Annotated in this window: 55 protein-coding genes and 1 pseudogene (1 of these 56 running past the window's edge); 18 read left to right on the forward strand and 38 right to left on the reverse strand. The window is 72.5% G+C overall.

Going from position 1 to position 55,940, the window contains the following annotated elements:
• Positions 1-514, forward strand: a 514-nt coding sequence (locus ADY59_RS51530) for a hypothetical protein (RefSeq protein ID WP_049564144.1), incomplete at its 5' end; no start/stop codon positions are given.
• Between the two features lie 95 nt (positions 515-609).
• On the opposite strand, the gene ADY59_RS19615 is transcribed toward ADY59_RS51530, so the two are convergent.
• The 10 genes from ADY59_RS19615 to ADY59_RS19660 all read right to left on the reverse strand — a co-directional run bounded on the left by ADY59_RS19615 (position 610) and on the right by ADY59_RS19660 (position 10,566).
• The gene (locus ADY59_RS19615; protein WP_049564229.1) at positions 610-2,598 is read right to left on the reverse strand and encodes a DEAD/DEAH box helicase; all 1,989 of its coding nucleotides are present in this window, start codon (positions 2,596-2,598) and stop codon (positions 610-612) included.
• Positions 2,599-2,898: 300 nt separating this feature from the next.
• On the reverse strand, positions 2,899-3,258 hold the full coding sequence (locus tag ADY59_RS19620; protein ID WP_049564146.1) for a metal-sulfur cluster assembly factor: 360 nt from the start codon (positions 3,256-3,258) through the stop codon (positions 2,899-2,901).
• Complete coding sequence (gene sufU / locus ADY59_RS19625) at positions 3,255-3,695, reverse strand: Fe-S cluster assembly sulfur transfer protein SufU (RefSeq protein ID WP_049564148.1); 441 nt, start codon at positions 3,693-3,695, stop codon at positions 3,255-3,257. The genes ADY59_RS19620 and sufU overlap by 4 nt, the downstream gene beginning before the upstream one ends.
• Before the next feature lie 2 nt (positions 3,696-3,697).
• Positions 3,698-4,954 carry a cysteine desulfurase gene (locus ADY59_RS19630; RefSeq protein ID WP_049564150.1) on the reverse strand — a complete coding sequence of 419 codons (1,257 nt, stop codon included), beginning with the start codon at positions 4,952-4,954 and terminating at the stop codon, positions 3,698-3,700.
• Positions 4,951-5,697, reverse strand: coding sequence for a Fe-S cluster assembly ATPase SufC (gene sufC / locus ADY59_RS19635; RefSeq protein ID WP_049564151.1), 747 nt, complete (start codon positions 5,695-5,697; stop codon positions 4,951-4,953). Before sufC ends, ADY59_RS19630 begins: the two co-directional genes overlap by 4 nt.
• Before the next feature lie 4 nt (positions 5,698-5,701).
• A complete protein-coding gene (locus ADY59_RS19640; RefSeq protein WP_049564153.1) occupies positions 5,702-6,022 on the reverse strand; it encodes a non-heme iron oxygenase ferredoxin subunit in 321 nt (106 codons plus the stop codon).
• Complete coding sequence (sufD, locus tag ADY59_RS19645; protein WP_049564155.1) at positions 6,019-7,143, reverse strand: Fe-S cluster assembly protein SufD; 1,125 nt, start codon at positions 7,141-7,143, stop codon at positions 6,019-6,021. The genes ADY59_RS19640 and sufD overlap by 4 nt, the downstream gene beginning before the upstream one ends.
• Positions 7,143-8,555, reverse strand: coding sequence for a Fe-S cluster assembly protein SufB (sufB, locus tag ADY59_RS19650; protein WP_049564157.1), 1,413 nt, complete (start codon positions 8,553-8,555; stop codon positions 7,143-7,145). The genes sufD and sufB overlap by 1 nt, the downstream gene beginning before the upstream one ends.
• A complete protein-coding gene (locus ADY59_RS19655; RefSeq protein WP_053174912.1) occupies positions 8,552-9,253 on the reverse strand; it encodes a helix-turn-helix transcriptional regulator in 702 nt (233 codons plus the stop codon). The genes sufB and ADY59_RS19655 overlap by 4 nt, the downstream gene beginning before the upstream one ends.
• Positions 9,254-9,348: 95 nt before the next feature.
• Positions 9,349-10,566, reverse strand: a complete 1,218-nt coding sequence (locus tag ADY59_RS19660; RefSeq protein WP_049564161.1) for a multidrug effflux MFS transporter — start codon at positions 10,564-10,566, stop codon at positions 9,349-9,351.
• A gap of 153 nt (positions 10,567-10,719) precedes the next feature.
• Between ADY59_RS19660 and ADY59_RS19665 the strand changes: the two genes are divergently transcribed.
• Complete coding sequence (locus ADY59_RS19665) at positions 10,720-11,628, forward strand: ABC transporter ATP-binding protein (RefSeq protein WP_049564231.1); 909 nt, start codon at positions 10,720-10,722, stop codon at positions 11,626-11,628.
• Positions 11,625-12,395: an ABC transporter permease gene (locus tag ADY59_RS19670; RefSeq protein ID WP_049564163.1), complete on the forward strand. Its 771-nt coding sequence runs from the start codon at positions 11,625-11,627 to the stop codon at positions 12,393-12,395. Before ADY59_RS19665 ends, ADY59_RS19670 begins: the two co-directional genes overlap by 4 nt.
• Here ADY59_RS19670 and ADY59_RS19675 read toward each other — a convergent pair.
• Positions 12,357-13,544, reverse strand: a complete 1,188-nt coding sequence (locus ADY59_RS19675; RefSeq protein ID WP_049564164.1) for an MFS transporter — start codon at positions 13,542-13,544, stop codon at positions 12,357-12,359. The genes ADY59_RS19670 and ADY59_RS19675 overlap by 39 nt on opposite strands.
• Before the next feature lie 111 nt (positions 13,545-13,655).
• On the opposite strand from ADY59_RS19675, the gene ADY59_RS19680 reads away from it, so the two are divergent.
• Positions 13,656-14,570 carry an EamA family transporter gene (locus ADY59_RS19680; protein ID WP_053174915.1) on the forward strand — a complete coding sequence of 305 codons (915 nt, stop codon included), beginning with the start codon at positions 13,656-13,658 and terminating at the stop codon, positions 14,568-14,570.
• Positions 14,571-14,584: 14 nt separating this feature from the next.
• Here the strand turns inward: ADY59_RS19680 and ADY59_RS19685 are convergent, their stop codons facing one another.
• Genes ADY59_RS19685 through ADY59_RS19720 form a run of 8 tightly spaced genes read right to left on the reverse strand, consistent with a single transcriptional unit; the run spans position 14,585 to position 21,898 of the window.
• Positions 14,585-15,262: a GntR family transcriptional regulator gene (locus ADY59_RS19685; protein ID WP_049564166.1), complete on the reverse strand. Its 678-nt coding sequence runs from the start codon at positions 15,260-15,262 to the stop codon at positions 14,585-14,587.
• 15 nt (positions 15,263-15,277) lie between these two features.
• The gene (locus ADY59_RS19690) at positions 15,278-16,246 is read right to left on the reverse strand and encodes an ornithine cyclodeaminase family protein (protein WP_049564168.1); all 969 of its coding nucleotides are present in this window, start codon (positions 16,244-16,246) and stop codon (positions 15,278-15,280) included.
• Complete coding sequence (locus tag ADY59_RS19695) at positions 16,243-17,208, reverse strand: proline racemase family protein (protein WP_049564171.1); 966 nt, start codon at positions 17,206-17,208, stop codon at positions 16,243-16,245. Before ADY59_RS19695 ends, ADY59_RS19690 begins: the two co-directional genes overlap by 4 nt.
• Entirely contained in the window at positions 17,205-18,206 is a 1,002-nt protein-coding gene (locus ADY59_RS19700; protein ID WP_049564173.1) for a proline racemase family protein, read from the reverse strand. The genes ADY59_RS19695 and ADY59_RS19700 overlap by 4 nt, the downstream gene beginning before the upstream one ends.
• Positions 18,203-19,096 (reverse strand): dihydrodipicolinate synthase family protein, encoded by an 894-nt coding sequence (locus tag ADY59_RS19705; protein ID WP_049564175.1) that lies wholly within the window; start codon positions 19,094-19,096, stop codon positions 18,203-18,205. The genes ADY59_RS19700 and ADY59_RS19705 overlap by 4 nt, the downstream gene beginning before the upstream one ends.
• Positions 19,093-20,517 (reverse strand): NAD(P)/FAD-dependent oxidoreductase, encoded by a 1,425-nt coding sequence (locus ADY59_RS19710; RefSeq protein ID WP_049564177.1) that lies wholly within the window; start codon positions 20,515-20,517, stop codon positions 19,093-19,095. The genes ADY59_RS19705 and ADY59_RS19710 overlap by 4 nt, the downstream gene beginning before the upstream one ends.
• Positions 20,514-20,756: a (2Fe-2S)-binding protein gene (locus ADY59_RS19715; protein WP_231618791.1), complete on the reverse strand. Its 243-nt coding sequence runs from the start codon at positions 20,754-20,756 to the stop codon at positions 20,514-20,516. Before ADY59_RS19715 ends, ADY59_RS19710 begins: the two co-directional genes overlap by 4 nt.
• Positions 20,753-21,898 carry an NAD(P)/FAD-dependent oxidoreductase gene (locus tag ADY59_RS19720; protein WP_049564179.1) on the reverse strand — a complete coding sequence of 382 codons (1,146 nt, stop codon included), beginning with the start codon at positions 21,896-21,898 and terminating at the stop codon, positions 20,753-20,755. The genes ADY59_RS19715 and ADY59_RS19720 overlap by 4 nt, the downstream gene beginning before the upstream one ends.
• A gap of 92 nt (positions 21,899-21,990) precedes the next feature.
• Between ADY59_RS19720 and ADY59_RS19725 the strand changes: the two genes are divergently transcribed.
• Positions 21,991-22,977 (forward strand): COX15/CtaA family protein, encoded by a 987-nt coding sequence (locus tag ADY59_RS19725; RefSeq protein ID WP_049564237.1) that lies wholly within the window; start codon positions 21,991-21,993, stop codon positions 22,975-22,977.
• Between the two features lie 61 nt (positions 22,978-23,038).
• The gene (locus tag ADY59_RS19730; protein WP_053174919.1) at positions 23,039-23,761 is read left to right on the forward strand and encodes a SanA/YdcF family protein; all 723 of its coding nucleotides are present in this window, start codon (positions 23,039-23,041) and stop codon (positions 23,759-23,761) included.
• Here ADY59_RS19730 and ADY59_RS19735 read toward each other — a convergent pair.
• Positions 23,746-24,909: a PrsW family intramembrane metalloprotease gene (locus ADY59_RS19735; RefSeq protein WP_049564184.1), complete on the reverse strand. Its 1,164-nt coding sequence runs from the start codon at positions 24,907-24,909 to the stop codon at positions 23,746-23,748. The two genes, ADY59_RS19730 and ADY59_RS19735, sit on opposite strands and share 16 nt — an antisense overlap.
• Positions 24,910-25,019: 110 nt before the next feature.
• Complete coding sequence (locus ADY59_RS19740) at positions 25,020-25,979, reverse strand: heme o synthase (protein ID WP_049564185.1); 960 nt, start codon at positions 25,977-25,979, stop codon at positions 25,020-25,022.
• Positions 25,980-26,315: 336 nt separating this feature from the next.
• Between ADY59_RS19740 and tkt the strand changes: the two genes are divergently transcribed.
• The 5 genes from tkt (at position 26,316) to pgl (ending at position 32,847) form a co-directional block, all read left to right on the forward strand.
• On the forward strand, positions 26,316-28,346 hold the full coding sequence (gene tkt / locus ADY59_RS19745; protein WP_231618792.1) for a transketolase: 2,031 nt from the start codon (positions 26,316-26,318) through the stop codon (positions 28,344-28,346).
• A 4-nt stretch (positions 28,347-28,350) separates the two neighbouring features.
• On the forward strand, positions 28,351-29,442 hold the full coding sequence (tal, locus tag ADY59_RS19750) for a transaldolase (RefSeq protein WP_049564188.1): 1,092 nt from the start codon (positions 28,351-28,353) through the stop codon (positions 29,440-29,442).
• Positions 29,443-29,504: 62 nt separating this feature from the next.
• The gene (zwf, locus tag ADY59_RS19755; RefSeq protein ID WP_082310243.1) at positions 29,505-31,106 is read left to right on the forward strand and encodes a glucose-6-phosphate dehydrogenase; all 1,602 of its coding nucleotides are present in this window, start codon (positions 29,505-29,507) and stop codon (positions 31,104-31,106) included.
• A complete protein-coding gene (locus ADY59_RS19760) occupies positions 31,106-32,011 on the forward strand; it encodes a glucose-6-phosphate dehydrogenase assembly protein OpcA (protein ID WP_156325606.1) in 906 nt (301 codons plus the stop codon). The genes zwf and ADY59_RS19760 overlap by 1 nt, the downstream gene beginning before the upstream one ends.
• 62 nt (positions 32,012-32,073) lie before the next feature.
• Complete coding sequence (pgl, locus tag ADY59_RS19765) at positions 32,074-32,847, forward strand: 6-phosphogluconolactonase (protein WP_049564242.1); 774 nt, start codon at positions 32,074-32,076, stop codon at positions 32,845-32,847.
• A gap of 15 nt (positions 32,848-32,862) precedes the next feature.
• On the opposite strand, the gene add is transcribed toward pgl, so the two are convergent.
• Positions 32,863-33,894 (reverse strand): adenosine deaminase, encoded by a 1,032-nt coding sequence (add, locus tag ADY59_RS19770; protein WP_049564243.1) that lies wholly within the window; start codon positions 33,892-33,894, stop codon positions 32,863-32,865.
• A gap of 94 nt (positions 33,895-33,988) precedes the next feature.
• Between add and ADY59_RS47585 the strand changes: the two genes are divergently transcribed.
• Positions 33,989-34,759, forward strand: a complete 771-nt coding sequence (locus ADY59_RS47585; protein ID WP_197093746.1) for a class I SAM-dependent methyltransferase — start codon at positions 33,989-33,991, stop codon at positions 34,757-34,759.
• Positions 34,760-34,808: 49 nt separating this feature from the next.
• On the opposite strand, the gene ADY59_RS19780 is transcribed toward ADY59_RS47585, so the two are convergent.
• Positions 34,809-35,633, reverse strand: a complete 825-nt coding sequence (locus ADY59_RS19780; RefSeq protein ID WP_049564190.1) for a hypothetical protein — start codon at positions 35,631-35,633, stop codon at positions 34,809-34,811.
• A gap of 71 nt (positions 35,634-35,704) precedes the next feature.
• Between ADY59_RS19780 and ADY59_RS19785 the strand changes: the two are divergent.
• Positions 35,705-36,136, forward strand: a pseudogene (locus ADY59_RS19785) (Clp protease N-terminal domain-containing protein); the annotation flags it as partial.
• 117 nt (positions 36,137-36,253) lie between these two features.
• Here the strand turns inward: ADY59_RS19785 and ADY59_RS19790 are convergent.
• Positions 36,254-37,276, reverse strand: coding sequence for a GNAT family N-acetyltransferase (locus ADY59_RS19790; RefSeq protein WP_049564193.1), 1,023 nt, complete (start codon positions 37,274-37,276; stop codon positions 36,254-36,256).
• Between the two features lie 109 nt (positions 37,277-37,385).
• Here ADY59_RS19790 and ADY59_RS19795 point away from each other — a divergent pair, with 109 nt between their 5' ends.
• Together ADY59_RS19795 and ADY59_RS19800 are read left to right on the forward strand one after the other, a co-directional pair.
• A complete protein-coding gene (locus ADY59_RS19795) occupies positions 37,386-38,777 on the forward strand; it encodes an NAD(P)/FAD-dependent oxidoreductase (RefSeq protein WP_049564195.1) in 1,392 nt (463 codons plus the stop codon).
• 27 nt (positions 38,778-38,804) lie between these two features.
• Positions 38,805-40,412, forward strand: coding sequence for an amidohydrolase (locus ADY59_RS19800; protein WP_049564197.1), 1,608 nt, complete (start codon positions 38,805-38,807; stop codon positions 40,410-40,412).
• Positions 40,413-40,481: 69 nt separating this feature from the next.
• On the opposite strand, the gene ADY59_RS19805 is transcribed toward ADY59_RS19800, so the two are convergent.
• The 5 genes from ADY59_RS19805 to gap form a co-directional block, all read right to left on the reverse strand.
• Positions 40,482-40,826: an RNA polymerase-binding protein RbpA gene (locus ADY59_RS19805; RefSeq protein WP_082310244.1), complete on the reverse strand. Its 345-nt coding sequence runs from the start codon at positions 40,824-40,826 to the stop codon at positions 40,482-40,484.
• Positions 40,827-40,898: 72 nt separating this feature from the next.
• Positions 40,899-41,129 (reverse strand): preprotein translocase subunit SecG, encoded by a 231-nt coding sequence (secG, locus tag ADY59_RS19810; RefSeq protein ID WP_049564200.1) that lies wholly within the window; start codon positions 41,127-41,129, stop codon positions 40,899-40,901.
• Between the two features lie 99 nt (positions 41,130-41,228).
• The gene (gene tpiA / locus ADY59_RS19815) at positions 41,229-42,005 is read right to left on the reverse strand and encodes a triose-phosphate isomerase (RefSeq protein ID WP_269433623.1); all 777 of its coding nucleotides are present in this window, start codon (positions 42,003-42,005) and stop codon (positions 41,229-41,231) included.
• Position 42,006: 1 nt separating this feature from the next.
• A complete protein-coding gene (locus ADY59_RS19820; RefSeq protein ID WP_049564202.1) occupies positions 42,007-43,194 on the reverse strand; it encodes a phosphoglycerate kinase in 1,188 nt (395 codons plus the stop codon).
• Positions 43,194-44,198 (reverse strand): type I glyceraldehyde-3-phosphate dehydrogenase, encoded by a 1,005-nt coding sequence (gene gap, locus ADY59_RS19825; protein ID WP_049564248.1) that lies wholly within the window; start codon positions 44,196-44,198, stop codon positions 43,194-43,196. Before gap ends, ADY59_RS19820 begins: the two co-directional genes overlap by 1 nt.
• Before the next feature lie 185 nt (positions 44,199-44,383).
• Here gap and ADY59_RS19830 point away from each other — a divergent pair, with 185 nt between their 5' ends.
• Positions 44,384-45,028, forward strand: coding sequence for a hypothetical protein (locus ADY59_RS19830; protein WP_049564203.1), 645 nt, complete (start codon positions 44,384-44,386; stop codon positions 45,026-45,028).
• Between the two features lie 23 nt (positions 45,029-45,051).
• Here the strand turns inward: ADY59_RS19830 and whiA are convergent, their stop codons facing one another.
• From whiA to ADY59_RS19865, 7 genes are all read right to left on the reverse strand, one after another.
• On the reverse strand, positions 45,052-46,032 hold the full coding sequence (whiA, locus tag ADY59_RS19835) for a DNA-binding protein WhiA (protein WP_049564205.1): 981 nt from the start codon (positions 46,030-46,032) through the stop codon (positions 45,052-45,054).
• 70 nt (positions 46,033-46,102) lie between these two features.
• The gene (locus ADY59_RS19840) at positions 46,103-47,044 is read right to left on the reverse strand and encodes a gluconeogenesis factor YvcK family protein (RefSeq protein WP_049564250.1); all 942 of its coding nucleotides are present in this window, start codon (positions 47,042-47,044) and stop codon (positions 46,103-46,105) included.
• 32 nt (positions 47,045-47,076) lie between these two features.
• Positions 47,077-47,946: an RNase adapter RapZ gene (gene rapZ / locus ADY59_RS19845; protein WP_082310245.1), complete on the reverse strand. Its 870-nt coding sequence runs from the start codon at positions 47,944-47,946 to the stop codon at positions 47,077-47,079.
• On the reverse strand, positions 47,943-49,844 hold the full coding sequence (gene uvrC / locus ADY59_RS19850) for an excinuclease ABC subunit UvrC (protein ID WP_442937707.1): 1,902 nt from the start codon (positions 49,842-49,844) through the stop codon (positions 47,943-47,945). The genes rapZ and uvrC overlap by 4 nt, the downstream gene beginning before the upstream one ends.
• A 101-nt stretch (positions 49,845-49,945) precedes the next feature.
• Complete coding sequence (locus ADY59_RS19855; protein ID WP_049564208.1) at positions 49,946-50,389, reverse strand: Rieske (2Fe-2S) protein; 444 nt, start codon at positions 50,387-50,389, stop codon at positions 49,946-49,948.
• Between the two features lie 46 nt (positions 50,390-50,435).
• Complete coding sequence (locus ADY59_RS19860) at positions 50,436-50,891, reverse strand: Rieske (2Fe-2S) protein (protein ID WP_049564210.1); 456 nt, start codon at positions 50,889-50,891, stop codon at positions 50,436-50,438.
• A gap of 98 nt (positions 50,892-50,989) precedes the next feature.
• The gene (locus ADY59_RS19865; protein WP_049564254.1) at positions 50,990-51,400 is read right to left on the reverse strand and encodes a Rieske (2Fe-2S) protein; all 411 of its coding nucleotides are present in this window, start codon (positions 51,398-51,400) and stop codon (positions 50,990-50,992) included.
• A gap of 262 nt (positions 51,401-51,662) precedes the next feature.
• Between ADY59_RS19865 and ADY59_RS19870 the strand changes: the two genes are divergently transcribed.
• Together ADY59_RS19870 and ADY59_RS19875 are read left to right on the forward strand one after the other, a co-directional pair.
• Positions 51,663-52,796, forward strand: a complete 1,134-nt coding sequence (locus ADY59_RS19870; protein WP_049564212.1) for an alkaline phosphatase PhoX — start codon at positions 51,663-51,665, stop codon at positions 52,794-52,796.
• A gap of 63 nt (positions 52,797-52,859) precedes the next feature.
• The gene (locus ADY59_RS19875) at positions 52,860-53,726 is read left to right on the forward strand and encodes an SGNH/GDSL hydrolase family protein (protein ID WP_049564214.1); all 867 of its coding nucleotides are present in this window, start codon (positions 52,860-52,862) and stop codon (positions 53,724-53,726) included.
• A 97-nt stretch (positions 53,727-53,823) separates the two neighbouring features.
• Here the strand turns inward: ADY59_RS19875 and ADY59_RS19880 are convergent, their stop codons facing one another.
• Together ADY59_RS19880 and uvrA are read right to left on the reverse strand one after the other, a co-directional pair.
• Positions 53,824-55,044 carry a PucR family transcriptional regulator gene (locus ADY59_RS19880; protein ID WP_156325607.1) on the reverse strand — a complete coding sequence of 407 codons (1,221 nt, stop codon included), beginning with the start codon at positions 55,042-55,044 and terminating at the stop codon, positions 53,824-53,826.
• 63 nt (positions 55,045-55,107) lie between these two features.
• Positions 55,108-55,940 carry the end of an excinuclease ABC subunit UvrA gene (gene uvrA, locus ADY59_RS19885; protein WP_049564216.1) on the reverse strand. The gene runs 2,008 nt beyond the window's last position, so 833 of the gene's 2,841 nt are visible here — the last part of the coding sequence; the start codon falls outside the window, past its right edge; it ends in the stop codon at positions 55,108-55,110.

A 55,940-nucleotide genomic window follows, 5' to 3' on the forward strand; every position in this document is an offset into this window, starting at 1 on the left:
GGACGGGGACGCGCGGGGCACGTCACCCGCCTCCCCGGGCAGCGGCACGGCGGCGCCCGTGGCGCGGCTCGACCCCTGCGCGCTGCTGACCGAGGCCCAGGCCGGGGAACTCCTGGCGGGCAGCCCGAAGCCCGACGGCAAGGCGTGCGTGTGGCAGGACACCGCGACCGTGAAGATCAAGGCCACCGGCTATCCCGGCGACGCGACGGCGAAGGACACCATGGCCCTGTACCGGCGGCAGGCCGCCTCCGACGCCGGCGACAGCGAGGATGTGATGACCACGACCAGCACCTCGGCCGTACGCGCCGTGCCGGGGCTGGGTGACGAGGCGTTCGCCCAGGACACCGGGACGGCGTCGGAGTTCGGGGACAGCGCCACGACCGTCGTCTGGGCCAGGAGGGGCCGGTACGTGCTGCAGGTCGACTACCGGATGCCGGGCCGGCCGGAGGTCACCGGCGAGGTCAGGGCGCAGGCGGCGGGCGCCACCCGGCACGCCCTCGCCAACCTGCCGTGAAAGGCGTCCGCGGAAAGACGGACGCCCGCCGTACCCGGGAGGACCGGGTACGGCGCGCGTCGGTTGCGATCAAGGGGACGCTGGTCCCCCGGGGTTCAGCGCTCGTAGCGGCGGCCGGAGCCACCGCGACGGAAACCGCCGTTGCCGCGGTCGTCGGTGCGGAAGCCGCCACGCTGGCCGCGCTCGTCGGGACGGGCACCGCCGGAGCGGTAGCCGTCGCGCGGACGGTCGTCCGTGCGGACCGCGCGGTCACGGTCGGCCGAGAAGGGACGGCCCCGGTCACCGGAGCGGAATCCGCCCGCGTGCTGCCCCCGCTCCTCGCGGAAGCCGCCACGCGACCGGTCGCCCTCGCGGAACCCGCCACGGTCACCGTCGTTGCTGCCACGGTAGCCGCCACGGTCACCGTCGTTACGGAACCCGCCACGGTCACCGTCGTTGCCGCGGAAACCGCCACGGTCGCCACGGTCGCCACCGCGGTCACCGCCACGGTCGCCGTCACCGTTGCGGAAACCGCCACGGTCACCGTCGTTGCCCCGGTAGCCGCCACGGTCACCGCCGCTGCGGAAACCGCCGCGGTCGCCGTCGTTGCCCCGGTAGCCGCCGCGGTCGCCGCCGGAGCGGCGGTCGTCGCCGAACGTGCGCGGCTCGTCGTGGCGGCGCGGGTAGCGCTCGTCACTGCGGCGCTGGCCGCCGAGCGTGCCGTCCTCGGGACGCCGGGCGCCACCGGCGAACGGCCGGTCGCCGTCGTGCCGGCGGGGACGGCGGTCACCGTCGAACTCGCGGCGCGGACGCCGGCCGCGACGCTCGGAGCCGCTGTGGCTGCCTTCGCGCCGGGGGCGCAGCGGCTTGCGCACGTCGGGCTCCCACACCGGGATGGCCTCGCCGCTGGGCGTGCGGGCGTCGGCGACCTCGGCCAGGCGCGGGTGCCCGGGCGTCGCCTTGAGGCGGAACGGGTGGATGCCCGCCCGCCGGGTCAGCGCGTCGGTGGAGCGGCGCTCGTTGGGGAGAACCAGCGTGACGACGGTGCCCTTCTCGCCGGCGCGGGCGGTGCGGCCGCCGCGGTGCAGGTAGCTCTTGTGGTCCTGCGGCGGGTCGACGTGCAGCACGAGGCTGATGTTGTCGACGTGGATGCCGCGCGCGGCCACGTCGGTGCAGACGAGCACGTTGACGGAGCCCTCGCGGAACTCGGCGAGGATGCGGGTGCGCTGGTTCTGGCGCTTGCCGCCGTGCAGGCCGCCGGCCTTGACGCCGACGCGGGCCAGCTGCTTGCAGAGCCGGTCGACGCCGTGCTGGGTGCGGACGAAGATGATCGTACGGCCCTCGCGGTTGGCGATCTCGGCCGTGACGTCGAACTTGTCGTCGCGCGTCACCTGGACGACGTGGTGGTCCATCGTGTCGACCGGGGAGGTCGCGGGCGCGACGGAGTGGGTGATCGGGTCCTTGAGGAAGCGCTGCACCAGCTTGTCGACGTCGCCGTCGAGCGTGGCGGAGAACAGCAGCCGCTGACCGTCGGCCGGGGTCTGCGCGAGCAGCTCGGTGACGACGGGGAAGAAGCCGAGGTCGCACATGTGGTCGGCCTCGTCCAGGACGCTGATCTCGACGTTCTCCAGCGAGCACTCGCCCTGCCGGATGAGGTCGCCGAGGCGGCCCGGGGTGGCGATGACGACGTCGATGCCACGGCGCAGCGCCTCGATCTGCTTGCCCATGGACATGCCGCCGACGACGACCTTCATGCGCAGGCCGAGGCCGCGGCCGAGCGGCTCGATCGCGTCGTGCACCTGGAGGGCGAGCTCACGGGTGGGCACGAGGATCATGGCGCGGGGCCTGCCGGGGGCGGGCCTGACGCCGGCCAGGCGGGCCATGGTGGGCAGGCCGAAGGCGAGCGTCTTGCCGGAGCCGGTCTGGCCGCGGCCGAGGACGTCGGCGCCGGCGAGCACGTCCGGGATGGTCGCGCTCTGGATGGGGAACGGGCTGTCGATTCCCTGCCGGGAAAGACCGCTGACGAGCGGCTTGGGCAGGCCCAGCAGCTCGAACTCGGACGGGCCCTGCTCAGGGGTCGTCTCGGGCAGGGCAGCGTCAAGCATGGTCACGAACTTCGTGCCTTTCAGTCGAAGTGGCACGTCACTTCTGCGAAAGGACGAGCCAGGACGTACGGCGGCGTTGCCGTACACGGTGCAGTGCGCCCGCCATGGGGGCGGGGCGGAGGGGGAGGCGCACCTGGGCGCCGGCCGCAGGCGGCGCGGGACGCGCGATGAGGCGTCAGGTGTCCCTGGTGCCAACGCGGGGAGGATCAAGACTATTCCCCGTCGGGGCGCCGGACTTTCCGGATCCCCTGGCACGCTGAAGCGGCTGACGCGAGGCGCCAGCCGACCAGCGGTAAAAGATCAGACGTTGAAGCCTAGCATACGGAGCTGCTCACGACCCTCATCGGTGATCTTGTCCGGGCCCCACGGCGGCAGCCAGACCCAGTTGATCTTCACGTCCGAGACCATGCCCTCCAGGGCGGAGTGCGCCTGGTCCTCGATGACGTCGGTCAGCGGGCAGGCGGCGCTGGTCAGCGTCATGTCGATGGTGGCGACCGGCTTGGCGCCGTCGGCCGGGTCGAGGTTGAGGCCGTAGATCAGGCCCAGGTCGACGACGTTGATGCCGAGTTCGGGGTCGACGACGTCCTTGAGCGCCTCCATCACCTCGTCGACGCTCGCCTCGCCGTCGAAGCCGGTCGGGGTCTCGACAGGCTTGCTCATCGTGCAGCACTCCTCACTACAGCGTCCTTGTAGGCCATCCACGACAGCAGCGCGCACTTCACGCGTGCCGGGAACTTGGCCACCCCGGCGAACGCGACAGCGTCGCCGAGCACGTCCTCGTCGGCCGCGACCTGTCCCCTGCCCTGCATGAGCCGGGTGAACTCGTCGACCACGGACAGGGTCTCCTCGACCGTCGAGCCGGTGGTCAGCTCGTGCAGCACCGAGGCGGCGGCCTGGCTGATGGAGCAGCCCTGGCCGTCGTAGGAGACGTCCTCGATCGTGCCGGCGTCGCCCACCCTGACGCGCAGCGTGATCTCGTCGCCGCACGTCGGGTTCACGTGGTGAACCTCGGTGTCGTACGGCTCGCGCAGCCCCCGCCCCTGCGGGTGCTTGTAGTGCTCCAGGATCAGTTCCTGGTACATCGACTCGCCGATCATGGCTATGCGAACACCTTCTGCACGTAGTGGAGACCGCGCACCAGAGCGTCGATCTCGCCCGTGGTGTTGTACAGGTAGAACGACGCCCTGGTGGTCGCCGGTATTCCGAACCGCAGGTGCAGGGGGCGCGCGCAGTGGTGACCGACGCGCACGGCGATGCCGAACCGGTCGTCCAGGATCTGGCCGACGTCGTGCGGGTGGATGCCCTCCAGCGTGAACGACAGCGTGCCGCCGCGCTGCTCGAGCGTGCCGGGGCCGATGAGGTGCAGGCCGGGCACCTCGCCCAGCGCGCCGAGCGCGTGCGCGGTCAGCTCCCGCTCGTGCGCCTCGACCGCCGCCATGCCGATGCCGGTCAGGTAGTCGACGGCCGCGCCGAGCCCGATGGCCTCGACGATCGGCGGCGTGCCGGCCTCGAACTTGTGGGGCGCGGGCGCGTACGTCGAACGGTCCATCCAGACCGCCTCGATCATCTCGCCCCCGCCGAGGAACGGCGGCATGGCGTCGAGCAGCTCGCCGCGCGCCCACAGCACCCCGATGCCGGACGGGCCGACCATCTTGTGGCCGGTGAAGGCGACGAAGTCGACGCCGAGCCCGGCCACGTCCACCGGGTGGTGCGGGACGGACTGGGAGGCGTCGAGCATCACCAGCGCGCCGGCCCGGCGGGCGAGCGCGAGCACGTCGGCGACCGGGTTGACGGTGCCGAGCACGTTGGACTGGTGCGCGATCGAGACGATCTTCGTGCGTTCGGTGATGACGCCCTCGGCGACGTCCAGGCGGCCGTCGCCGGTGACGCCGAACCACTTCAGCGTCGCGCCGGTACGCTGCGCGAGCATCTGCCACGGCACGATGTTGGAGTGGTGCTCCATCTCCGAGATGACGATCTCGTCACCGGGGCCGAGCGTGAAGCGCGGGTCGGTGTTGGAGCGGTTGCCGAAGGAGTAGGCGACGAGGTTGAGCGCCTCGGAGGCGTTCTTGGTGAAGACCACCTCGTCGCGCGACGGGGCGCCGATGAAGGCGGCGACCTTGTCGCGCGCACCCTCGTACGCCTCGGTCGACTCCGACCCCAGCACGTGCATGGCGCGCCCGACGTTGCTGTAGTGCATCGCCAGGTGCTCACGCATGGTCTCGACGACCGATGTGGGCTTCTGCGAGGAGTTGCCCGAATCGAGGTAGACGAGCGGACGCCCGCCGGGCAGCTCGCGGGAGAGGACCGGGAAGTCTTTCCTGATCCTCTCCACGTCAAAGCTGGTGGAAGTCATGCAGATGCCTTCGTGTACTGCTCGTAGCCCTCGGCCTCGAGCTTGTCGGCCAGCTCCGGCCCGCCCTCCTCCACGACCCGGCCGGCCGCGAAGACGTGCACGAAGTCGGGCTTCACGTAACGCAGGATGCGGGTGTAGTGGGTGATGAGCAGCACGCCGGTCTCGCCGGAGGCGCGGAAGCGGTTGATGCCTTCCGACACCACGCGCAGCGCGTCGACGTCGAGGCCGGAGTCGGTCTCGTCGAGCACCGCGATCTTCGGCTTGAGCAGCTCGAGCTGGAGGATCTCGTGGCGCTTCTTCTCGCCGCCGGAGAAGCCCTCGTTGAGGTTGCGCTGGGCGAAGGCCGAGTCGATGGACAGGGCGTCCATGCCGCTCTTGAGGTCCTTGGCGAACTCGCGCAGCTTGGGCGCCTCGCCGCGGACGGAGGTGACGGCCGAGCGCAGGAAGTTCGACACCGACACGCCGGGGACCTCGACCGGGTACTGCATGGCGAGGAACAGGCCGGCGCGGGCGCGCTCGTCGACCGACAGCTCCAGCAGGTCGACGCCGTCGAGCAGGACCTCGCCGCCGGTGATCGTGTACTTCGGGTGACCGGCGATCGCGTAGGCGAGCGTGGACTTGCCCGAGCCGTTGGGGCCCATGATGGCGTGGGTCTCGCCGGCCTTCACGGTCAGGTTGACGCCGCGCAGGATTTCCTTGTCCTCAACGGCGACCTTCAGGTCACGGATCTCAAGGGTGGACATGTGTTTATGACTCCTTCGAGAGCGAGACGAGGACGTCGTCGCCGTCGATCTTGACTGTGTAGACGTTCACGGGCTGGGTCGCGGGCGGGCCGGTGGGCTTGCCGGAGCGGATGTCGAAGCACGAGCCGTGCAGCCAGCACTCCAGGGTGCCGTCGTAGACCTCGCCCTCGCTCAGCTTGACCTCCGCGTGTGAGCAGACGTCGTGCAGGGCGAACACGTCCTCGCCCTTGCGCACCAGCGCCACGGGGGTCTCGCCCACCTCGACGCCGATCACCCCCTCGTCGGGGATGTCGCTGACCTTGCAGACCTTTTCGTATCCGCTCATCGCGCGAGCTCCGCCTCCACCGCGTTCATCACGCGCTCGCGCAGCTCCTCGACCTGGATCTTCTCGATGAGCTGGCCGAGGAAGCCCCGGATGACCAGGCGGCGGGCCTCGTCGAACGGGATGCCGCGGGCCTGGAGGTAGAAGATGTGCTCGTCGTCGAGGCGGCCCGACGTCGAGGCGTGCCCGGCGCCGGCGACCTCGCCGGTGAGGATCTCCAGGTTGGGCACCGAGTCGGCGCGGGCGCCGTCGGTGAGGATGAGGTTGCGGTTGAGCTCGTAGGTGTCGGTGCCCTCGGCCGCGACCCTGATGATCACGTCGCCGATCCAGACGGCGTGCGCCTTCTCGCCCTGCAGCGCGCCGCGGTAGTCGACGTTGCTCTTGCAGTTGGGCTGGGAGTGGTCGACGAGCAGGCGGTGCTCCAGGTGCTGACCGGCGTCGACGAAGTAGACGCCGGACAGGTCGGCGTCGCCGCCGGGCCCGGTGTAGGACACGCTCGGCGACAGCCGCACCAGGTCGCCGCCCAGGGTCACCACGAAGCTGCGGAACGTGGCGTCCTTGGCGAGCTGGGCGTGATGGTGGGAGACGTGCACGGCGTCGTCGGCCCAGTCCTGGAGGCTGACGACCTTGAGCGTGGCGCCGTCGCCGACGACGAACTCGACGTTGTCGGCGTAGACGGCCGTGCCCTCGTGCTGGACGACCACGGTCGCCTGCGCCATCGGCTCGACGACGACCACGATGTGGCCGTACGCCGCGCCCTCGCCGCCGTTGCCCTTGACCTCGACGGTGATCGCGCCCTCGGGCGCGGCCTCCTGCGACACGGTCACGACCAGTGCCTTCTCGAAGCCGTTGTAGGCCTGCGCGCTGACCCGGTCGGCCGGCACGTACGCCTTGCCGATGCGCTCGTCGTCGCGGCCGACCCACTCGGCCCGCACGCCCTCGGGCGTGTAGACCTGGGTGACCACCTGGCCGCTCGGCGCGGCCTTGCCGTTGTGCAGGCCCTTCAGGCGGGCCAGCGGCGTGAAGCGCCACGCCTCCTCGCGGCCCGTGGGGACCTCGAAGTCGGCCAGGTCGTACGACGCCTTCTCGTGCAGGGTCGACAGGGGCTTCTCGTTCAGGCCCATCAGCCGACGGCTCCTTCCATCTGCAGCTCGATCAGCCGGTTCAGCTCGAGCGCGTATTCCATGGGCAGCTCACGCGCGATCGGCTCCACGAAGCCGCGCACGATCATCGCCATCGCCTCGTCCTCGTCGAGCCCGCGGCTCATGAGGTAGAACAGCTGGTCCTCGCTGACCTTGGAGACCGTGGCCTCGTGGCCCATCGAGACGTCGTCCTCGCGGACGTCGACGTACGGGTAGGTGTCGGAGCGGCTGATCTGGTCGACGAGCAGGGCGTCGCACTTGACGGTGCTGGCGCTGCCGTGGGCGCCCTCCTCGATCTGCACGAGACCGCGGTAGGAGGTGCGGCCGCCGCCGCGGGCCACCGACTTGGAGATGACGCTGGAGCTGGTGTTGGGCGCCAGGTGCACCATCTTGGAGCCGGCGTCCTGGTGCTGGCCCTCGCCGGCGAACGCGACGCTCAGCGTCTCGCCCTTGGCGTGCTGGCCCATCAGGTAGACGGCCGGGTACTTCATGGTGACCTTGGAGCCGATGTTGCCGTCGATCCACTCCATGGTCGCGCCCTCGTAGGCGACGGCGCGCTTGGTGACCAGGTTGTAGACGTTGTTCGACCAGTTCTGGATGGTCGTGTAACGGCAGCGGGCGTTCTTCTTCACGACGATCTCGACGACCGCGGAGTGCAGCGAGTCGGAGGAGTAGATCGGCGCGGTGCAGCCCTCGACGTAGTGCACGTAGCTGTTCTCGTCGACGATGATGAGGGTCCGCTCGAACTGGCCCATGTTCTCGGTGTTGATCCGGAAGTAGGCCTGGAGCGGGATCTCGACCTGGACGTTCGGCGGCACGTAGATGAAGGAGCCGCCGGACCACACGGAGGTGTTGAGCGCGGCGAACTTGTTGTCGCCCACCGGGATCACCGAGCCGAAGTACTCCTTGAAGAGCTCCTCGTGCTCCTTCAGGCCCGTGTCGGTGTCGACGAAGATGACGCCCTTCTCCTCAAGGTCCTCACGGATCTTGTGGTAGACGACCTCCGACTCGTACTGGGCCGCGACGCCGGCGATGAGGCGCTGCTTCTCCGCCTCGGGGATGCCGAGCTTGTCGTAGGTGTTCTTGATGTCTTCGGGCAGCTCGTCCCAGGAAGCGGCCTGCTTCTCGGTCGAGCGCACGAAGTACTTGATGTTGTCGAAGTCGATGCCCGTGAGATCGGAGCCCCAGGTCGGCAGCGGCTTCTTGCCGAACAGGCGGAGGCCCTTCAGGCGAAGGTCGAGCATCCACTCCGGCTCGTTCTTGAGCGCGGAGATGTCTCGGACGACCTCCTCGGACAGGCCGCGCTTGGCCGCAGCCCCGGCGGCATCGGAGTCGGCCCAGCCGAACTTGTAATTCCCGAGGCCTTCCAGCTCCGGGCGGTCGGTGACAGTCACCTTCCGGTCTCCTTGGTCTTATCGATGGCTCTATGTGCTGGCCCCAGCGACTGGGGGCTCACGTGCGTGGTGCAGACCCCGTCGCCGTGTGCGATCGTGGCCAGGCGCTGCACCGGGGTGCCGAGCAGTTGCGCGAACGCCTCCGTCTCGGCCTCGCACAGCTGCGGGAACTCCGCGGCCGCGTGCGCCACCGGGCAGTGGTGCTGGCAGAGCTGGTCGCCGCCCGACTTGGCCTTGCTGGCCGAGGCGGCGTAGCCCTCCGCCGACAGCGCCTGCGCCAGGACCTGGACCCGCTGGTCGGCCGGCACCGCCCGCATGACCGGCTCCATCCGCCGCAGCAGGCCTGAGACCTGTGAGCGGGCGAAGTCGGACACGGCTTCGTCTCCCATGCGCTCGGCCAGGAAACGCAGCGCGCTCCCGGCCAGATCGTCATAGGCGTGCTCGAAGGCACTGCGCCCCGCGTCGGTGATGGCGAACAGCTTGGCCGGCCGCCCGCGCCCGCGCTGGCCGCGCTGGCGCCCGGTGCGAGGCTCGATCATCCCGTCGTTGAGCAGCGCGTCAAGGTGCCGGCGCACGGCCGCGGGCGTGAGCCCGAGCCGCTCGCCCAGCGCCGCCGCGGCGATGGGACCGTGCTCGAGGATCAGTCTGGCGACGCGCGCACGGGTGCTGCGCTCGCTGCCTGGCTCGATCGTGGGCACGTTTTTCACAACATCAGTGTGCCGTAATTCCTTCCCGCATCTCAAATGAATCCGGGGACCGCGGCAATGCAATTTCTCACGCAGGGTAGGCTTACCTAATTTTGCCTGCGTCCCAGGATCACGAAGCTGAGCGCGGAAGCGCCCAGCAGGCCGAGCATGAGCGCGGCCATCGGCACGGCCGTGTCCTGACCGGCCAGGCCCACCAGCGGGGCCGAGACCGCGCCCAGCGCGAACTGCAGCACGCCGAGCAGCGCCGAGGCCGACCCGGCGACCTGCGGGGTCTGCCCGGCCAGCGCCAGCGCGCCGGTGCCCGGCAGCACGAGCCCCTGACCGCACATGATGACGAACAGCCCGGCCACGATCCCGGTCAGCCCCAGGCCGATGACCGCGGCGGCCAGCAGCAGCCCGGCGCCCACCAGGCTCACGGCCAGGCCGGTGAGCACCAGCCGGACCGGTCGCACCCGGCCCGACAGCCTGCCGCCGACCTGGGCCATCACGGTCAGGCCGAGGGCGTTGAGGCCGAAGATGAGCGAATACTGCTGGGGCGTGGCCTCGTACACCTCCTGCAGCACGAACGGCGAGCCGGAGATGTAGGCGAACATGGCGGCGAAGGCCAGCCCGGCCGTCACGGCGCAGCCCATGAACGCGCGGTCGCGCAGGAGCTGCCAGAACGTGGCCAGGGTGTGCTTGAGTCCGCCGCTCTCCCGCTGGTCGGCGGGCAGCGTCTCGCGCACCCCGGGCAGCACGGCCAGCAGCAGCACCAGGCCGGCGAGGCTGAGCGCGACGAAGACGCCGCGCCAGGAGGTGAACTCCAGCAGCTGCGCCCCCGCGATCGGCGCCAGGATCGGCGCCAGGCCGCTGACGAGCATGAGCGTGGCGAAGATGCGCGCGATGGCGGGACCCTCGTACAGGTCGCGGACCACGGCCCGGACGATGACCAGCGCCGCCCCGCCCAGCATGCCCTGCAGCAGCCGCAGCACGATCAGCACGGGCACCGAGGGCGCGAACGCGCACAGCAGCGACGTCAGCGCGAACCCGGCGACGCCGACGATCAGCGGCATCCGGCGGCCGCGCACGTCGCTCACCGGACCGGCGACCACCTGGCCGGCCGAGACGCCGATGAGGCAGGCGGTGAGCGTGAGCTGGACCTGGGCGGCGGGGCTGAGCATCTCGCCGCTGATCGCGGGGAGGGCGGGCAGGTACATGTCGATGGACAGCGGCCCGATCGCCGACAGCGCCCCCAGGATCAGGAGCAGAAGCCTGCGGCTCTCCTTGGCGGCCGGTTGCGTTTGCGTGGCTTCTGCCACGGACATGCGTCTACCCCTCTCCCTCGCAGGCGTCGCGGCCCTACGAGGGCCGAGCGGTCAAACCATCATCTGGTCCCCCGAATTCCCAATTATGGGATAAATTTCGGTCCGATCGCCCTGAGGGCCGGACCGGCCCCCGCAGTCCCTAAACTCGTGCGCATGGAATCCCCAGCCGTCGAGATCGCCGACCTGGTCAAGCGCTACGGCGGCACCACCGCGATCGACGGTCTCGACCTGCTCGCCGCCCGTGGCGCGGTCACCGCCGTCCTGGGCCCCAACGGCGCGGGCAAGACCTCGACGGTGGAGATCTGCGAGGGGTTCCGCAGAGCCGACGCCGGGACCGTGCGGGTGCTGGGCAGCGCCCCCGACGCCGCGGCGCTGCGCCCCCGGGTGGGCGTCATGCTGCAGTCCGGCGGCGTGCCGCCCGCGATGCGCTGCGCCGAGTGGCTGCGGCTGGTCGCCCGCTTCTACGCCCGCCCCCTCGACCCGGGCGCGCTGCTGGAGCGCCTCGGCCTGTCCGATCACGTACGGACCCCGTACCGCAGGCTGTCGGGCGGCCAGCAGCAGCGGCTGTCGCTGGCCGCGGCCGTCGTCGGCAGGCCGGAGCTGGTGTTCCTGGACGAGCCGACCGCCGGGCTCGACCCGCAGGCCAGGCACGCCTGCTGGGAGCTGGTCGGCGAGCTGCGCGCCGCCGGGGTGTCGGTGGTGCTGACCACCCACCACATGGACGAGGCCGAGCGGCTGGCCGACAAGGTCGTCATCATCGACCGCGGGCGGGTGGTGGCCGAGGGCAGCCCCGCCTCGCTGACCGGGGCCGAGCGGCAGCTGCGCTTCCGCGCCCGGCCGGGGCTCGCGCTGGAGGAACTGCTCAACGCCCTGCCGGCCGGCAGCGCCGCCAAGGAGTCCCCGGCCGGCCACTACATCATCGAGGGCCAGGTCGACCCCGAGCTGCTGGCCACCGTGACGGCCTGGTGCGCGGCGGAGGGCGTCACGGCCGACGACCTGCGCATCGAGCGCCGCACGCTGGAAGACGTGTTCCTGGAGCTGACGGGCAGGGAGCTGCGATGAGCGCCACACTCGACTTCACCCCCGCGCCGGGGGCGGCGCCGTTCCCCCGCATGGTGCTGGCGCAGGCGGGGGCCGAGATCAAGGCCATGCTGCGCAACGGCGAGCAGCTGCTGCTCACGATGATCATCCCGGTGCTGCTGCTGGTCGGGTTCTCGGTGGCGCCGCTGATCGACGTCGGCGGCGGCGACCGGGTGGCGTTCCTCGCGCCGGGCGTGCTGGCGCTGGCGGTGATGTCGACGGCGTTCACCGGGCAGGCCATCGCCACCGGGTTCGAACGCCGCTACGGCGTGCTCAGGCGGCTGGGCGCCACGCCGCTGTCGCGGGCCGGGCTCATGCTGGCCAAGACGGCCGCGGTGATCGCGGTGGAGGCCATCCAGGTGGGTGTGATCGTCGCGGTGGCGCTGGCCCTGGGCTGGCAGCCGCAGGGGTCGCCGTTCGCCGCCGCGCTGCTGGTGCTCCTGGGCACCGCCGCGTTCAGCGGGCTGGGGCTGCTCATGGCCGGCCTGCTGCGGGCCGAGGCGACGCTGGCCGCCGCCAACCTGGTCTACCTGCTGCTGCTGGCGGCGGGCGGGGTGGTGTTCCCGCTGGCGAAGTTCCCCGCGTCGGTGCGCCCGGTGCTGGAGCTGCTGCCCATCTCGGCGCTGACGGGCGGGCTGCGGGCGGTGCTCACCGGAGGCGCGGCGCTCCCGCTGGGCGCGCTCGCGGTGCTGGCCGCCTGGGCGGTCGTGTCACTGGGCGTGGCCGCGCGCACCTTCCGCTGGGAGTAGCGCGCCGTAGCGCCGCCTGGTGAGCGCGGCCACCACGGTCAGCGGCAGGGCGGCGGCCGCCGCCAGCCCGAACAGCAGCCCGTAGCTGCCGTCCCCGGCCAGCGGCCCGGCCGCCCACGAGGACGCGGCGCTGCCGACGAACAGGGCCGAGGCGAAGAACGCCACGGCCGTGCCCCTGGCCTGCGGCACCACCGAGGTGACCCAGGTCTGCAGCGAGGAGTGCATGAACGACCAGCCGCCGCCGAGCAGCAGCGCGGTGACCGTGACGGTGACCACGCTCACCCCGGCGGCGACGACGACGTAGCCGGCGCACATCTGCGCGCCTCCGGCCGCGATGAGCCACCACGCCGGCCACCCTCGCGAGAGCCGCTTGACCAGCCGGGTGAACAGCCACACCCCCAGCCCGTAGGCGGCGGCGCAGAGGCCGGCCACGGTGGTGGAGACGCCGTGGTGCTGCAGGGCGGTCGCCAGGAACGCCATCGTGCCGATGAGCACCGCCCCCTCGACGAACGCCAGCGCGAACACCAGCAGCGCCCACGGGCTGCGCAGGACCGTGCCGACGTGACCGCCGCGCCCGGGGGCGGGCCCGCTCCTGGGCGGCTCGGGCAGCGCGCGCAGCGCGACCGCGCACGCCAGCGCGCACACCGCCGGCACGACGAACACCGGCCGCCAGCCCGCCAGGTCGCCGAGCAGCCCGCCGAACCCGGTCGCCAGCGCGGTGCCCAGGGACATCACGCCCATCAGGTCGGACAGGGCGCGCTGGCGCACGGACTGCTGGACGGTGTCGCCGACGTAGGTCAGCGAGGTGGGCACGACCGCGCCGAAGCAGGCGCCCGCCGCGACCCTGGAGACGACCAGCGCCCCGAGCACCGGCATGAGCGCCGACACCAGGCCCGTCACCGCCGCGCCGAGCAGCGCGGCCCGCATGACGCGGACCCGCCCGAACCTGTCGGACAGCACCCCCCACAACGGCTGCACGAGGCCGTAGGCGAGGTAGTAGCCGCTGGCCACGGCGACCGCGGTGGCCAGCGGGACGTCGAGGTCCACCGCGATGAGCACGAGCATGGGGGTCACGGCGAAACGGTCGAAGCAGCTGACGAACGAGGCGGCGGCGAGCGAGCGTGGGGGCCTGTCGAGCGTGGCAGACATGGGTCCTTTGCCGATTCATGGGGTTATCTGAGCAGTCATATCACCTCGGCTGCGGAGATGTCGGAGGCGCTGGGTAAGCTGCGAAGGCCCTTTTCACCTCTGAGGAGTTCCGTGACCGCCTTCGCCCTCGATGATCCGCTCGGCAGCGGCAAGGGGCTGCCCCGCGCGGGCAGCTTCCTGCGGACGGCCGCCGACTCCGTCCCGCCGTCCGGGCTGGTGCTGCTGGCCATCTTCTCGGTGCAGCTCGGGGCCGGGTTCGCCAAGGAGCTGTTCGCGGCGCTGCCGCCGAGCGCGGTGGTGTTCCTGCGGATCGCGGCCGGCGCGCTGATCATGGGCGCGGTGGCCCGCCCGAGGCTGCGCGGGCTGGCCCGGCGCGACTGGGCGGTGGGCCTGGCGTTCGGCGTGACGCTCGCGGTGATGAACCTGACGTTCTACGAGGCGCTGGCGCGGCTGCCCATGGGGGTCGCGGTGGCGATCGAGTTCCTGGGGCCGCTGGGCGTGGCGGTGGCGGCCTCGCGGCGGCGGCTCGACCTGCTGTGGGTCGGCCTGGCCGCGGCGGGGGTGGTGCTGCTGGCGCCGTGGGGCCAGTCGTCGGCGGTGAGCTGGGCCGGCATCGGCTTCGCGCTGGCGGCGGGCGCCTGCTGGGCGGCCTACATCCTGCTGTCGGCGGCGGCCGGCAGCCGCTTCCCCGGCACCACCGGGCTGTCGTTCGCGATGATCGTGTCGGCCGTGGTGATCGCGCCGGTGGGCGTCACGACCGGCGGCGCCGACCTGCTGCAGCCGGAGCTGCTGCTGATCGGGCTCGGCGTGGGGCTGCTGTCGTCGGTCATCCCCTACTCGCTGGAGCTGCAGGCGCTGCGGCGGATGCCCAAGCACGTGTTCGGCATCCTGATGAGCGTGGAGCCGGCCGCGGCGGCGCTGATCGGCGTGCTGCTGCTGGGCGAGATCCTGCACCTGCAGCAGTGGGCCGCGGTCCTGTGCATCGTGGCCGCCAGCCTCGGCTCGACGCGCTCGGGCCGGCGCTAGGCGATCTTGGCCGGCTACAGCTGGGCGTTGCTCGCCCAGATGCCCCTGACGTGCTGGATGTGCTCGGACATGATCAGGCGGACGGCGTCGACGTCGCCGCCCTTGAGCGCGTCGAGCAGCGCCAGGTGCTCGCGGGCCGAGTCGGCCAGCGCGCCGCGCTCGGAGAGCTGCGACAGGCCGTAGAGGCGGGCCCTGGTGCGCAGGTCCCTGACCACCTCCACCAGGTGCGCGTTGCCCGACAGCGTGAGCAGCTCCAGGTGGAAGCGCAGGTCGGCGTCCACGTAACCGAGCAGGTCGCCCTGCTCGGCGGCGGCGACGATCTCCTCGGCGATCGGGCGCAGCCGCTCGAAGTCGGCGGCGCGCCCCGCGCCGGCCAGGCGGGCCACGGTGGGCACCTCGATGAGGCTGCGGATCTCGGTCAGTTCGTCCAGGTCGCGCTCGGACAGCTCGGTGACGCGAAAGCCCTTGTTGCGCACCGCCTCGACCAGGCCCTCCTTGGCCAGGTCGAGCATGGCCTCGCGGACCGGCGTGGCCGACACGCCGAATTGCGCGGCCAGCACCGGCGCCGAGTAGACCACGCCGGGGCGCATCTCCCCGGTGATCAGCGCGGCCCGGAGCGCGTGCGCCACCTGCTCGCGCAGGCTCTGCCGCTCGCCCACCATCGGCAGGTCGAGCCGGTCCTCGGCAGCCATCCGCCCATCCCTTCCCTAGGTCCTCTGGGACCACGCCTCGTACGCGGCGGCCGCGACGACCAGATCCTGCCACGCCATGCCGGTGCCCTTGAACACGCGGGGCCCGTCGCCGACGGCGACCCGGCCCGCGACCAGCTCAGCGAGGTTGCCGGCGAGATGATGAGCAGTGATCGTACCGTGGCGGATGGGGATGACCACATCCCCGGCCTCGGCCAGCGCCGCTGACCGCGCCTCGACCACCACCGTGGCCCTGGCGACCAGCTCGCCGTCCAGCTCCCTGACGTCCTGCTCGTGCGACCCGATCGCGACCACCGTCGCCCCGTCGCGCACCAGGCCGCCGTCGAACAGCGGCTCCCTCGCGCTCGTGCAGCACACGATGACGTCGGCCGCGGCGACGGCCTCCGCCACCGCGCCCCCACCGGCCCCGGCCGCCTCGCCGGGGGCGAGGAGGGCGCGGGCGGCGAGGCCGTGGTCGCGGCAGCGGGCGGCGAACGCCTCGGTCCGGGCCGGGTCGCGGCCCACGACCGTGACGCGGCCGATCGGCCTGACCTGGCCGAGCGCCACGACGTGGCCCCACGCCTGCGGGCCCGTGCCGAACACCAGCAGGTCGCGGGCGTCCGGCTCGGCCAGGTGGCGCACGGCCAGCGCCGAGACCGCCGGCGTGCGCAGCGAGGTGAGCGCGATGCCGTCCATCGTGGCCAGCGGAGCCAGCGTCTCGCCGTCGAACAGCAGGTACGTGCCCTGGATCCGGGGCAGCCCGAGCGCGGCGTTGCCGGGCGCCACGGTGGCGGCCTTGACCCCGGCGTACCGGCCGGCCGCCGCGGGCATCAGCAGGAGCTGACCGGCGGGCAGCGCGACCACCGGCCGCTGCGGCGTCGCCTCCGGGTCGAGCCCGCCGAGCAGCGCGTCCCGCAGGAGCCGCACGGCGTCCGGCACGGGCACCAGCCGCCGGACGGCCTCAGCGTCGAGATGGGGAAGGGTCATCGCAGTGTGAACCCGGTGCCGATGGGGTCGTCCGGGTCGAGCTCGAAGGTGTGCCTGCCGGTGCGGTAGGCCATGCCCTCGACCTCGGGCACCACGCCCGCCGGGGTCTCGGCGGCCACCCGGGCCCGGAAGACGCTGCCCACGACGCTCTCGTGCACGAGCGTGCCGCGATGCCCGTCCTCGTGCAGCAGGGCGAGCCGGGCGGCGGTGCCCGAGCCGCACGGCGACCGGTCCACCTCGCCGTCGGCGAACACGGTGACGTTGCGCTGGCGGCCGGGGCCGAGCTCGTCGTAGAAGATCACGCCGTAGACGCCGGACAGCCGGTCGTCCTCCGGGTGCCTGGCGGCCGGATGCCCCGCCAGGCCGGCCTTGACGCGGCGGCCCCAGACGATGAGCTCGCCCAGGTGCTCCGGCCCGACCGTCAGGCCGAGCGCCTTGGCGGGCACCGAGGCGTAGATGGCTCCGCCGTAGGAGACGTCGGCCTCGACGCCGGCGGCGGGGACGGCGCGCGCGATCACGTACGAGGGGACGCTCACGAAGGTGACGGCGGTGACGCGACCGGCCTCGCGGCGGACCCGCGCGGTGACGCGGCCCGAGGGCACGTCCACGATCACGTCGGTCTCGCCGTCGGGATCGCTCTCCACCAGGCCCTCGCGCACGGCGTGCACGCCGAGGGCGATGGTGCCGTGGCCGCAGGCGGTGGAGTAGCCGTCCTTGTGCCAGAACAGGGCGCCGAGGTGGGCGCCGGGGTCGTCGGGCGGGACGAGGAAGCAGCCGTACATGTCGGCGTGGCCGCGCGGCTCGTGGCACAGCAGCCGCCGCACGTGATCGGCGGCGGCGCCGGCGTTGGCGCGGCGTTCGAGCACGGTGGCGCCGGGGATGCCGGGGACCCCGCCGGTGACGATCCGGAACGGCTCGCCGCCGGTGTGGTAGTCGACCGTGCTGATCAGCGGCGTGATCACAGCTCGAACCCCTCGGGGAACGGGTCGCGCGGGTCGAGGAAGTACTGGGCGGTGCCGGTCACCCAGGCCCGGCCGGTGATCGACGGGACGACGGCGGGCCTGTCCCCGGCGACGGTGTCCTCCAGGAGGCGGCCGACGAAACGGGTGCCGATGAACGACTCGTTGACGAAGTCGCGGCCCAGCGGCAGCTCGCCCCTGGCGTGCAACTGGGCCATGCGGGCGCTGGTGCCGGTGCCGCACGGCGAGCGGTCGAACCAGCCCGGGTGGATGGCCATCGCGTGCCGCGAGTGGTGCGCGTCGGAGCCGGGCGCGGCGAAGTACACGTGGTGGCAGCCGCGGATGCGCTCGTCCTCGGGGTGCACGGGCTCGTCGGCGGCGTTGACGGCCGCCATGGTGGCCAGGCCGGCGGCGAGGATCTCGTTCTTGGCCTTGCGGTCGAACGGCAGCCCGTACGCGTCGAGGTCGACGATGGCGTAGAAGTTGCCGCCGTACGCGAGGTCGTAGCGGATCTCCCCGAAGCCGGGCACGGTGACGGTGGCGTCGAGCCGGTCGGCGTAGGAGGGAACGTTCCTGAGCGTCACGGACTTGGCCATGCCGTCCTCGACGGCCACGTCCACGACGACGAGCCCGGCGGGCACCTCCAGGCGGACGGTGGTGACGGGCTCGACGACCTCGACCATGCCGGTCTCCACCAGCACGGTCGCCACGCCGATCGTGCCGTGCCCGCACATCGGCAGCAGCCCGGACACCTCGATGAACAGCACGCCCCAGTCGGCGTCCGGGCGGGTGGGCGGCTGCAGGATCGCGCCGCTCATGGCGGCGTGCCCGCGCGGCTCGTTCATCAGCAGCTTGCGGATGTGGTCGAGGTGGTCGCGGAAGTAGACCCGCCGCTCGGCCATGCTGGCGCCGGGCACGACACCGACGCCGCCGGTGACGACCCTGGTGGGCATGCCTTCGGTGTGCGAGTCCACGGCGTGGAACACGCGCTTGGTCCTCATCGCAGTCCTTCCGCGAGTGCCTTCTCGGTGGCGGCCCGGACGGCCGCGGCCTGCTCGTCCGCCAGCGGCCGCCGGGGCGGGCGGCAGGGGCCGCCGGGGCGGCCCGCCAGGTCCATCGACAGCTTGATGGCCTGGACGAACTCCGTCTTGGAGTCCCAGCGCAGCAGCGAGTGGAGCTTACGGTAGAGCGGCAGCGCCGTGTCCAGGTCACCGGCGACCGCGGCCCTGTAGAGGGCGGCGCTGGAGACGGGCAGCGCGTTCGGGTAGCCCGCGACCCAGCCGGAGGCGCCGGCCAGGGCCAGCTCCAGCAGCACGTCGTCGGAGCCGATCAGCAGGTCCAGGCCGGGGGCGAGCTCGGCGATCTCGTAGGCGCGGCGCGGGTCGCCGGTGAACTCCTTGACCGCCACGATGAGGCCCTCGTCGAACAGCCTGGCCAGCAGCGCGGGCGTCAGGTCGACCTTGGTGTCGTAGGGGTTGTTGTAGGCCACCACCGGCACGCCGGCGGCGGCGACCTCGCGGTAGTGCTCGACGACCGCGTCCTCGCCGGCGCGGTAGGCGTTCGGGGGCAGCAGCAGCACCGACCCGCAGCCCTCCCCGGCCGCCTGCTCGGCCCAGCGCCGCGACTCGGCCGAGCCGTAGGCGCCCACGCCCGCCATCACGTTGCGCCCGCCCACGGCCTCGACGGCGGTGCGCACGACGCGCGCCCGCTCGTCGGCGGTGAGCGTCTGGTACTCGCCGAGCGACCCGTTCGGCACCACGCCGTCACAGCCGTTGTCCACCAGCCAGCGGCAGTGCGCCGCGTAGGCGTCGAAGTCGACGGCCAGGTCGTCGCGCAGGGGAAGCGCGGTGGCGACCATGATGCCGTGCCAGGGCATGGCGCGATCTGTCATGAAGGTCCTCCAGTGGGGGGTTCGGCCGAGAGGTCTTCGGCGAGTGCGGCCAGCGTGATCGGCTGGACGACGGGGCGGCGCGGCGGCGCGGGCTCCTCGCCGGCCAGGCAGGCGACCGGGTAGCCGCAGATCCGGCCCTGGCACCAGCCCATGCCGGGCCTGGCCAGCAGCTTGATCGAGCGCGCGTCGGTGGCGCCCAGGTCCTGCGCCTCGCGCAGCCGGGACAGCGGCACCTCCTCGCACCGGCACACCAGCGTGTCGTCGCGCAGCCACCCCTGCCAGCCGTCCTTGACCGGGTAGGCCTCCAGCAGCGCCCGGGCGAACGCCCGCATCCTGTCGCGCCGCCTCACCAGCACCTCCGGAAGCGCCGCCCCGGCCTCACGGGCGGCGCTCTCACCCGCGGCGGCGAGGCCGGCGTCGTCTGCGGCGGCGAGGCCGGCGAGGCGGCCTTCCAGCTCGGCCAGGCGCCAGCCGCCGACGCCGGTGGGCTCGCCGGCCGCCCAGACGCCCGGCACGCCGGTGCGCTGGCGGTCGTCGACGGCGAGGACGGGGCTGCCGTCGGCGTCGCGCCGGGTGTCGCAGCCGAGCTGGACGCCCAGGTCGGTCTGCGGCGTGAAGCCGTAGCCGGTGGCCAGCGTGTCGCAGGCGACGCGGCGGGTGGACAGCACGTTCCAGTCGCGGTCGAGGCGGGCCACGGTGACGGCTTCGAGCCGGTCCCCGCCGTGCGCGGCGAGCACGGCGGTGCGCGGCCGGTACGGGACGCGGTGCCGGGCCAGGCTCAGCGCGTACGACGCCGCCTCACCGGCCTTGGCCAGCGCCAGCACGGGATGCCTGGCCAGCCCGAGCCCGCCGTTGGCCTCGTGCACGCCGAGCACGCGCGCCCCGGCCGCGGCGAGCCCCGCGGCGACCGGCAGCAGGAACGGCCCGGTCCCGGCGACGACGACGCGCTGCCCGGCGACCACGCCGTTGCCCTTGAGCAGCGCCTGCGCGCCGCCGGCGGTCAGCACGCCCGGCAGGTCCCAGCCGGGGAACGGCAGCGGCCGGTCGTGCGCCCCGGTGGCGAGGAGCAGCCGCCTGCCCCGCACCTCCACCGGCCGCTCGCCGGAGCCGTCGCCGGGGGTGGTCACGCAGTGGACCGTCAGGTCGCCGCCCGGCTCGCGGGAGACGCTCCACACCTGGTGGCCGAGCAGCAGCTCGGCGCGTTCCGACAGTGCCCGCGTCTGGCGTACGAACCTGTCGAGGCCCGAGGTGGCGGGGTGGGGCGGGACGGCCGGGTGGCGGAAGTACTGGCCGCCGAGCCGCGCGCCCGAGTCGATCAGCGCCACGCGCAGGCCGCGCTGGGCGGCCGAGAGGGCGCCCGCGACACCGGCGGCGCCGCCGCCGATCACCACGAGGTCGTACGTCATGAGGTCGTACGTCATGAGGTGGTCACCTCGTCGCCGGGGCGGGCCTCCAGCAGGCAGGCGCGCTCGGGCGGGCGGCCGTTGACGGTGACCAGGCAGTCGAAGCAGACGCCGATCCCGCAGAACAGCCCGCGCGGCCGCCCGCCGAACCGGGTGGTGCGCCAGGAGCGGACGCCGGCGGCGTGCAGCGCCGCGCCGATCGTCTGGCCCGGCGTCACCGGCACGGGCCGGCCGTCGATCGTGATCTGGAAGGTCAACGCGGCTCCTCCGGGAATCGGTCGGGGCGGAACGGGTGCAGGTCCAGGTCCGGCTCGCGGCCGGTGAGGAGCTGGGCGAGCAGGTGCTCGGTGGCCGGGGCGAGGCCGATGCCGGCGCCCTCGTGCCCGCACGCGTGGTAGAGGCCGGGCGCGCGCGGGTCGGCGCCGATCACGGGCAGGTGGTCGGGGCAGTAGGGCCGGAAGCCGCAGTAGGACCTGATGACGCGTACGCCGCGCAGCGCCGGGAACAGGGCGACGGCCTGCTCGGCCAGCCGCGCGAGCACCGGGACGGAGGTCGTGCGGTCGAACCCGACGCGCTCGCGGCTGGCGCCGATGAGCACGGTGCCGGCCTGGGTGCCCTCGACGACGGCGGACGTCTCCAGCGCGGCCGAGTCGCTGGCCACGTTGGTGACGTAGGCGGCGGTGTAGACCTTGTGCCGGATCAGCGGCTCGGCCAGCGGCTCGGTGACCAGGATGAAGCCGCGCCTGGGCAGCACCGGCAGCGCCGCGCCGGCCAGCGCGGCGATCTCGCCGCCCCAGGTGCCCGCGGCGTTGACCACGGCGCCGCCGAGGAGGTCGCCCTTGTCGGTGCGCACGCCGGTGACGCGGTCGCCGGAGCGGATGAAGCCGGTGACGGTGACGCCGAGGCGCAACCGGACGGTGCCGTGCCCGTAGCTGTCGGCGCCGTGCCGCAGCAGCCTGGCGGCGGCCAGCATGGGCTGCACCTGGGCGTCCTGCGGGTAGAACACGCCGCCCGCGAGGCCGTCGGCCAGGTGCGGCTCCAGCTCGCGCAGCGCCGTGGGGGCGACGATCCGGTGCTCGACGCCCTGCTTGCCGGCCAGACCGGTGAGCTGCGCCTGGATCTCGCCGGTCTCGGCGACGACGAGCCCGCCCTTGGGCTCGAACTCGAATCCGCCGCGGGTCTCGGCCAGCTCGCGCCAGAGCCCGTTGGACAGCAGCGCGAGGTCGAGCTCGGGCCCCGGCTCCTTGTCGGAGACGAGCACGTTGCCCTCGCCGGCGCCGGTCGTGCCGCCCGCCACGGGACCCCGGTCGACGACGGTCACGTCCAGGCCGGCCCGTGCCGCGTAGTAGGCGCAGGCGGCGCCCACCACCCCCGCCCCGACGACGATCACGTCGGACATCCGTTCACCTCCACACCAGTAATATGTCACATACCGAAATGATTGGAAAGCCGGTGAAGGGACCGGCCTACCAGGCCCTTAACATCGATGACGTGAAGCTACCCACGGACCATCCCCACCCTCTCGTGCGCCGCCTGTTCTCCTTCTGGGCGCCGACCACGGCGACGTTGCGGGGCTGGGCGCTGGCCGCCGTGGTGGCCAACGCGGGCATCACGGTGAGTGGCGCGGTCGTGCGCGTGACGGGGTCAGGGCTCGGCTGCCCGACGTGGCCGCGCTGCACCCCCGACAGCTTCATCCCGGTCGCGCACCCCGAGGTGTCGCCGATCAACATGGCCATCGAGTTCGGCAACCGGCTGGTCACGTTCCTGGTGCTGGTGATCGGGCTGGCCTGCTGGGTGGCGGCGATGCGGCTCAGGCCGCGGCGCGCCTCGCTGGTCAAGCTGGCCTGGCTGCAGCCGATCGGCATCGCCGCGCAGGCGCTGTGGGGCGGCGTGGTGGTCAGCACCCTGCTCAACCCGTTCACGGTGGGCATGCACTTCCTGCTGTCCATCGGGCTGACCGCCGCCTGCTGGGCGCTCTACGCGCGTGCCGGCGAGGGCGACGCCCCGGTGCGGCGGGTGGTGCACCGCGACGTGCGCCGGCTCGGCCACGCGCTGCTGGCGGCGGTGTTCGCGCTGCTGGTGATGGGCGTCCTGGTGACCGGTACGGGCCCGCACTCGGGCGACGAGCTGGCCTCGCGCTTCGACCTCGACATCGAGACCGTGGCCCGGCTGCACGCCGACATCGCCTACCTGGTCGTGGGGCTGACGTTCGCGCTGCTGTTCGCCCTGCACGTGACCGACTCGCCGCGCTCGGCCCGCCGGGCGGCGCTGGCCCTGCTCGGGATCGAGCTGCTGCAGGGCGTGATCGGCTACGTCCAGTACTTCCTGGGCGTGCCCGCCGTCCTGGTGGCCCTGCACGTGATCGGCGCCACGGTGGTGTGGATCTTCACGTTGCGCGCCGTCACCGCGCTGCGCACGCGCGATCCGGCCGGGCCGGGCGCCAGCCCCTCCCCCACCGAAGCAGCCGCCACGGCCTGACGGGATATGCCAGGGTATGGGGTGAGAAGTCGGCCACTCCCCCACCGAGGTGAGGTGCCCTTTGCGGGGATTCGTCCGCCCCACTCGTAAGACCCTGCGGCACGCGTACCAGGCTCTGGTGCTCGTCAGCGTGCTCGCGCTCGGGCCGATGACCTGGGCCTGGCTCGGCAGCGACGGGCACCGCGTGGTGGCCGGCGCCGCCGGCTGGCTGTCGCGGGTGCCCGGCTCGCAGGCCGCGCTCGTGCTCGGCGCCGGCCTGTACGGCGAGCGGCCGTCGCCCATGCTGGCCCGCAGGCTCGACATCGCGGCCGAGCTCTACCGCGCGGGCAAGGTCAGGGCGCTGCTGCTGTCGGGCGACAACAGCCGCGCCGAGTACGACGAGCCGACCGCGATGCGCGACTACCTGCTGGCCAGGGGCGTGCCGGAGCGGGTGATGGTGCTCGATCACGCCGGGTTCGACACCTGGGACTCGTGCGTGCGGGCCCGCCGGGTGTTCGGCGCCGAGCGGCTGACCGTGGTGACGCAGGTCTTCCACCTGCCCAGGGCCGTCACGCTGTGCCGGACGGCCGGGCTGGAGGCGTTCGGCGTGGGCGACGACTCCACCGTGCACTGGCCGGGGCCGACCTACGCCTACGCCACCCGCGAGCTGCTGGCCAACGGCAAGGCCTTCGCCGACGCGCTGCTGCTGCGCTCCGAACCGGTCTTCCCCGGTCCCGCCGAGACCTCGCTGAAGCGCATCCTCGCACAGCCCGCGACCCGGCCCGGACTTCAGCCCGGCGCGTAGCCGGGGCTGCCGGCCGGCGTGGGCGGCATCGGGAAGTCGGCCCTGGCGGTGCTCATGCACTCCAGCAACGCCCGCTGCTCCTCGTGGAAGGTCTGCTCGTCGACCATCCGGCGGGCCGCCCGCTCGTGCAGCAGGCCCAGCTCGGTCGCGGCGAGCTGGTAGTCGCTCATCGCGCGCAGCCCGCGCTTGCCGCCGTACATCCTGGCCCACTGCCTGGCCCGGCGGCGCCTGGGCAGCGCCGAGAGCATGATGATGTCGTCCTTGCTGACCAGCTTGGTCGGCTCGTACGGCGGCAGGTAGCGCTGGATGAGGGCGACGATGCGGCGCCGGTCACGGAAGATGACCACGATGAGCGCCACGAGCACGATCATCAGCGTCACGTACGCGACCACGAGCCCGGGGAAGCCGCCGTAGGAGACCAGGCCGTTCCACAGTCCGTGCAGCACCATCGCGCCCGACCAGCCCGCCAGGATGGAGAAGACCCGCTCGGACCCCTCACGGGTGGCCGCGTGCGCCACCGCCACCCCGATCATCGAGGTGAACAGCGGGTGCGCGAACGGCGACAGGATGCCGCGCAGCACCACGGTGACGGCCAGGCTCACGCCGCCCGCCTCCGAGTTGAGCGCCTGCAGGTAGTAGCTGACGTTCTCGCTCATGGCGAAGCCCAGGCCGACCATGCTCGCGTAGATGATGCCGTCGGTCAGCCCGTCGAGCTCGGCGCGGCGGAAGCGCAGCAGGCCGAGCAGCACCAGGCCCTTCATCGTCTCCTCGACCACCGGGGCGCCGAAGGTGGCGGCGATGTTGCGGGCGGTGTTTTCCGACAGCTTGACGGTGTCCATGATGTAGTGCAGGTTCAGCGAGTTGATCACGCCGGCGACGAGGACGGCGACGCCCGCGCCCCACGCGAAGGCGAAGACCAGGTTGCTGCGCGGCTCCGGCTCCATCCGGTCGAGCGCGAGCACGGCGGCCAGCAGCAGCGGGACCGGGGCCAGCGCCAGGCCGAGCGAGATGAAGAACTGCACGGGCTCGCCGTTGATCACGTCGATGGAGAACGACACCAGCGCGCAGATCCCGGTCAGCACGAGCCCCGTGATCAGCGAGAACGACGGGCGGTCCTTCAGCACCCAGCGTGGATCACGGGACGGCATACGGTGACTGTAACGGATCAGGAATGCGCTGTCCTTCCGAGGCGGCGTGGTCCGTAGGTGTGCCCGTTCCGGAGGCGTTCATGCCCGTCCGGGCCGGGCCCGCCCACGGCTCAGGCCAGCAGCGGGTCGATGGCGACGGCGAGGAACAGCAGCGCCAGGTAGGCGTTGGACCAGTGGAAGAACCGCATCGGGCGCAGGTCCACGCCGGTCTTGCCGGAGTTGAGGCGGCCCAGCAGGCGGTACACCTCCCACAGGCACATCACGCCGAGCACGGCCGCGACGACCGGGTAGAACAGCGTCGTGCCGGCCACCGGCCACAGCGCCAGCGAGCAGAGCACGGTGGCCCACGTGTAGGCGATGGACTCCAGGATCACCCGGCGCTCGGTGGCGACCACGGGCAGCATCGGCACCTTGGCCGCCGCGTAGTCCTCCTTGTAGCGCATGGCCAGCGTCCAGGTGTGCGGCGGCGTCCAGAAGAACACCACGCCGAACAGCACCAGCGGCGCCCAGTCGAGCCGACCGGTGATCCCGGCCCAGCCGATCATCACCGGCATGCAGCCCGCGATGCCGCCCCACACGATGTTCTGGGCGGTGCGCCGCTTGAGGATCATCGAGTAGACGAGGACGTAGAACAGGATCGCGCCGGTCGACAGCGCGGCCGCGAGCCAGTTGGTCGTCAGCCACAGCCCCAGTGTGGACAGCACGCCCAGCACGATGCCGAACACCAGCGCGCCACGCGGCGACACCTGGTGCCTGGCCAGCGGGCGGCGCCGGGTGCGGCGCATCTTCTGGTCGATGTCGCGGTCGACGTAGCAGTTGAGCGCGTTGGCGCTGCCTGCCGACAGCGTGCCGAACACCATGACCGACACGGCCGTCCACAGCGGCGGCAATCCGCCGGCCGCCAGGAACATCACCGGCAGCGTCGTGATCAGCAGCAGCTCGATGATCCGCGGCTTGGTGAGCGCGATGTAGGCCTTGACGACCGTCCCGAACGAGCGCGGGCCGGCCGGGAGCGGCGCCCCGGCCTCGTGGGCGGGCGCCGTCGTCTGCCTGTTCGTCAGCACCGTCAAGGCGCTTCCAGCACGTGCGGAGTCAACGCGTAACCTCTGATTGGAGCTGATTCGTGAATGGCCGCCGCGGCGACCCGGGAACAACCAAACTGTAGTCGCCGGGTCGGCCGGTCCGGCCAATGGGGGGCTCGCGCCATGAACGGACACGCTCCGGGTGGGATGGGAATCGATCTCCAGCCCCACTCGGTTAGGGTCCGGTGTGGGCGGGATATGCCAACCGGCACCACCAATGACAACTAGATTCCGGAGACCGAGCACTTGAGCACCGAACTCGTGCCAGCCCTTGAATGGACCGACCTGGACAAGCAGGCGGTCGACGTCGTTCGAGCCCTGGCGATGGACGCTGTGGAAAAGGCGGGTTCGGGTCACCCCGGCACCGCCATGAGCCTGGCCCCCGCCGCTTACCTTCTGTTCCAGCGCACGATGCGGCACGACCCGACCGACCCCTCGTGGCTCGGCCGTGACCGCTTCGTGCTGTCGGCCGGGCACACCAGCCTGACCCTTTACATCCAGCTCTACCTGTCGGGCTACGGCCTGACGCTGGACGACCTGCGGCGGCTGCGCCAGTGGGACAGCCTGACCCCGGGGCACCCGGAGCACGGGCACACCGCCGGCGTGGAGACCACCACCGGCCCGCTCGGCCAGGGCCTGGGCAACGCGGTCGGCATGGCGATGGCGGCCCGGCGCGAGCGCGGCCTGTTCGACCCCGACGCCGAGCCGGGACGGTCGCCGTTCGACCACCACATCTGGTGCATCGTCAGCGACGGCGACATCGAGGAGGGCATCAGCCACGAGGCGAGCTCCCTGGCCGGCCACCAGAAGCTGGGCAACCTCGTCGTCATCTACGACGACAACCGCATCTCCATCGAGGACGACACGCTCATCGCGAAGTCCGAGGACGTGGTCAAGCGCTACGAGGCCTACGGCTGGCACACGCTGAGCGTCGACTGGACCCAGTCCGGCGACTACGTCGAGGACGTGCAGGCGCTGCACGAGGCGCTGGAGGCGGCCAAGGCCGAGACCGACCGGCCCTCGTTCATCCAGCTGCGCACCATCATCGGCTGGCCCGCGCCCAACAAGCAGAACACCGGCAAGATCCACGGCTCGGCGCTGGGCGAGGCCGAGGTCGCGGCCACCAAGCAGGTCCTCGGCATGGACCCGGGCAAGACGTTCGACGTCTCCGCCGCGGTGCTGGAGCACGCCCGCGAGGTGGCGCGGCGCGGCCGCGAGGCGCACGCCGAGTGGGAGCGCGGCTACGCCGCCTGGCGCGGGGCCAACCCGGAGCGGGCCGCCGAGCTCGACCGCATCTCCCGCCGCGAGCTGCCCGCCGGCTGGGCCACGGCGCTGCCGGAGTTCGACAAGGGCGGCTCGATGGCCACCCGCAAGGCCTCCGGCGAGGTGCTCAGCGCGCTCGCGCCGGTGCTGCCCGAGCTGTGGGGCGGCTCGGCCGACCTGGCCGAGTCCAACAACACCACGATGAAGGGCGAGCCGTCCTTCATTCCGGAGGAGTACCAGACCAAGGACTTCCCCGGTAACCGCTACGGCCGCACGCTGCACTTCGGCATCCGCGAGCATGCCATGGGCGCGATACTCAACGGCATCGCGCTGCACGGCGGCACCCGCCCCTACGGCGGCACGTTCCTGGTGTTCTCCGACTACATGCGGCCTTCGGTACGCCTGGCGGCGCTGATGAAGCTGCCCGTCACGTACGTGTGGACGCACGACTCCATCGGCCTGGGCGAGGACGGCCCGACCCACCAGCCGATCGAGCACCTGTGGGCGCTGCGCGCCATCCCCGGCCTCGACGTGGTGCGCCCCGCCGACGCCAACGAGACCGCGTACGCCTGGAAGACCGTGCTGGAGCACACCGACCGGCCCGCCGCGCTCGCGCTCACCCGGCAGAACCTGCCGGTGTACGAGGGCACCAGCCCCGACGGCGTGGCGCGGGGCGGCTACGTCCTGCGCGAGGCGTCCGACGGCCAGCCGAAGGTCATCATCGTCGCCACCGGCAGCGAGGTGCAGCAGGCCGTCGACGGCCGCGAGCTGCTGGAGGCCCAGGGCATCCCGACGCGGGTCGTGTCGATGCCGTGTGTCGAGTGGTTCAAGGGGCAGGACTCCGCTTACAGGCAGACCGTCCTGCCCTCGTCGATCAGGGCCCGGGTCGCGGTCGAGGCGGGCATCGCCCTCGGCTGGCACGAGTTCGTCGGCGAGTGCGGCGAGGTCGTCAGCCTCGAACACTTCGGCGCTTCCGCGCCGTACAAGACGCTGTACGAGCAGTTCGGGCTGACGGCGGAGCGCGTGGCTGCGGCGGCCAAGGCGAGTCTGGCCAAGCTGGGTCAGGACAAGGGCGAGACGACGGGAAACTGAGGACATGAGCGAGATCCTGAACAAGCTGTCCGGCCAGGGCGTGTCCATCTGGCTCGACGACATCAGCCGTGAGCGCCTGCGCAGCGGCAACCTGGAGCAGCTGATCCGGGACAAGAACGTGGTGGGCGTCACGTCCAACCCGACCATCTTCGTCGGCGCGCTGAGCAAGGGCGACGCCTACAACGCCCAGATGCACGACCTGGCGGTGCGCGGCGTCGACGTGGGCGAGGCGGTCCGCGCGATCACCACCTACGACATCCGCTGGGCGGCCGACGTGCTGCGCCCGGTCTACGACGCCACCCAGGGCGTCGACGGGCGGGTGTCGCTGGAGGTCGACCCGCGCCTGGCCCGCGACACCGAGAAGACCGTCGCCGAGGCGCGCGCGCTGTGGTGGATGGTGGACCGGCCCAACCTGTTCATCAAGATCCCCGCCACGCTGGAGGGCCTGCCCGCGATCACGCAGGCGATCGGCGAGGGCATCAGCGTCAACGTCACGCTGATCTTCTCGCTGCAGCGCTATCGCGCGGTCATGGACGCCTGGCTGGCGGGCCTGGAGGCGGCCCAGGCCAAGGGCCTCAACCTGGCCACGATCGAGTCGGTCGCCTCGTTCTTCGTCAGCCGCGTCGACACCGAGATCGACGGCCGGCTCGACAAGCTCGGCAAGCCGGAGCTGAAGGGCAAGGCGGGCGTCGCCAACGCGCGCCTGGCCTACGCGGCCTTCGAGGAGGTCATGAACTCCGAGCGCTGGCAGCGCCTGCGCGCCGCCGGCGCCCGCCCGCAGCGCCCGCTGTGGGCCTCGACCGGGGTGAAGAACCCCGACTACTCCCCCACGATGTACGTCGACGAGCTGGTCGCGCCGGGCACCGTCAACACGATGCCGGAGAAGACGCTCGACGCGACCGCCGCGGGCGGCAACGTCACCGGCGACACCGTGCGCCCCTTCTACGAGCAGGCCTGGAACACCATGGCCGCGCTGAAGGAGGCCGGCGTCGACTACGACGACGTGGTGCGGGTGCTGGAGGAAGAGGGCGTGCAGAAGTTCGAGGCGTCCTGGAACGAACTGCTCGAGAGCGTCAGCAAGAACCTGGTTCCGTGACGAAGGCGTCCTGCCGCGGGAGGGCGCGCCCTCCCCGCGGGGCGCCCCACTGGAGGTTTGAGATGAGTGACCCGGCAGGGCCCCCTGAGGAGGCCGTCGCCGTGGCGGCGGCCGTGGCCGGCACGTCCACGACGCTGGAGGTGGCCGCCGCCAACCCGCTGCGGGACCCGCGTGACAAGCGGCTGCCGCGGGTGGCGGGGCCGTGCGTGATGGTGTTGTTCGGTGTGACGGGCGACCTGGCCAAACGCAAGTTGCTGCCGGCGATCTACGACCTGGGCAACCGGGGGCTGCTGCCGCCCGGCTTCTCCCTGGTCGGTTTCGCCCGGCGTGACTGGCAGGACCAGGATTTCGCCAAACTGACGCACGACGCCGTGAAGACCCATGCCCGCACGCCCTTCCGTGAGGAGGTCTGGAAGCAGATCCGCGAGGGGATCCACTTCGTGCCGGGCGAGTTCTCCGACGACGGCGCGTTCGACGCGCTGGCGATGGCGTTGAAGGAGATCGACGAGCTGCGGGGCACGGGCGGCAACTACGCCTTCTATCTGTCGGTGCCGCCGAAGTTCTTCCCCGTCGTGGTGGAGCAGCTCAAGCGGACCGGGCTGGCCGACGCGCCCGACGGCTCGTGGCGGCGCGTGGTCATCGAGAAGCCGTTCGGCCACGACCTGCGTTCGGCGCACGAGCTGAACGAGATCACCACCTCCGCGTTCCCGGAGAGCTCGATCTTCCGGATCGACCACTACCTGGGCAAGGAGACGGTCCAGAACATCATGGCGCTGAGGTTCGCCAACAACCTCTACGAGCCGATCTGGAACCGCAGCTTCGTCGACCACGTGCAGATCACCATGGCCGAGGACATCGGCATCGGCGGCCGGGCCGGCTACTACGACGGCATCGGCGCCGCCCGCGACGTGATCCAGAACCACCTGCTCCAGCTCCTGGCCCTGGTGGCGATGGAGGACCCGACGTCCTTCGAGGCCTCCTCGCTGCGCCGCGAGAAGGAGAAGGTGCTCAAGGCCGTGCGGCTGCCCGCCGACCTGGCCGCCAACACCGCGCGCGGCCAGTACGCGGCCGGCTGGCAGGGCGGCGAGAAGGTGATCGGCTATCTGCAGGAGGAGGGCATCTCCAAGCGATCCACCACCGAGACCTACGCCGCGGTCAAGCTGGAGATCGCCAACCGGCGCTGGGCGGGCGTGCCGTTCTACCTGCGCACCGGCAAGCGGCTGGGCCGCCGCGTCACCGAGGTGGCCGTGGTGTTCCAGAAGGCCCCGCACCTGCCGTTCAGCGCGGACGACACCGAGATCCTCGGCCACAACGCGCTGGTGGTCCGGGTGCAGCCGGACGAGGGCATCACGGTCAGGTTCGGCTCCAAGGTGCCGGGCACCGCGATGGAGGTGCGCGACGTGTCCATGGACTTCGCCTACGGCGAGTCGTTCCTGGAGTCGTCGCCCGAGGCGTACGAGCGGCTGCTGCTCGACGTGATGATCGGCGACCCGCCGCTCTTCCCGCACCAGCGGGAGGTGGAGCTGTCGTGGAAGATCCTCGACCCGATCGAGGAGTTCTGGGCCACCCAGGGCCAGCCGGAGCCGTATCCGTCCGGATCGTGGGGGCCGCCCGCGGCCGACGCGATGATGGCCCGTGACGGGCGCGTCTGGAGGAGACTCTAGTGACCACGTTCATGCTGGCCGACACGACGGCGGGCAAGATCTCGGCGCAGCTCACGCAGCTGCGCCACCAGATGGGCGCGCCCGCGATCGGCATGGTGCTGACGCTGGTCGTGGTGTGCGAGGAACGCGACCAGTACGACTCGCTGCGGGCCGCCACCGAGGCCGCCCGCGAGCACCCGTCGCGCATCCTCGTGGTGATCAACCGGGAGACCGACGAGGCCAACCGGCTCGACGCCGAGCTGCGCATCGGCGAGTCGGCGCCCGGCGAGACGGTGGTGCTGCGCCTGTACGGCGAGCTGACCGAGCACGCCGACTCGGTGGTCAGCCCGCTGCTGCTGCCCGACACGCCGGTGGTGGCCTGGTGGCCGAGCCGCGCACCCGCGGTGCCGTCGGCCGACTCGATCGGCGTGCTGGCCCAGCGCCGGCTGACCGACGCCAAGAACTCCGACGACGGCGTCGCGACCCTGGTGACGCGTGCCAAGGGCTACGCGCCGGGCGACACCGACCTGTCGTGGGCGCGGCTGACGCCCTGGCGCAGCCTGCTGGCGGCCGCGTTCGACCAGCCGGTGGGCAAGGTGCGCGGCGGCGTCGTGGAGGCCTCGCCGGGCAACCCGAGCGCGCCGCTGCTGGCGGCGTGGCTGTCGGAGCGGCTCGGCGCCGAGATGGAGGTCGCCGACTCCGCCGGGCCCGGCCTGACCGCCGTACGGCTCGGCACCGAGGAGGGCGAACTGTCGGTGGTGCGCTCCGACGCCCGCCTGGCCACGCTGTCGCGTCCCGGGCAGCCGGACCGCAACGTGGCGCTGGCCCGGCGGCACCTGTCGGAGCTGCTGGCCGAGGAGCTGCGCCGGCTCGACACCGACGAGATCTACGAGGCGGCCGTCAAGCACCTGGCCAGCGCCCGCTGACCGTTGCCCGGGCGCCGGTCGCGGTGCCCGGGCACGGCCGTATCCATGAAAGAGTGTCGCTCGTGAGCGTTCCCACTGTTGTTGTGCACCGAGACGCCGACGTGCTGGCCAAGGCCGTGGCCGCGCGGATCATCACCCGGCTCGTCGACGCGCAGTCCGCCAAGGGCTCGGCGTCGCTGGTGCTGACCGGCGGCACTGTCGGCATCGCCACGCTGGCGGCCATCCGCGACACGCCCGCCCGTGACGCCGTCGACTGGCGCCGTCTCGACATCTGGTGGGGCGACGAGCGCTTCCTGCCCACCGGCGACCCGGAGCGCAACGAGACCGGCGCCCGGCAGGCGCTGCTCGACCACGTCGACCTCGACCCGGAGCGGGTGCACGTCATGCTGGGCCCCGACTCGGGCCTGTCGGCGGAGGAGTCGGCCGACGCCTACGCCACGGAGCTGGCCAAGGCCGCCCGGCCCGAGGACCACGGCGCCGCGCCCGCCTTCGACGTGCTGCTGCTCGGCATGGGGCCCGACGCGCACGTGGCGTCGCTGTTCCCGGGCATGCCGGCGCTCTACGACACCCGCGCGGCGGTCGCGGTGCACGGCGCGCCCAAGCCGCCGCCCACGCGCGTCTCGCTGACGCTCCCGGTCATCCAGGGCGCGCGCCAGGTGTGGGTGGTCGCGGCCGGTGAGGAGAAGTCGGGCGCGGTGCGGCTCGCGCTGTCGGAGTCGGGGCCCGTGCAGGTCCCGGCGGCCGGGGCGCGCGGCCGGGGCGGCACGCTGTTCCTGCTGGACCGGGCGGCCGCCGGCAAGATCCCGCCGGGCCTGGGCCGCATCGCCTCGCCCTAGCCCTAAGCCCCAGCCTCAGCCTTGGCCCTCGCCGCCGGCCGCCAGGGCGTCGATCTCGGCGAGGAGCGCCTTCTTGCGCTCCGGCGGCAGGTAGCCGGCCCGCACCCCGTTGCGGGCCAGCTCCGCGAGCTCCGGCTCGCCGAGGCCGAAGACGCGGGCCGCGACCCGATACTCGTCGGCCAGCGTGGTGGCGAACATGGGCGGGTCGTCGCTGTTGAGCGTGACGAACAGGCCCTCCTCCAGCATGCGCGGCAGCGGGTGGTCCTCGATGCGGGCGACCTGGCCGGTGCACACGTTCGAGGTGGGGCAGACGTCCAGCGGCAGTTGCGTGTCGCGCAGATGGTCCACCAGGCGCGGGTCGGCCAGGCAGGCGATGCCGTGGCCGACGCGCTCGGCGCCGAGCCCTTCGATGACCTCCCACACGGTCTCCGGGCCGGTCATCTCGCCGCCGTGCGGCACGCTGTGCAGCCCCGCGGCCCTGGCGGCGGTGAACGCGTCACGGTAGGCGTCGCGATGGCGGACGCGGCTCTGCTCGATTCCGCCCAGACCGAAACCTACCAATGCGGCGGGAGGTTCGCGCAGTGCGTGGTCGAGGGTGATCTTGGCCGCCTCCTCGCCGAACTCGCCGGGGATGTCGAAGATGTAGGCCATCTCCACCCCGTGCTCGACGGGCGCCCGCCGGGCGGCGATGTCCAGCGCCTCGGTGACCTCGCGGGCCGGCATGCCGACGACGTGATGGGCGTACGGGGTCACCTGCAGCTCGGCGTAGCGCCCGCCCTGCCGGGACAGGTCACGGGCCAGGCCCAGCACCAGCGTGGTGATGTCCTCCGGCTCCCGGACCAGGGCGTTGACCGCGCCGTACACCTGGGCGAAGTGCGGGAAGTCGCGGAAGGTGTAGAAGGCGCGCAGCTCCTCCTCGCTGGTCGGCACCGCGCTGCCCGGGTGGCGGCGTGACAGCTCCAGCACGGTGGCGACCGAGGCCGAGCCGATCAGGTGGACGTGCAGCTCTACCTTGGGCAGGGCGTCGATGAAGGCGTCAAGGCTCATGCCGATGACCATAGGCGGCCCTCGGCGGACCCTTCCAGATTTTGGCGTTGATTATCACATGAATGTGTAAGGTTTTGGCGTTATGCTGGCCGGCGTGACCGATGCCGAAGCGTACGAGCGCGGATTCGCCCGGCTCAGCGCCCACACCGTCACCGCCCTGCTCGACCGGGCGGGGGTGCCCGCCCGGCACGACGGGCCCGGGGCGCGGACGCGGGTGCTCGACGCCGGGTGCGGGAGCGGCGTGGTGACGGCCGGGGCGCTGGCGCGCGGCGCCCGGGTCACCGCCTTCGACAGCGACGCCGCGATGGCCGGGCTGGCCGCCCGCCGCCATCCGGAGGCGGAGGTGCTGGTGGCGAGGCTGCCGCGGCTGCCGTTCGCGGACGGGACGTTCGACGCCGTGGCCGGAAACTTCATCATCAACCACGCGCCCGACACCGCGGCCGCGCTCCGGGAGCTGCGCCGCGTCCTGCGCCCCGGCGGTACGGCGGCGCTGACCTGGTGGAAGTCGTCCGAGATGACCGCGACCGGCGTCATCTCCGATGCCGTCGAGGCCGCCGGCGCCCCGTTCGGCACGCCACCCCGTCCCCTCGCCGCCTCGGCCGGTCCGGGCCGCTTCGCGGCGCTCATGCGCGCGTCGGGCTTCACCGGCGTCGCCGTCGAAACCCTGCGCTGGCGGCACCCGTTCGACCCCGACGGCTGGCTGGCCGACGTCGTCGCGGCGGGCGGCCCCCGCTTCGGCCCCATCGCCGCCCAGCCGGCCTCGACGCGGGCCAGGATCCGCGCCGCGTACATCCGCCTGGCCGCGCCGTACGCACGGGAGGGCTTCCCCGTCTGCGCCCACCTCGCCCACGGCACCACCACCTGACGGGCTCGCGGGAGGACGTCGGCGACGCCCCGGGCGCGGGGCGGACCAGCTAGCGGTCGAGGCGCCGGCGGGCGTGGCGTTCCTCGCGCCGGGTCACCTCCAGGCGCTGCTCGGTCTCGGTGAGCCGGTTGCGGGCCTTGGCCAGTTTGGCCTCCAGCCTGGCGACCTTGCCGGCGCGCTTGGCGTGGACCCGCTCGGCCTCCTCCAGGGCCTGGCTCCACTCCTCGTGCGCGGCCTCGGCCTCCTCGCGCTCCCTGGCCTTCCTGGCCTCGGCCTCGGCCTTCCTGCGCGCCGAAGCCTCCTCCTCGGCCCGCCGCCGCGCCGCCGCGGAGTCGCCATCGGACTTCCCGCGGGCCGGGGCGGGCTCGTCCTCGGTGCCGGATTCGCGTCTGCGGGGCGCCGGGCGGCCGGGGGGGGCGGGCGCCGGGGCGAACCCGCTGTAGCGCAGCGGCTTGGCCAGGCGGCCGAGCCGTACCTCCTCGGCGGCGCCGGCGTCGACCACGGCGGCGTCGAGCGTCTGGTCCACCTCGGCCGCGGCGGCGGGCGACAGCTCCTCCCGGACCAGCCCCGCCACCCGCTGGGCCACCTCGCCGCGCCGGCGGGTCAGTTCGGCCAGCGCGCCGGCGTCGTGCGCCTGCCAGGCCTCGCGCAGCTCCCGGCCCAGCTCCAGCAGCTCGTCCAGCTCGCCGGGGTGCTCGCGGGAGATGCGGTTGACGGCCCAGGCCGAGACCGTGGGCTTGCGCAGCTTGCCGATCTCCCGGGCCAGCGCGGCGTTCCCCGCCTCCTTGGCGGCGGCGGCCTCGGCGGTGCGGGCGGCGGTGAACTCGGCGGGCGCGAGCCCGTACAGCCTGCCGGAGACCTCGTCGAGATCCACACTGGTGGGATACCCCGCATCGGCTGGTTTGTAGCGCATAGTGGAGGCAGCCCACTCGAACGGAGGCCCCCGTGTTCGAGCGCTTCACCGACAGCGCGCGTCAGGTCGTCGTCCTCGCCCAGGAGGAGGCCCGGGCGATGCGCCACACCCACATCGGCACCGAGCACGTCCTGCTCGGGCTGATCAGGGAGGGCGAGGGGCCGGCGGCGCTGGTGCTCGCCGAGTCCGGCGTGACGCTGGAGGGCGTGCGGGCCCACCTGGAGAGCGAGGCCGGGCCGGGCGCGGCCGACCCCGCCGGCTCCGCGTACGTGCCGTTCACGGCCCGGGTGAAGAAGGTCCTGGAGCTCTCGTTGCGCGAGGCGCTCCAGCTGCGGCACAACTTCATCGGCACCGAGCACATCCTGCTCGGGCTGATCAGGGAGGGCGAGGGCGCGGCGGTCCGGGCGCTGACCGGCGCGGGCGTCGAACCCGGCGAGCTGCGCCGCCGCCTGCTCGAACGGCTGGGCCACCACGAGCGCCTGGGGGAGCTGTTCGCCGGCCCGCTGGTGGCCGAGCGGCTCGACCGGATCCAGGAGAGCCTGGACCGCATCGAACGCCATCTCGGCATCAGGCGGACCGGCTCAGACTGACGCCAGCGCCCCCACCGGCCGCCTGGCCTCCACCACGCCGGGGTCCTCGGTGCAGGACAGTGTGGCGCCCAGGGTGGTCATCAGCCGGCGCATGCGCGCGTTGTCGGACAGCATCGTGGCCCGCACCTCGGCGTAGCCCAGGTCGCGCGCTGCGCCCACGAGCGTCCTGGCCAGTGCCGCGCCCAGGCCGCGCCCCTGCCAGCGGTCCTCGACCAGCAGCGCCAGCTCGGCGATGCCCGGATCGGCGGTGAACATCAGGCTGGCCAGCGCGACCACCTGCCCGTCGTCGCCCGCCACCACGGAGTGGCCGCGCCCGCGGTCGCAGAGCCGGTCGAACATGCGTGGCGGCAGCGCGGGCATCGAGGTGAAGTAGCGGAACCTGCGCGTCTCCGGCGAGCACCTGTCGTGCAGGTCGCGTACCGCCTCGCGGTAGATGGAGGTGAGCGGGCGGACGGCGACCTCCGCGCCGTCGGCCAGCCTGACCGGACGCTCGGCGGCGGCCGCCCCGGCCGGCGGCTGGGCGAGGCGGGCGAACGACGCCGCCCTGGCCGCCTCGGTCAGCGTGAAGGGCAGCCCGGCCCGGCGCAGCCGCACCGCCCGCCGGGCGGCGACGGGCACCACGAGCCGCGTCGGATCGGGAAGGTCGCTCACGGTGTCACCGTAGATCCACCGGGCGTCGTCCGCGCGCAGCAGCTCGGCCAGCAGTTCGGGCAGCCGCCACGGCGCCGCCCGCAGCCGGGAGGCCAGCAGCAGCGCCCGGGTGGGCTCGTCGGTCAGTTCGTGCGCGGTGGCGGGGACGACCTGGACCCGGCGGCCGCCGGCCGCCTCAAGGGCCTCGCGCACGCTCTCGGGGGTGGCGGGGATGTCGGCGACGAACTCGTCGACGGTGCCGTCCGCGTCGGGCTGTACGCTCAGGCCGAGGATGTTGCCGCCCCGGGCGGCCAGGGCGGCGGCGAGGGAGGCGAGCCGTCCCGGGCGCTCGTCGACCGTGGTGCGGATACGCAGGAAACCCATACGAAGAAGGATGCAGGGTGGCTGTTACATTGCCGCTAACGTCGTGTTTCCATCACGGAATTCGTGGCGAGATGCGACACCTTATCCGGATATAGCAGGATATGGCCCCATGAGCGTGCATGTTCCCCTGTCGTCCGGGTTCGTCAATGGCGACGTGTCCTTCTGGTACCGCTCCTCGGGCGTTCCCGCCCCCGGTCCCCGGCTCGACGGCGACCGCGACGCGGACGTCGTCATCGTCGGCGCCGGCTACACGGGGCTGTGGACGGCCTACTACCTCAAGCAGGCCCGCCCGTCCCTCGACGTGGTGGTGCTGGAGCAGGAGTTCGCCGGGTTCGGCGCCTCGGGCCGCAACGGCGGCTGGCTGACGGGCGACCTGGCCGGCTCGCACGCGCGCTACGCCAGGACGCACGGCCGCGACGCCGCCCGCCGGCTGCAGCGGGAGATGTTCTCCTCGGTCGACGAGGTCATCGCCGTGTGCGAGAAGGAGGGCGTCGACGCCGACATCGTCAAGGGCGGCGTCGTCAACGTGGCCCGCTCCACCGCCCAGGCCGCGCGGCTGCGCGCCTCGGTGGCCGAGGCCCGTGCCTGGGGCATCACCGAGGAGGACCTGCGCCTGGTCGACCCGTCCCGGCACCTCAGGGTGGCCGGGGCCGTGACGGGCACCTGGAGCCCGCACTGCGCGCGCATCCAGCCCGCCAAGCTGGCCCAGGGGCTGGCGCGGGTGGTGCGCGACCTCGGCGTGACGATCTACGAGCGCACGCCCGTCACCAGCATCGTGCCGCACCGGGCCGAGACGCCGTACGGGACCGTCCGGGCCGGGCACGTGATCCGGGCCACCGAGGGGTTCACCTCGGGGCTGGCGGGGCTGCGGCGGCAGTGGCTCCCGATGAACAGCTCGATGATCGTCACCGAGCCGCTGCCCGCCTCGTTCTGGGAGTCGGTCGGCTGGGACGGCGCGGAGTTGCTCGGCGACCTGGCGCACTACTACATGTACGCCCAGCGCACCGCCGACGGCCGCATCGCCTTCGGCGGGCGCGGCCGCCCCTACCTGTACGGCTCCCGCGTCGACGCCCGGGGGCACACGCACGAGTGGACCGTCGAGGCGCTGTGGGACCTGCTGGTCGACTTCTTCCCGGCGGCGCGCTCCTCCTCCGTCGCGCACGCCTGGTCCGGCGTGCTGGCGGTGCCGCGCGACTGGTGCTCGACCGTGCACGTGGACGCCTCGACCGGGCTCGGCTGGGCGGGCGGCTACACCGGTCACGGCGTCACCACCACGAACCTGGCCGGCCGGACCCTGCGCGACCTCGTGCTGGGCGAGGAGACCGAGCTGACGGCGCTGCCGTGGGTGGGGCGCAAGGTGCGGGCATGGGAGCCCGAGCCGCTGCGCTGGCTGGGCGTGCACAGCATGTACCGCCTCTACCGGATGGCCGACCAGCGGGAGCGGTCGATGCCGCGCACCTCGGTCCTGGCCAGGTTCGCCGACCTCATCACGGGCCACTGACGGCCTTCGCCAGATAGGAGATCTTCGATGAGCATGCTGTTCCGGGGCGGGCGCGTGTTCACCGCGGCGGGCGGCTTCGCCGAGGCGGTGCTGGTGCGCGACGGCGTGGTGGAGGCCGTGGGCGCGGAGCGGGAGCAGGCCCGGCTGGCGCCCTCCCACGAGACGGTGGACCTCGACGGCGGCCTGCTGGTGCCGGGCTTCACCGACGCGCACCTGCACCCGGTGCAGGCGGGCCTCGAACGGGCCCGCTGCGACCTCGCCGAGGTCTTCGGCCTGGACGCCTACCTCGCGCTGGTCCGTACGTACGCCGCGCGGCACCCCGGCAAGGAGTGGATCGACGGCGGCGGGTGGGACATGTCGGCGTTCCCGGGCGGTCTGCCCCGCCGGGAGCAGCTCGACTTCCTGGACCGGCCCGCGTACCTGATCCAGCGTGACCACCATGCCGCCTGGGTCAACAGCCGGGCGCTGGAACTGGCCGGGATCACCCGCGACACCCCCGACCCGGCCGACGGGCGGATCGAGCGCGACCCCGACGGCACCCCCACGGGCGTGCTGCACGAGGGCGCGATGGACCTGGTGGGCCTGCTCACCCCCCGCCCCACCGCCGCCGATCTGGACGCCGCGCTGACCGACGCCGAGGCGCACCTGTTCTCGCTGGGCATCACCGGCTGGCAGGACGCGATCGTGGGCTCGTACGCGGGCTCGGACGACCACCTGCCCACCTACCTGTCGGCGGCCCGCTCAGGGCGCCTGCGGGCGCGCGTGGTGGGCGCGCTGTGGTGGGACAGGACGCGCGGCCTGGACCAAATCGGCAGCCTGGTGGAGCGCCGGGCGTCGGCCGAAGGGCTGGACCGGTTCGCCGCCACCTCGGTCAAGATCATGCAGGACGGCATCACGGAGAACTTCACCGCCGCCACCCTGGAGCCCTACTGCCGGTGCGGCGGCACGGGCCTGTCGTACGTGGACCCGGCCAAGCTGAAGGAGTACGTGGCCGAGCTCGACCGCCTGGGCTTCCAGGTGCACTTCCACGCGATCGGCGAGCGGGCGGTGCGCGAGGCGCTCGACAGCTTCGAGGGCACCGACCCGGCCAACCGTCACCACATCGCGCACCTGCAGATCATCGAGCCGTCGGACGTGCCGCGGTTCGCGGCGCTGGGCGTCACGGCCAACCTGCAGCCGCTGTGGGCCACCCACCACGCGCAGATGGACGAGCTGACGCTGCCGTTCCTCGGCGAGCCGCGCTCGTCGTGGCAGTATCCGTTCGCGGACCTGCTGGCGCACGGCACCCGGTTCTGCGCGGGCAGTGACTGGCCGGTGTCGGACGCAGACCCGCTGCAGGGCATGCACGTGGCCGTCAACCGGACGGAACCGGGCGGTTCGGTGCACGCGGGCTACCCGACGGCGCAGACGCCGTTCCTGCCCAGCCAGCGCCTCGACCTGGCGACCGCGCTGACCGCCTACACGGCCGGCTCGGCGTGGATCAACCGCTCCCCCGCCGGGGTGATCGAGCCGGGCCGCCCGGCGGACCTGGTGGTGCTCGACCGCGACCCGTTCACGCTGCCGGAGAAGGACATCTGGACCACGCGGGTGCGCATGACGTTCGTCGACGGCGTGGCCGTCCACGAACGGAGGTGAACGAGAAGGGCCCCGGCGGGAAGACCCGCCGGGGCCCTTTCGTGTCAGTGCACTACCAGGGTCGGTCCACTACCAGGGGGACTTGTTGTTGCGCAGGCGCTCCAGCGCTTCCTCGAGGATCGCCTTGCCGTCCTTGTCGCTCCGGCGCTCCTTCACGTAGGCCAGATGCGTCTTGTACGGCTCGTTCTTCGGCGGAGCAGGCGGGGCCTCCTCGTCCTGGCCGGCCGGGAGGCCGCAACGGGGGCAGTCCCACATCTCGGGGACCGCCGCGTCGCTGGCGAAGCTGGGGCGCGTCTCATGCATGTTGGCGCACCAGAACGAGACCCGCACTCTCGGAGCTGCCTCGCCGCGCTCGGCCTCCCCCATGGGGCCGGCACCGACTCGGCTGCCACGGATCGCGTTGCCACTACCCACGGATGAACTCCTCGCTCGATCGCCCCGTGTGACACGGGGGGAGAATCACTGTCACGCGTTGATACTTGTGTCTCAGGGCCTGACGAGCAGGCCCAGAGCGATGATGCAGACGAACCAGACGACGCCCGTGATGACGGTCAGCCGGTCGAGGTTGCGCTCCACCACCGAGGAACCACCGAAGTTCGACGAGAAGCCGCCGCCGAACATGTCAGACAGGCCGCCACCCTTGCCCTTGTGGAGCAGGACGAGCAAGATCATGAGCAGGCTCGTCAGGATGAGGGCGATGGAGATTCCGAGTTCCACGGTATGCCTGTTCCTTCAATGGTCTGGTACGCGTGACGATTCAAACTTGCCTCTTGAGGGTACGGCCTCGTGTCAAGTCGCACCCCCAGAACGGCCGAGTTAGCCGGGCATATCGGAGAAACGGCAGATCTTCACGAACTCCGCGGCGTCGATGCTGGCCCCTCCCACGAGGGCGCCGTCGACATCCGGCTGAGCCATGATCCCTGCGATGTTTCCCGACTTGACCGAGCCACCGTAAAGGATACGGACCGCCGAGGCCACTTCGGGGTTGTAGAGCTCCGCGAGTCGCACCCGCAGCGCCCCGCAGACCTCCTGCGCGTCCTCGGGGGTGGCCACTTCGCCGGTGCCGATCGCCCACACCGGCTCGTAGGCCACCACCATCGATTGTGCCTGCTCGGCGGAGACTTTGCGCAGCGCCCCGTCGAGCTGTGCCAGCGTGTGGGCGATGTGCCCGCCCGCCTGGCGCACCTCCAGGCCCTCGCCCACGCACAGGATCGGCGTCAGCGAGTGCCGCAGCGCCGCCAGCACCTTGGCGTTGACCAGGTCGTCGTCCTCGTGATGGTACTGCCGCCGCTCGGAGTGGCCGACGGCGACGAACGTGCATCCCAGCTTGGCGAGCATCGCGCCGGACACCTCACCGGTGTAGGCGCCCGCGTCGTGCGGGGACAGGTCCTGGCCGCCGTGCACGATGCGCAGCTTGTCGCCGTCGATGAGCGTCTGCACGCTGCGCAGGTCGGTGAACGGGGGCAGGACGGCCACCTCGACGCGGTCGAAGTCCTTGTCGTTGAGCGCGAACGCCATCCGCTGGACCAGCGCGATCGCCTCGAGGTGGTTGAGGTTCATCTTCCAGTTGCCGGCGATGAGCGGCTTTCTCAAGTCAGTCCTCCAGGGCGGCGAGTCCGGGCAGCGTCTTGCCCTCAAGGTATTCCAGGCTGGCCCCGCCCCCGGTGGAGATGTGGGAGAAGCCGTCTTCCGGCAGGCCCAGCTTACGCACGGCGGCCGCCGAGTCGCCCCCGCCGACCACGGTGAAGGCGTCGGCGCCGATCAGCGCCTCGGCCACCGCCCGCGTGCCGCCGGCGAACGCGTCGAACTCGAACACGCCCATCGGGCCGTTCCAGAAGACGGTCTTGGCGTCGGCCAGCTTGCCGGCGAACAGCTCACGGGTCTCGGGCCCGATGTCGAGCCCCTCGCGGTCGGCCGGGATGGCCGTGGCCGCGACGACGTCGTGCGGGGCGTCCTGCGCGAAGTGCGTGGCCGCCAGCACGTCGACCGGGAGCACCAGGTCGACGCCACGCTTGGCCGCCTCGCCGAGGAAGCCGCGCACCTGGTCGAGCTGGTCCTCCTGCAGGAGCGACCCGCCGACCTCGTGGCCCTGGGCCTTGAGGAAGGTGTAGGCCATGCCGCCGCCGATGAGCAGCCGGTCGACCTTGGTGAGCAGGTTGGCGATGACGCCGAGCTTGTCGCTGACCTTGGCGCCGCCGAGCACGACGACGTAGGGGCGCTCGGTGTCGTCGGTGAGCCGCCTGAGCACGTCCACCTCGGCCACGACCAGCCCGCCGGCGGCGTGCGGCAGCAGCGCCGGCACGTCGTAGACGCTGGCGTGCTTGCGGTGCACCGCGCCGAAGCCGTCGCCGACGTAGAGGTCGGCGAGGCCGGCCAGCTTCTCGGCGAACGCGCGGCGGGCCGCGTCGTCCTTGGACTCCTCGCCCGGCTCGTAGCGCAGGTTCTCCAGCAGGGCCACCTGGCCCTCCTGGAGGCCCCGCACGGTGGCCTGGGCGCTGTCACCGACCACGTCGGTGGCGAAGGCCACCTCCTGGCCGAGCAGCTCGCCCAGGCGCGCCGCGACGGGCCGCAGAGAGTATGCGGGGTTGGCCTCACCCTTGGGCCGCCCGAGGTGGGCGCAGACGACGACCTTCGCCCCGCGCCCGGCCAGCTCGCGGATCGTGGGCAGCGAGGCGCGGATGCGGCCGTCGTCGGTGATCGTCTCGCCGTCGAGCGGGACGTTGAGGTCGGCGCGCACGAGCACGCGCCGCCCCTTCACATCGAGATCGTCGAGCCCCCGCATTAGAGGTCCTTACCCACCAGCAGGATGAGGTCGGCGAGGCGGTTGGAGTAACCCCACTCGTTGTCGTACCAGCCGACGACCTTGACCTGGTTGCCGATGACCTTGGTGAGGCCGGCGTCGAAGATGCAGGAGGCCGGGTCGGTGACGATGTCGGAGGAGACGATGTCGTCCTCGGTGTAGGTGAGGATGCCCTTGAGCGGGCCCTCGGCCGCGGCCTTGAGCGCGGCGTTGACCTCCTCGACGGTGACGTCGCGGCCGACCTCGACGGTCAGGTCGGTGGCCGAGCCGGTGGGGATCGGCACGCGCATCGCGAAGCCGTCGAGCTTGCCCTTGAGCTCCGGCAGCACCAGGCCGATGGCCTTGGCGGCGCCCGTGGAGGTGGGCACCACGTTGAGCGCGGCGGCGCGGGCGCGGCGCAGGTCCTTGTGCGGGCCGTCCTGCAGGTTCTGGTCCTGCGTGTAGGCGTGGATGGTGGTCATCAGACCCTTCTGGATGGTGAAGGTGTCGTGGATGACCTTGGCCATCGGGGCCAGGCAGTTGGTGGTGCAGGAGGCGTTGGAGATGATCGTGTGCTTGGCCGGGTCGTAGGAGTCGTGGTTGACGCCCATGACGACGGTGACGTCCTCGTTCTTCGCCGGGGCGGAGATGATGACCTTCTTGGCGCCGTTGTCGGCGTGCACCCTGGCCTTGTTGGCGTCGGTGAACAGGCCGGTGGACTCGACCACCACGTCGACCCCGAGGTCGCCCCAGGGCAGCTTGGCCGGGTCGCGCTCCTCGAACACCTTGATCGCCTTGCCGTCGACGGTGATCTCGTCGCTGGAGGCCTTCACCTCGTACGGCAGCCGGCCCAGGATGCTGTCGTACTTGAGCAGGTGGGCCAGCGTCGCGTTGTCGGTCAGGTCGTTGACCGCGACGATCTCGATGTCCTTGCCACTGGCGGCGACCGCGCGCCAGAAGTTGCGACCGATGCGGCCGAAGCCGTTGACGCCTACGCGGATGCTCACGGAACCGATCTCCTCGTACGTGGTGACGGGCTGATACCTCAACCCCCGAACCCTATCGGACCCAAATTGGTTTAGACCACTGCAACCCCCGCCTTGAGAATCGTGGTTCGGTAAGCACAATTTGTGAGGTTCGAGTAAAGTGCCCGACTCGTTGGAGTAAATTCAGGCATTCTCTGGGGGCTGAGATGTCACGACACCGATCCGGCCTGCTGTCCGGCCTGATCGTCGGCTTGTTCATGGCGCTTCTGTGCGCCGCCGGCTGGGCGGCTTTCGCGTTCTATGCCGACCGCCTTCCCGATGTCGTGCGCTCTTACGGCGACGGCATCCCGCTGGCCGCCGGGTTGGCCTTGGCCACAGGTCTCCTGGTGGGCGCGGCGATCTGCCTGATCCGCCCGCGCAGTCTCGTGCTCGCGCCGCTGGCGGCACTGTACGGGGCCGGGGCCGTCATGGCCGGCGTGATCGCGGGCATCGCGGCGTTTCCCGAGTACCTCGCCCACACCCCGGCCCCGGAGCCGTGGACACCGCCCCTGCCCACCCTCGACGCCTTCCTGGCGGCCCTGCCCGGCGCGGCGGAGGCCTTCTGGCCGCAGGTGTACCAGTCGTGGCAGCTTCCCGCCGTGACGGCCGCCGCGGCGCTTGCCGCGTTCGCGCTCGTGCTCGTACGCACGCTGCGCCTGCGCAAGAAGGCCAGGGAGGCGGCGGCCACCGAGGAGCCGCAGGAGGAGGAGCCCGAGTATCGTGCCCCCTTCGAGCCCCTGCAGGCCGCCAAGCCGGCCACGGCCCCGCCGCCGCCCAGCCTCTTCACCCCGCCCGACCGCGACGCGACCTGACCGGGCGTCCCGTACGGGACGCGTCAGGGCGAGAGCATGTCGACCGTGAGGTTGGCCTCGGTATTGGGGATGCCGAGGTCGGAGGCGCGTTTGTCGGCCATGGCGAGCAGCCGCCGGATGCGGCCGGCGATGGCGTCCTTGGTCAGCGGCGGGTCGGCGATCTGCCCCAGCTCCTCCAGCGACGCCTGCTTGTGCTCCACCCGCAGCCGCCCGGCCACCACCAGGTGGTCCGGCGCCTCGTCGCCGAGGATCTCCAGGGCGCGCTGCACCCGGGCGCCCGCCGCGACGGCGGCGCGCGCGGACCGGCGCAGGTTGGCGTCGTCGAAGTTGGCCAGCCGGTTGGCGGTGGCCCGCACCTCGCGGCGCATCCGCCGCTCCTCCCAGGCGAGCACGCTGTCGTGCGCGCCGAGGCGGGTGAGCAGCGCGCTGATGGCGTCGCCGTCACGCACCACGACCCGGTCGACGCCCCGCACCTCACGCGCCTTCGCGTGGATCTTGAGCCGCCGGGCCGAGCCCACCAGGGCCAGCGCGGCCTCCGGGCCGGGGCAGGTGACCTCCAGCGACATCGACCTGCCGGGCTCGGTGAGCGAGCCGTGGGCCAGGAACGCGCCGCGCCAGGCCGCCTCGGCGTCGCAGGCCGCCCCCGCGACCACCTGCCGGGGCAGGCCGCGCACCGGCCGGCCGTGGTTGTCGATCAGCCCGGTCTGGCGGGCCAGCGCCTCGCCGTCGCGGTAGACGCGCACCACGTAGCGCGATCCCTTGCGCAGCCCGGCCGGCGCGAGCACCAGCACCTCCGCCTTGTGGCCGAACACCTCGCCGATGTCCTTGATGAGCCGTCGCGCGGTCGCGTTGGTGTCGAGCTCGGCCTCGATCACGATGCGCCCGCCCACGAGGTGCAGGCCGCTGGCGAAGCGCAGCAGCGTGGACACCTCCGCCTTGCGGCAGCAGGGCTTGAGCACAGGCAGCCGGCTCAGCTCGTCCTTGACCACACCCGTCATTGCCATAAGCGTTTAGTCCTCCCCCATCAGACCGGTCCTAGCAGTCTCTCGCACCTTCTCGCCACGCCGACCAGGATCAACGCTTCTGGAGGAAAATCTCGTCCAGGACGGAGGCAAGACGTCGTGCATCGTGCCGCGGCGAGCCGTCACGGGCCGCCACGTCGGCCAGGACGAGCCGGGCGCCGAAGCCGGCGGCGGCCTTCTCCAGCGCGCCGGGGTCGTCGACCACGCCGGTGTCGGCGAGGACGACGTCGAGGGAGAGATCGGGGGCGTGCCGCCTGAGGACCTCCAGATGCTGCTGGGGGGAGAAGTCGTCGGTCTCGCCGGGCTGCGGCGCGAGGTTGAGCGTGACCAGCCTGCGGGCCTCGGTCCGGTGCAGCGCGCGGGCCAGCTCGGGCACCTTGAGGTGCGGCAGCACGCTGGTGAACCACGACCCCGGCCCGAACACCACCCAGTCGGCCTCCAGCACCGCCTCGACGGCCTCGGGCCGGGCGGGCGGGTCTTCGGGCACCAGGGAGATGGCCCGCACCCGGCCGGGCGTGAGCGCGCACGCCACCTGGCCGCGCACGGTGGAGATGACGCCGTCGAGCTCCACCTCGGCGACGATGTCGAGCGGCACCGAGGCCATCGGCAGCACCCGGCCGTGCGCGCCGAGCAACCGGCCCACCCAGTCGAGGCCGGCGACGGGGTCGCCGAGCAGCTCCCACAGCGCGACGATGAGCAGGTTGCCGACGGCGTGGCCGTGCAGCTCGCCCTCGCTGCGGAAGCGATGCTGCACCACCTCGCTCCAGGTGCTGCCCCACTCGTCGTCGCCGCACAGCGCGGCCAGCGCCATGCGCAGGTCTCCGGGCGGCAGCACGCCGAGCTCGCGCCGCAGACGGCCGCTGGAGCCGCCGTCGTCGGCGACGGTCACGATGGCGGTCAGCGCGTCGGTCACGGCGCGCAGCGCCGACAGCGCGGCGTGCAGGCCGTGGCCCCCGCCCAGGGCCACGACCCGCGGGCCGGTCTCTAAGTCCATGTCGCTCAGCGGATCGGCGAAGCCCTCATCGGTCACTCCCGCCCCACATCCCGGTGGCCGACCTGGACCTCCATGCCGCGGTCACGCAGCCGGGAGGCGACCTGCTCGGCCATGGCGACGCTGCGGTGCTTGCCGCCGGTGCAGCCGACGGCGAGCGTGGCGTAGCTCTTGCCCTCGCGCGCGTAGCCGCCGGCGATGACCCGCAGGACCTCCTCGTAGGCGTCGAGGAACTCCTTGGCGCCGGGCTGGCCGAGGACGTAGTCGCGGACGGGCGCGTCGGTGCCGTTCATCGGCCGCAGCTCGGGCACCCAGTGCGGGTTGGGCAGGAAGCGGCAGTCGACGACCAGGTCGGCGTCGACGGGCAGGCCGTACTTGTAGCCGAAGGACACGACGTTGACCCGCAGGCCCGGCCGGTCCTCGCCGCCGAAGTAGGCCACGATCTTGTTGCGGAGCTCGTGCACGTTGTGCGCGCTGGTGTCGATGACCAGGTCGGCGTTGGCGCGCACCTCGCGCAGGATGCCGCGCTCGCGGGTGATGCCGTCGACCAGCCGGCCCTCGCCCTGCAGCGGGTGGGGACGGCGCACCGCCTCGAAGCGGCGCACCAGCTCGTCGTCGCTGGCCTCCAGGAACACCACGCGGACCCGGACGCCGCGGCCCAGCAGCTCCTCGATGGCGGCGTTGAGGTCGGTGGTGAAGGCCAGGCTGCGCACGTCGACGACGGCGGCGACCTTGTCGGCCGCCAGCTTGACCTTGCCCGCCTCCTCCGCCATGGCGAACAGCAGCCCCGGCGGCAGGTTGTCGATGACGAACCAGCCGAGGTCCTCCAGGGCCTTGGCCGCGGTGCTCCGCCCGGCCCCCGACATGCCGGTGACGATGACGAACGCCGGCTCGGTGGACTTCACTGACTCTCCCCCTTCAGGGTCGACACGATCACCTCGGCGGTGGCCGGGCCGATGCCCGGGACCTCGCGGATCTGGTCCGCGGTGGCCTCGCGCAGTTTCTTGACGGAGCCGAAGTGTCTGAGCAGGGCCTGGCGGCGCGCCGGGCCGAGACCGGGCACGCTGTCGAGCGCGCTCTCCTTCACCGTCTTGGACCTCTTGGCTCGATGGTAGGTGATGGCGAACCTGTGCGCCTCATCGCGGACGCGTTGCAGCAGGTAGAGGCCCTCGCTCGAACGGGGCATGATCACCGGTTGGTCGTCGCCCGGCAGCCACACCTCCTCCAGCCGCTTGGCCAGCCCGGCGACGGCGACGTCGTCGATGCCGAGCTCGTCGAGCGCCCGCTGGGCGGCGGCCGCCTGCGGCCCGGCGCCGTCGACGACGACGAGGTTGGGCGGGTAGGCGAACTTGCGCGGCCTGCCCGTCTCGGGGTCGATGGGGCTGTGCGCGTCGTCGTCGGCGGCCAGCTCGCCGGTGGCGGAGCGCTCCTCCAGGTAGCGGCGGAAGCGGCGCAGGATGACCTCGTGGATGGAGGCGACGTCGCCTTCCTTGGTCTTGACGGCGAAGCGCCGGTATTCGGACTTGCGGGCCAGGCCGTCCTCGAACACCACCATGGACGCCACCACGTTCTCGCCCTGCAGGTGGGAGACGTCGTAGCACTCGATGCGCAGCGGCGCCTGGTCGAGGTCGAGCGCGTCGGCGATCTCCTGCAGGCCCTTGCTGCGGGTGGTCAGGTCGCCGGCCCGGCGGACCTTGTGCTGGGCGAGCGACTCCTTGGCGTTGCGCTCGACGGTCTCCATGAGCGAGCGCTTGTCGCCGCGCTGCGGGACGCGCACGTCCACGCGGGCGCGGCGCTGCTCCGACAGCAGCTCGACGACCGCCTCGGCGTCGGGCGGCAGCGCCGGGACGAGCACCTCGCGGGGCATCGACTCGGGGCCGGCCTCGGCGTACATCTGCAGCAGGAACTGCTCGACGAGCTCGCCCGGCGTGGTCTCCTCGACCTTGTCGACGACCCAGCCGCGCTGGCCCCGGATGCGCCCGCCGCGTACGTAGAAGACCTGGACGGCGGCTTCGAGCGGATCCTCGGCGAGCGCGATCACGTCGGCGTCGGTGCCCTCGCCGAGCACGACCGCCTGCTTCTCCAGCGCCCGCTGGAGCGCCTGGATGTCGTCGCGGAGCCGGGCGGCGCGCTCGTACTCCTGCTCGGCGGCGGCCTGGCGCATGTCCTTCTCCAGGCGCTTGATGAAGCGCCCGGTGTTGCCCGCCATGAAGTCGCAGAAGTCTTCGGCCAGGTCGCGGTGCTCCTCGGGCGTGACGCGGCCCACGCACGGCGCGGAGCACTTGTCGATGTAGCCGAGCAGGCAGGGCCGGCCGATCTGACCGGCCCGCTTGAACACCCCGGCGCTGCAGGTGCGCACCGGGAAGACGCGCAGCAGCAGGTCGACGGTCTCGCGGATGGCCCAGGCGTGGGAGTAGGGGCCGAAGTAGCGGGTGCCCTTGCGCTTGGCGCCGCGCATGACCTGCACGCGCGGGAAGTCGTCGCCCATGGTGACCGCGAGGTAGGGGTAGGACTTGTCGTCGCGGTACTTCACGTTGAAGCGCGGGTCGTACTCCTTGATCCAGGAGTATTCGAGCTGCAGCGCCTCGACCTCGGTGCCGACGACGGTCCAGTCGACGCCGGCGGCGGTGGTGAGCATGCTCTGGGTGCGCGGGTGCAGCGCGGAGAAGTCGGCGAAGTAGGAGTTGAGCCGCTGGCGCAGGCTCTTGGCCTTGCCGACGTAGATCACCCGGCCGTGGGGGTCGCGGAACCGGTAGACCCCGGGGGAATCGGGGATCGACCCTGACTTCGGCCGGAAACTCAAGGGGCTGCCCGCTGATCTCGCCACGTTTTCCAGACTAGTGGCCGCCACCGACAGGCTCGCCCGTCGTGCCCGCGGCCGGGCACGACGGGCGGGAGCGGGTCCTAGGCGAGCGAGATCTGGTCGCCCTCGACCTTGATCTGCTGGGCGGGCAGCGCCTCGGTCGCGGGGCCCTGGGCCACGGAGCCGTCCTCGATCTTGAACTTGCTGCCGTGGCACGGGCAGTCGATCATGCCGTTCTCGACGCTGGTCACCGCGCAGCCCTTGTGGGTGCAGTTCGCGCTGAACGCCTTGAACTGTCCCTCCGTCGGCTGAGTGATGACGATCTTCTGGTCCTTGAAGATCGTGCCGCCGCCGACGGGGATGTCGGCGGTCTTGGCCAGTCCGCCCTGCGGCGCGCTCGACGCGGCGGGCGCTTCGGCCGTCGCGCTCCCCGCGGGCTCGGCGGTCGTGCCGGTGTCTGCCCCGCATGCGGTCAGGGCCACGGCCAGGCCACTCGCGCCCACCCCGGTGATCACCGCTCTACGGCTCTGAAGGTCTCGTCCCATGCGGGACAGCCAAGCGCACCCACGTGAGAATTCGATGAAGAACCCCTTAGGCCAGCCTGATCTTGCCCCCGGAAACGTTGATCTTCTTCTCGGCCAGCGGTTCGGCGGCGGGCCCCTCGGCCACGGAGCCGTCCTCGATCTTGAACTTGCTGCCGTGGCACGGGCAGTTGATCGTCCCGTTCGAGATGCTGGCGACCGTGCAGCCCGCGTGCGTGCAGGTGGCGGTGAACGCCCTGAACTCGCCCTCGACCGGCTGGGTGACGACCACCTTCTGGCCCTCGAAGATCTTCCCCCCGCCGCTGGGGATGTCGGCGGTGTCGGCGAGCGCCTTGGGCTTCTTCTTCTTGGGCGCGGCCGCCGACTCCTCGGCGGGCGGCTCCCCGGCCGCGTCGACGACCGCCTCGTCGACGGGCGATCCGTAGCTGGCACAGGCGGTCAGGACCGCGGCCAGCCCGGCGCCTCCGGCTCCGAACACCACCGTCCGGCGCGTCTTGTCGGTCATGGTGCGTCCTCCCAGGTTTCGGGTCTCACTCGCAGGTACGGCCGGCGGCCGTGAGCCGGTTCAGCCTCCCGCGCCCCGATCCCGGGAACCACGCACAATTACCCGCTCACCATCACGATGCCGTCGCCCTCGACCTTGACCGGGTAGGGCGTCAGCGGCCCCTGCGCCGGGCCCGTCAGCACCGCGCCGGTGTCGGCGGCGAACTCGCTGCCGTGGCACGGGCACCTCATCACGTTGTCCTCGGGCGCGCCGACCGCGCATCCGCGGTGCGGGCAGGCGGCGCTGAACGCCTTGAAGACGCCCTCCGACGGCTGGGTCACCACGATCTTCCACTTGCTCACGACCGTGCCGCCGCCCACGGGCACGTCGGCCGTCCTGGTGATGACCTGCCCCTTGACGCCCAGCACCGGCCGGGCCTCCGCGCCGCTGTTGCCGCAACCGGCCAGCGCCAGCCCGCACGCCATCGCTCCGGCCGTTCCCAGTGCCTCACGCCGACCGACTCCAGGCATGGCGGAGCCCCCCTCCCTGTCGATGACCCCCTGCAGGTCACGGTTCACCTTAGGGGCGGTGGTCCCCGGTCCCGTCGGCGGGTGCTCCCGGCACCGGGCGGGGCGGGGGTGCGCATACTCGATCACCGGTACGGCCGCGTCAAGAGCTTTGTGACGGGTCACAGCGGCGGCCCGCCGACTTTGCCGCGCCGTCCAATTCACAGGATGCCGCGAACGGCTCATCGTGTGCTGCGAACGCCTTCACGCACGCACGGGAGTCGCCATGCAGCGTCGTACGTTCCTCCGCACCGTCTCCGCCGGACTGGGCGCCGTCGCCTTCTCGGGCGCCCTCTGGCACGACGCGGCCACGTCGGCGGTGGTCGCGGGCGCGAGCCCGTACGGCCCGCTCGGCCCGCCGGACGCGAACGGCGTCGCGCTCCCGGCCGGGTTCTCCAGCCGGGTGGTCGCCAGGACGGGCCGCCCGGTCGGCGGCACGCTCTGGCACCCCGCGCCCGACGGCGGCGCCTGCTTCGCGGCGGGCACCGGCTGGATCTACGTCTCCAACTCGGAGGTGCCGCTGATCGGCGGCGCCACCGCGATCCGGTTCCGGTCCGACGGCTCGGTCGAGCGCGCCTACCGGATCCTCGACGGCACCAACCTCAACTGCGCGGGCGGCCGTACGCCGTGGGACACGTGGCTGTCCTGCGAGGAGATCTTCCGCGGCCGCGTGTACGAGACCGATCCGTACGGTGAGCGCGCGGCACGGTCCAGGCCCGCGATGGGCCGTTTCAAGCACGAGGCGGCGGCCTGCGACCCGGACCGGCGGGTCGTCTACCTCACCGAGGACGAGTCGGACGGCTGTTTCTACCGGTTCGTCCCGGACACCTGGGGCGACCTGTCGAGCGGGCGGCTGGAGGTGCTGTGCGGCGACGGCCCGGTGGAATGGCGTCCCGTCCCCGACCCGTCCCCCGGCGTGCTGCAACGGCAGACGCGGCACCAGGTGAGCGCCGCCCGGCATTTCGACGGCGGCGAGGGCTGCCACTACGCGGCCGGGATCTGCTACTTCACCGCCAAGGGCGACCGCAAGGTCTGGGCCTACGACGCGCAGCGGCAGAGCCTCAGCTGGGTCTACGACGGCGGCGGCACGCTCGACGGCGTCGACAACATCACCGGCGCCCCCACCGGCGACCTGTACGTGGCCGAGGACGGCGGCAACATGGAGATCAACATCATCACGCCCGACGGCGTGGTGGCGCCGGTGCTGAGGCTCGACGGCCACGGCGGCTCGGAGATCACCGGGCCCGCGTTCTCCCCGGACGGCAGCCGCCTGTACTTCTCCTCCCAGCGCGGGACCAGCGGCAACAGCGCCGGGACCGGCGGCATCACCTACGAGGTGGCGGGCCCGTTCCGCCACTGACCCCCTTGCCCGGCCGCCGTCACCGCGCGGCGGACCTCACCCCCCACCCCGAAGGATGCCCGCATGCTCCGACGAACGACGGTCGCCCTCGCCGCCGCCCTGCTGCTGCTCGGCCTCGCGCCACCCGCCCACGCCGGGCAGTCCGGCGAGTCCTACGTCGCGCTGGGCGACTCGGCCGCCGCCGGGCCGCTCGTACCCAATCAGGTCCTGCCCGACCTCGGCTGCCTGCGTTCCGACCGGAACTATCCGCACCTGACCGCGCGCGCCCTCGGCGTGGCGTCCTTCCGCGACGTCACCTGCTCGGGGGCCAAGACGCGGCACATGTACGAGCGGCAGGACACCGAACTGGGGTCGGCGGCTCCCCAGCTCGACGCGCTGCGCCCGGACACCACGCTCGTCACCGTGCACATCGGCGCCAACGACGTCGGGCTGACCGGCTTCATCGAGGACTGCCTCAACCTGCTGCCGCCGCCCATCGGCGACGCCTGCTACAACGACTACGCCGACGAGAACGGCCAGGACAGCTGGCGGGTCAAGACCGACGCGCTGCGTCCCACGCTCGTCACCCTGGCCGGCGACATCCGGGCCCGCTCCCCGCAGGCGCGCGTCTTCCTCGTCGGCTACGCCACCTACGCCCCGCCGAACGGCTGCTACCCGCGCGTCCCGATCATCAGGCAGGACGCCAACTACATCCGCGCCACCCTGATGTACTTCAACCAGATGCTCGCCGAGCAGGCAGCGGCCGCCGGCATCGGCTTCATCGACCTGCAGACGCCCAGCGTCGGTCACGACCCGTGCGCCTCCCCGGGCGTGCGCTGGATCGAGCCGTACGTCCCGGCGTCGCCCGCCGCCCCGTTCCACCCGAACGCGCTGGGCATGCGCAACTTCGCCACCGTCGTCACGGGAGCCGTCAGCGCGGCCGCCCGCTGACCACCGCCCGCGCGGCAGCCCGTCCGGGCTGCCGCGCGCGCATTCACGGACCTCACGCGTGCGGACCTCACGCGTGCGGACCTCAGGCGTGCGGACCTCAGGTGTGCGGGCCGAGTTGCCGCCGGGCGGTCAGGGCGGCCCCGATCCGCTGCAACTGCGCCGGATCCATCGGGTCGAGCCCCGTCAGGCTCACCGCCCGGCGCAACCGGTAGTCGACCGTGTTCGGATGGACGTGCAGCAACTCCGCCGTCCGCCGCCGGTCCAGCCCGGTCTCCAGGTACGCGGTGAGCGTACGCAGCAGGTCGGGATGCGCCCGCAGCGGATCGAGCAGCCCGGCGAGCCCCGCCACGGCTGCGCTGGGCCGGGTCAGCTGATACTCCAGCAGCACGTCGGCCAGCCGGTGCGCGCCGGGCGGCCGGCCGGACCCGCGCACGACCTCCAGCACCTCCTCGGCCAGCTTCGCCGCGGCGGGCACCCGCCCCGGTTCGGCCCACTCCGCCGCCGCCCACACCGGCACCCCGGCGGCCCGCCCCGCGCCCGCCACCATCTCGCCGATCTCGCACCACGCCGGCTCCCCGGCCAGCGGCACCAGCACCAGCCCGCCGCTGGCGTCCAGCACCGACAGCACCTGCTCGGCCGCGTGCCGCTGGAAGGCCGTCCGTAACCGGTGCAGCTTGCGCCGCCCGGCGATCGCCCCGCCCGCCCGGTCGCCCGCCTCGTCCGGGTGCGCCCCCAGCGCCGTGGCCACCACCAGGTAGCCGGGCGCCAGCCGCACCCCGGCCAGCGCTGCCCGGTCCCCCGCAAGCAGCGCCGAGACGGTGGCGTGCATGGCGTGCTGCTCCTGGCTGAGCATCGCCTCCCGCTCCCCCAGGTACGCGGCGCAGACGGCCGAGGTCACGGTCCCCGTATAGGAGAGGATGAGCCGGTTCGCGGCCAGCACGTCGTCCAGGTCGCCGGCCCCCGCCCGCGCGAACAGGTGCTCCCACACCCGGGTCACCCCCAGGTGGTAGGCAGCCAGCAGCGCGTCGAGCGGCACCCCCTCCTGCGCCCGCCGCGCCGCCGACGCCCGCAGCGGCGCCAGCTCCGCGCGGGTGGGCGGGCGCCGCTCCCGGAACATCCCGCAGATCATGCGCAGGTTGTGCACGGTGATCCGGGTGATGTCGCCGTCGAGCTCCTCCCGGGGCAGCCGCCGGTAGAGCGGGATCTCCTCGGCGAACGCGGCGACCAGCTCCCTGGCCAGCCGCACCACCTGGCGCTCCAGCAGCTCGTGCACCGGGCACCCGCCCAGCATGAGCGCCCGGAGCGCATGATCGGCCACGGTCAGACCCTGTCAAATCCCCCGTCGGTAAACAACCCACCCAACCCTGGCGCTATCGCGCGGTCAGGAACCGAGGAGTTTGCGGAGGAAGCGCCCGGTGTGGCTCTCGTCCACCTGGGCCACCTCCTCCGGGGTGCCGGTGGCCACCAGCGTGCCGCCCCGGGAGCCGCCCTCCGGCCCCATGTCGATGATCCAGTCGGCCGTCTTGATGACGTCGAGGTTGTGCTCGATGACGATGACCGTGTTGCCGCCGTCGACGAGCCGCCCCAGGACGCCCAGCAGCCGCCGGATGTCCTCGAAGTGCAGGCCGGTGGTCGGCTCGTCCAGGACGTAGACCGTCCGGCCCGTCTGCCGGCGCTGAAGCTCGGAGGCGAGCTTGACGCGCTGCGCCTCGCCACCGGACAGCGTCGTGGCCGGCTGGCCGAGCCGTACGTAACCCAGCCCCACGTCGTTGAGCGTCTGCAGGTGGCGCTTGATCGCCGGGATCGCGTCGAAGAAGCCGAGCGCCTCCTCGATCGGCATGTCGAGCACCTCGGCGATCGTCTTGCCCTTGTAGTGGACCTCCAGCGTCTCCCGGTTGTAGCGGGCGCCGTGGCAGACCTCGCACGGGACGTACACGTCGGGCAGGAAGTTCATCTCGATCTTGATGGTGCCGTCGCCCGCGCACGCCTCGCAGCGCCCGCCCTTGACGTTGAAGCTGAAGCGCCCCGGCTGGTAGCCGCGCACCTTGGCCTCGGTGGTGGCCGCGAACAGCTTGCGCACGTGGTCGAACACGCCGGTGTAGGTGGCCGGGTTGGAGCGCGGGGTACGGCCGATCGGCGACTGGTCGACGTGCACGACCTTGTCGACCTGGTCCATCCCGTTGACCCGGGAGTGGCGGCCCGGCACCGTGCGGG

The organism is Nonomuraea sp. SBT364 (genome assembly GCF_001083785.1).
Lineage (GTDB): Bacteria > Actinomycetota > Actinomycetes > Streptosporangiales > Streptosporangiaceae > Nonomuraea.

Excerpts from the sequence above, each read along its gene's own strand:
- ADY59_RS19690 (WP_049564168.1), bottom strand. The coding sequence starts at position 16,246 with ATGACCCTTCCCCATCTCGACGCTGAGGCCGTCCGGCGGCTGGTGCCC.
- ADY59_RS19735 (WP_049564184.1), bottom strand. The coding sequence starts at position 24,909 with ATGCCGTCCCGTGATCCACGCTGGGTGCTGAAGGACCGCCCGTCGTTC.
- ADY59_RS19860 (WP_049564210.1), bottom strand. The coding sequence starts at position 50,891 with ATGACCGACAAGACGCGCCGGACGGTGGTGTTCGGAGCCGGAGGCGCC.
- whiA (WP_049564205.1), bottom strand. The coding sequence starts at position 46,032 with ATGGCAATGACGGGTGTGGTCAAGGACGAGCTGAGCCGGCTGCCTGTG.
- ADY59_RS19700 (WP_049564173.1), bottom strand. The coding sequence starts at position 18,206 with ATGAGGACCAAGCGCGTGTTCCACGCCGTGGACTCGCACACCGAAGGC.
- ADY59_RS19865 (WP_049564254.1), bottom strand. The coding sequence starts at position 51,400 with ATGCCTGGAGTCGGTCGGCGTGAGGCACTGGGAACGGCCGGAGCGATG.
- ADY59_RS19675 (WP_049564164.1), bottom strand. The coding sequence starts at position 13,544 with ATGTCTGCCACGCTCGACAGGCCCCCACGCTCGCTCGCCGCCGCCTCG.
- ADY59_RS19685 (WP_049564166.1), bottom strand. The coding sequence starts at position 15,262 with ATGGCTGCCGAGGACCGGCTCGACCTGCCGATGGTGGGCGAGCGGCAG.
- ADY59_RS19875 (WP_049564214.1), top strand. The coding sequence starts at position 52,860 with ATGCTCCGACGAACGACGGTCGCCCTCGCCGCCGCCCTGCTGCTGCTC.
- ADY59_RS19720 (WP_049564179.1), bottom strand. The coding sequence starts at position 21,898 with ATGTCCGACGTGATCGTCGTCGGGGCGGGGGTGGTGGGCGCCGCCTGC.
- ADY59_RS19820 (WP_049564202.1), bottom strand. The coding sequence starts at position 43,194 with ATGCGGGGGCTCGACGATCTCGATGTGAAGGGGCGGCGCGTGCTCGTG.
- ADY59_RS19665 (WP_049564231.1), top strand. The coding sequence starts at position 10,720 with ATGGAATCCCCAGCCGTCGAGATCGCCGACCTGGTCAAGCGCTACGGC.
- zwf (WP_082310243.1), top strand. The coding sequence starts at position 29,505 with ATGAGTGACCCGGCAGGGCCCCCTGAGGAGGCCGTCGCCGTGGCGGCG.
- ADY59_RS19620 (WP_049564146.1), bottom strand. The coding sequence starts at position 3,258 with ATGAGCAAGCCTGTCGAGACCCCGACCGGCTTCGACGGCGAGGCGAGC.
- sufC (WP_049564151.1), bottom strand. The coding sequence starts at position 5,697 with ATGTCCACCCTTGAGATCCGTGACCTGAAGGTCGCCGTTGAGGACAAG.
- sufD (WP_049564155.1), bottom strand. The coding sequence starts at position 7,143 with ATGGGCCTGAACGAGAAGCCCCTGTCGACCCTGCACGAGAAGGCGTCG.
- ADY59_RS19710 (WP_049564177.1), bottom strand. The coding sequence starts at position 20,517 with ATGACGTACGACCTCATGACGTACGACCTCGTGGTGATCGGCGGCGGC.
- ADY59_RS19790 (WP_049564193.1), bottom strand. The coding sequence starts at position 37,276 with ATGGGTTTCCTGCGTATCCGCACCACGGTCGACGAGCGCCCGGGACGG.
- ADY59_RS19795 (WP_049564195.1), top strand. The coding sequence starts at position 37,386 with ATGAGCGTGCATGTTCCCCTGTCGTCCGGGTTCGTCAATGGCGACGTG.
- add (WP_049564243.1), bottom strand. The coding sequence starts at position 33,894 with ATGAGCCTTGACGCCTTCATCGACGCCCTGCCCAAGGTAGAGCTGCAC.
- ADY59_RS19630 (WP_049564150.1), bottom strand. The coding sequence starts at position 4,954 with ATGACTTCCACCAGCTTTGACGTGGAGAGGATCAGGAAAGACTTCCCG.
- tkt (WP_231618792.1), top strand. The coding sequence starts at position 26,316 with ATGGACGCTGTGGAAAAGGCGGGTTCGGGTCACCCCGGCACCGCCATG.
- tal (WP_049564188.1), top strand. The coding sequence starts at position 28,351 with ATGAGCGAGATCCTGAACAAGCTGTCCGGCCAGGGCGTGTCCATCTGG.
- ADY59_RS19855 (WP_049564208.1), bottom strand. The coding sequence starts at position 50,389 with ATGGGACGAGACCTTCAGAGCCGTAGAGCGGTGATCACCGGGGTGGGC.
- ADY59_RS19615 (WP_049564229.1), bottom strand. The coding sequence starts at position 2,598 with ATGCTTGACGCTGCCCTGCCCGAGACGACCCCTGAGCAGGGCCCGTCC.
- sufU (WP_049564148.1), bottom strand. The coding sequence starts at position 3,695 with ATGATCGGCGAGTCGATGTACCAGGAACTGATCCTGGAGCACTACAAG.
- ADY59_RS19640 (WP_049564153.1), bottom strand. The coding sequence starts at position 6,022 with ATGAGCGGATACGAAAAGGTCTGCAAGGTCAGCGACATCCCCGACGAG.
- ADY59_RS19840 (WP_049564250.1), bottom strand. The coding sequence starts at position 47,044 with ATGGACTTAGAGACCGGCCCGCGGGTCGTGGCCCTGGGCGGGGGCCAC.
- ADY59_RS19660 (WP_049564161.1), bottom strand. The coding sequence starts at position 10,566 with ATGTCCGTGGCAGAAGCCACGCAAACGCAACCGGCCGCCAAGGAGAGC.
- ADY59_RS19705 (WP_049564175.1), bottom strand. The coding sequence starts at position 19,096 with ATGACAGATCGCGCCATGCCCTGGCACGGCATCATGGTCGCCACCGCG.
- ADY59_RS19830 (WP_049564203.1), top strand. The coding sequence starts at position 44,384 with ATGTCACGACACCGATCCGGCCTGCTGTCCGGCCTGATCGTCGGCTTG.
- ADY59_RS19670 (WP_049564163.1), top strand. The coding sequence starts at position 11,625 with ATGAGCGCCACACTCGACTTCACCCCCGCGCCGGGGGCGGCGCCGTTC.
- ADY59_RS19800 (WP_049564197.1), top strand. The coding sequence starts at position 38,805 with ATGAGCATGCTGTTCCGGGGCGGGCGCGTGTTCACCGCGGCGGGCGGC.
- ADY59_RS19870 (WP_049564212.1), top strand. The coding sequence starts at position 51,663 with ATGCAGCGTCGTACGTTCCTCCGCACCGTCTCCGCCGGACTGGGCGCC.